The organism is Sphingobacterium sp. UBA5639 (genome assembly GCF_002421245.1).
Lineage (GTDB): Bacteria > Bacteroidota > Bacteroidia > Sphingobacteriales > Sphingobacteriaceae > Sphingobacterium > Sphingobacterium multivorum.
On record NZ_DIJR01000001.1, the window covers coordinates 115,034 to 167,585 of the forward strand.

47 protein-coding genes and 1 tRNA gene (1 of these 48 only partly in view) are annotated in these 52,552 nt (G+C 38.8%); 21 read left to right on the forward strand and 27 right to left on the reverse strand.

Annotation, left to right across the window (positions count from 1 at the left end):
* On the forward strand, window positions 1-475 hold the 3' portion of the coding sequence (locus B4Z90_RS00540) for a CPBP family intramembrane glutamic endopeptidase (protein WP_112375865.1). 218 nt of this gene lie to the left of the window's left edge; 475 of the gene's 693 nt are visible here — the last part of the coding sequence; the start codon falls outside the window, past its left edge; its stop codon occupies window positions 473-475.
* Between the two features lie 71 nt (window positions 476-546).
* On the opposite strand, the gene B4Z90_RS00545 is transcribed toward B4Z90_RS00540, so the two are convergent.
* Complete coding sequence (locus tag B4Z90_RS00545) at window positions 547-1,734, reverse strand: DUF389 domain-containing protein (protein WP_236560260.1); 1,188 nt, start codon at window positions 1,732-1,734, stop codon at window positions 547-549.
* A gap of 500 nt (window positions 1,735-2,234) precedes the next feature.
* Between B4Z90_RS00545 and B4Z90_RS00550 the strand changes: the two genes are divergently transcribed.
* Together B4Z90_RS00550 and B4Z90_RS00555 are read left to right on the forward strand one after the other, a co-directional pair.
* Window positions 2,235-3,203 carry an ROK family protein gene (locus B4Z90_RS00550; protein ID WP_046675099.1) on the forward strand — a complete coding sequence of 323 codons (969 nt, stop codon included), beginning with the start codon at window positions 2,235-2,237 and terminating at the stop codon, window positions 3,201-3,203.
* Between the two features lie 239 nt (window positions 3,204-3,442).
* Window positions 3,443-3,826, forward strand: a complete 384-nt coding sequence (locus tag B4Z90_RS00555) for a hypothetical protein (RefSeq protein WP_115050136.1) — start codon at window positions 3,443-3,445, stop codon at window positions 3,824-3,826.
* 134 nt (window positions 3,827-3,960) lie between these two features.
* Here B4Z90_RS00555 and B4Z90_RS00560 read toward each other — a convergent pair.
* The 4 genes from B4Z90_RS00560 to B4Z90_RS00575 all read right to left on the reverse strand — a co-directional run bounded on the left by B4Z90_RS00560 (window position 3,961) and on the right by B4Z90_RS00575 (window position 7,055).
* A tRNA-Leu gene (locus tag B4Z90_RS00560) sits at window positions 3,961-4,042 on the reverse strand.
* Window positions 4,043-4,236: 194 nt separating this feature from the next.
* The gene (locus B4Z90_RS00565; RefSeq protein WP_115050138.1) at window positions 4,237-5,295 is read right to left on the reverse strand and encodes a hypothetical protein; all 1,059 of its coding nucleotides are present in this window, start codon (window positions 5,293-5,295) and stop codon (window positions 4,237-4,239) included.
* Window positions 5,296-5,474: 179 nt separating this feature from the next.
* Entirely contained in the window at window positions 5,475-5,918 is a 444-nt protein-coding gene (locus B4Z90_RS00570; RefSeq protein WP_115050140.1) for a hypothetical protein, read from the reverse strand.
* Between the two features lie 147 nt (window positions 5,919-6,065).
* The gene (locus tag B4Z90_RS00575; RefSeq protein WP_286801162.1) at window positions 6,066-7,055 is read right to left on the reverse strand and encodes a preprotein translocase subunit SecD; all 990 of its coding nucleotides are present in this window, start codon (window positions 7,053-7,055) and stop codon (window positions 6,066-6,068) included.
* Window positions 7,056-7,494: 439 nt separating this feature from the next.
* On the opposite strand from B4Z90_RS00575, the gene B4Z90_RS00580 reads away from it, so the two are divergent.
* From B4Z90_RS00580 to B4Z90_RS00595, 4 genes are all read left to right on the forward strand, one after another.
* A complete protein-coding gene (locus B4Z90_RS00580) occupies window positions 7,495-7,815 on the forward strand; it encodes a hypothetical protein (RefSeq protein ID WP_147282069.1) in 321 nt (106 codons plus the stop codon).
* A 285-nt stretch (window positions 7,816-8,100) separates the two neighbouring features.
* Window positions 8,101-8,448 carry an RNA polymerase sigma factor gene (locus tag B4Z90_RS00585; RefSeq protein WP_236560259.1) on the forward strand — a complete coding sequence of 116 codons (348 nt, stop codon included), beginning with the start codon at window positions 8,101-8,103 and terminating at the stop codon, window positions 8,446-8,448.
* A gap of 89 nt (window positions 8,449-8,537) precedes the next feature.
* Window positions 8,538-8,666 (forward strand): sigma factor-like helix-turn-helix DNA-binding protein, encoded by a 129-nt coding sequence (locus B4Z90_RS00590; protein ID WP_236560258.1) that lies wholly within the window; start codon window positions 8,538-8,540, stop codon window positions 8,664-8,666.
* Between the two features lie 2 nt (window positions 8,667-8,668).
* Window positions 8,669-9,505: an anti-sigma factor gene (locus B4Z90_RS00595; protein WP_115050146.1), complete on the forward strand. Its 837-nt coding sequence runs from the start codon at window positions 8,669-8,671 to the stop codon at window positions 9,503-9,505.
* Between the two features lie 65 nt (window positions 9,506-9,570).
* Here B4Z90_RS00595 and B4Z90_RS00600 read toward each other — a convergent pair whose 3' ends face one another.
* Window positions 9,571-10,305, reverse strand: a complete 735-nt coding sequence (locus B4Z90_RS00600; protein WP_349681246.1) for a ferritin-like domain-containing protein — start codon at window positions 10,303-10,305, stop codon at window positions 9,571-9,573.
* A gap of 120 nt (window positions 10,306-10,425) precedes the next feature.
* A complete protein-coding gene (locus B4Z90_RS00605; RefSeq protein WP_046675105.1) occupies window positions 10,426-11,148 on the reverse strand; it encodes a ferritin-like domain-containing protein in 723 nt (240 codons plus the stop codon).
* Between the two features lie 443 nt (window positions 11,149-11,591).
* On the opposite strand from B4Z90_RS00605, the gene B4Z90_RS00610 reads away from it, so the two are divergent.
* Entirely contained in the window at window positions 11,592-14,405 is a 2,814-nt protein-coding gene (locus tag B4Z90_RS00610) for a PAS domain S-box protein (protein WP_115050150.1), read from the forward strand.
* A gap of 225 nt (window positions 14,406-14,630) precedes the next feature.
* On the forward strand, window positions 14,631-15,365 hold the full coding sequence (locus B4Z90_RS00615; protein ID WP_115050152.1) for an SDR family NAD(P)-dependent oxidoreductase: 735 nt from the start codon (window positions 14,631-14,633) through the stop codon (window positions 15,363-15,365).
* 175 nt (window positions 15,366-15,540) lie between these two features.
* Here the strand turns inward: B4Z90_RS00615 and B4Z90_RS00620 are convergent, their stop codons facing one another.
* A complete protein-coding gene (locus tag B4Z90_RS00620) occupies window positions 15,541-16,620 on the reverse strand; it encodes a fatty acid desaturase (RefSeq protein ID WP_236560257.1) in 1,080 nt (359 codons plus the stop codon).
* Between the two features lie 266 nt (window positions 16,621-16,886).
* Complete coding sequence (locus B4Z90_RS00625) at window positions 16,887-18,293, reverse strand: hypothetical protein (protein ID WP_115050155.1); 1,407 nt, start codon at window positions 18,291-18,293, stop codon at window positions 16,887-16,889.
* 126 nt (window positions 18,294-18,419) lie between these two features.
* Here B4Z90_RS00625 and B4Z90_RS00630 point away from each other — a divergent pair, with 126 nt between their 5' ends.
* Both B4Z90_RS00630 and B4Z90_RS00635 read left to right on the forward strand, forming a co-directional pair.
* Window positions 18,420-19,718 (forward strand): hypothetical protein, encoded by a 1,299-nt coding sequence (locus B4Z90_RS00630; RefSeq protein WP_115050157.1) that lies wholly within the window; start codon window positions 18,420-18,422, stop codon window positions 19,716-19,718.
* 20 nt (window positions 19,719-19,738) lie between these two features.
* Complete coding sequence (locus B4Z90_RS00635; protein WP_159333211.1) at window positions 19,739-20,836, forward strand: TlpA disulfide reductase family protein; 1,098 nt, start codon at window positions 19,739-19,741, stop codon at window positions 20,834-20,836.
* 89 nt (window positions 20,837-20,925) lie between these two features.
* On the opposite strand, the gene B4Z90_RS00640 is transcribed toward B4Z90_RS00635, so the two are convergent.
* From B4Z90_RS00640 to B4Z90_RS00650, 3 genes are all read right to left on the reverse strand, one after another.
* Window positions 20,926-22,074 carry an efflux RND transporter periplasmic adaptor subunit gene (locus B4Z90_RS00640; protein ID WP_115050161.1) on the reverse strand — a complete coding sequence of 383 codons (1,149 nt, stop codon included), beginning with the start codon at window positions 22,072-22,074 and terminating at the stop codon, window positions 20,926-20,928.
* 2 nt (window positions 22,075-22,076) lie between these two features.
* The gene (locus B4Z90_RS00645; protein WP_115050163.1) at window positions 22,077-26,420 is read right to left on the reverse strand and encodes a CusA/CzcA family heavy metal efflux RND transporter; all 4,344 of its coding nucleotides are present in this window, start codon (window positions 26,418-26,420) and stop codon (window positions 22,077-22,079) included.
* Window positions 26,421-26,592: 172 nt separating this feature from the next.
* Window positions 26,593-26,988 (reverse strand): hypothetical protein, encoded by a 396-nt coding sequence (locus B4Z90_RS00650; protein ID WP_046675112.1) that lies wholly within the window; start codon window positions 26,986-26,988, stop codon window positions 26,593-26,595.
* A gap of 224 nt (window positions 26,989-27,212) precedes the next feature.
* Here B4Z90_RS00650 and B4Z90_RS00655 point away from each other — a divergent pair, with 224 nt between their 5' ends.
* Entirely contained in the window at window positions 27,213-27,593 is a 381-nt protein-coding gene (locus B4Z90_RS00655; protein WP_046675113.1) for a YidH family protein, read from the forward strand.
* A gap of 99 nt (window positions 27,594-27,692) precedes the next feature.
* On the opposite strand, the gene B4Z90_RS00660 is transcribed toward B4Z90_RS00655, so the two are convergent.
* The 6 genes from B4Z90_RS00660 to B4Z90_RS00685 form a co-directional block, all read right to left on the reverse strand.
* A complete protein-coding gene (locus B4Z90_RS00660) occupies window positions 27,693-28,874 on the reverse strand; it encodes an MFS transporter (protein ID WP_286801167.1) in 1,182 nt (393 codons plus the stop codon).
* 218 nt (window positions 28,875-29,092) lie between these two features.
* On the reverse strand, window positions 29,093-30,169 hold the full coding sequence (locus tag B4Z90_RS00665; protein ID WP_201303567.1) for a DKNYY domain-containing protein: 1,077 nt from the start codon (window positions 30,167-30,169) through the stop codon (window positions 29,093-29,095).
* A gap of 31 nt (window positions 30,170-30,200) precedes the next feature.
* Complete coding sequence (locus B4Z90_RS00670; RefSeq protein WP_115050167.1) at window positions 30,201-30,578, reverse strand: nuclear transport factor 2 family protein; 378 nt, start codon at window positions 30,576-30,578, stop codon at window positions 30,201-30,203.
* A 180-nt stretch (window positions 30,579-30,758) separates the two neighbouring features.
* On the reverse strand, window positions 30,759-31,559 hold the full coding sequence (locus B4Z90_RS00675) for a 3-keto-disaccharide hydrolase (RefSeq protein WP_070566848.1): 801 nt from the start codon (window positions 31,557-31,559) through the stop codon (window positions 30,759-30,761).
* 86 nt (window positions 31,560-31,645) lie between these two features.
* Window positions 31,646-32,008, reverse strand: coding sequence for a VOC family protein (locus B4Z90_RS00680; protein WP_236560256.1), 363 nt, complete (start codon window positions 32,006-32,008; stop codon window positions 31,646-31,648).
* 5 nt (window positions 32,009-32,013) lie between these two features.
* Window positions 32,014-32,217 carry a hypothetical protein gene (locus B4Z90_RS00685; protein ID WP_046675125.1) on the reverse strand — a complete coding sequence of 68 codons (204 nt, stop codon included), beginning with the start codon at window positions 32,215-32,217 and terminating at the stop codon, window positions 32,014-32,016.
* A gap of 192 nt (window positions 32,218-32,409) precedes the next feature.
* Here B4Z90_RS00685 and B4Z90_RS00690 point away from each other — a divergent pair, with 192 nt between their 5' ends.
* A complete protein-coding gene (locus tag B4Z90_RS00690) occupies window positions 32,410-34,428 on the forward strand; it encodes a recombinase (RefSeq protein ID WP_115050169.1) in 2,019 nt (672 codons plus the stop codon).
* Between the two features lie 92 nt (window positions 34,429-34,520).
* Here the strand turns inward: B4Z90_RS00690 and B4Z90_RS00695 are convergent, their stop codons facing one another.
* Entirely contained in the window at window positions 34,521-34,787 is a 267-nt protein-coding gene (locus B4Z90_RS00695) for a hypothetical protein (protein ID WP_139145015.1), read from the reverse strand.
* 61 nt (window positions 34,788-34,848) lie between these two features.
* Window positions 34,849-35,757, reverse strand: coding sequence for a diacylglycerol/lipid kinase family protein (locus B4Z90_RS00700; protein WP_070566842.1), 909 nt, complete (start codon window positions 35,755-35,757; stop codon window positions 34,849-34,851).
* A gap of 51 nt (window positions 35,758-35,808) precedes the next feature.
* Between B4Z90_RS00700 and surE the strand changes: the two genes are divergently transcribed.
* Complete coding sequence (gene surE / locus B4Z90_RS00705; RefSeq protein WP_070566840.1) at window positions 35,809-36,543, forward strand: 5'/3'-nucleotidase SurE; 735 nt, start codon at window positions 35,809-35,811, stop codon at window positions 36,541-36,543.
* Between the two features lie 70 nt (window positions 36,544-36,613).
* On the opposite strand, the gene B4Z90_RS00710 is transcribed toward surE, so the two are convergent.
* Entirely contained in the window at window positions 36,614-37,810 is a 1,197-nt protein-coding gene (locus B4Z90_RS00710; RefSeq protein WP_115050171.1) for a GAF domain-containing sensor histidine kinase, read from the reverse strand.
* A gap of 38 nt (window positions 37,811-37,848) precedes the next feature.
* Window positions 37,849-38,028, reverse strand: a complete 180-nt coding sequence (locus tag B4Z90_RS25090; protein ID WP_115050173.1) for a lmo0937 family membrane protein — start codon at window positions 38,026-38,028, stop codon at window positions 37,849-37,851.
* Between the two features lie 238 nt (window positions 38,029-38,266).
* On the opposite strand from B4Z90_RS25090, the gene B4Z90_RS00715 reads away from it, so the two are divergent.
* On the forward strand, window positions 38,267-38,608 hold the full coding sequence (locus B4Z90_RS00715; protein ID WP_112375886.1) for a DUF4377 domain-containing protein: 342 nt from the start codon (window positions 38,267-38,269) through the stop codon (window positions 38,606-38,608).
* A 210-nt stretch (window positions 38,609-38,818) separates the two neighbouring features.
* Here the strand turns inward: B4Z90_RS00715 and B4Z90_RS00720 are convergent, their stop codons facing one another.
* On the reverse strand, window positions 38,819-39,457 hold the full coding sequence (locus tag B4Z90_RS00720; RefSeq protein WP_115050175.1) for an isochorismatase family protein: 639 nt from the start codon (window positions 39,455-39,457) through the stop codon (window positions 38,819-38,821).
* 526 nt (window positions 39,458-39,983) lie between these two features.
* On the opposite strand from B4Z90_RS00720, the gene B4Z90_RS00725 reads away from it, so the two are divergent.
* On the forward strand, window positions 39,984-42,218 hold the full coding sequence (locus B4Z90_RS00725; RefSeq protein ID WP_159333210.1) for a TonB-dependent receptor: 2,235 nt from the start codon (window positions 39,984-39,986) through the stop codon (window positions 42,216-42,218).
* Window positions 42,219-42,477: 259 nt separating this feature from the next.
* On the opposite strand, the gene B4Z90_RS00730 is transcribed toward B4Z90_RS00725, so the two are convergent.
* The 4 genes from B4Z90_RS00730 to B4Z90_RS00745 form a co-directional block, all read right to left on the reverse strand.
* Entirely contained in the window at window positions 42,478-43,290 is an 813-nt protein-coding gene (locus B4Z90_RS00730; protein WP_115050179.1) for a helix-turn-helix domain-containing protein, read from the reverse strand.
* A 92-nt stretch (window positions 43,291-43,382) separates the two neighbouring features.
* Window positions 43,383-44,402 carry an SDR family NAD(P)-dependent oxidoreductase gene (locus B4Z90_RS00735; RefSeq protein WP_115050181.1) on the reverse strand — a complete coding sequence of 340 codons (1,020 nt, stop codon included), beginning with the start codon at window positions 44,400-44,402 and terminating at the stop codon, window positions 43,383-43,385.
* 178 nt (window positions 44,403-44,580) lie between these two features.
* Window positions 44,581-45,087, reverse strand: a complete 507-nt coding sequence (locus tag B4Z90_RS00740; protein ID WP_115050183.1) for an STM3941 family protein — start codon at window positions 45,085-45,087, stop codon at window positions 44,581-44,583.
* A 201-nt stretch (window positions 45,088-45,288) separates the two neighbouring features.
* A complete protein-coding gene (locus B4Z90_RS00745) occupies window positions 45,289-47,751 on the reverse strand; it encodes an outer membrane beta-barrel protein (RefSeq protein ID WP_115050185.1) in 2,463 nt (820 codons plus the stop codon).
* Window positions 47,752-48,026: 275 nt separating this feature from the next.
* On the opposite strand from B4Z90_RS00745, the gene B4Z90_RS00750 reads away from it, so the two are divergent.
* The 5 genes from B4Z90_RS00750 (at window position 48,027) to B4Z90_RS00770 (ending at window position 52,264) form a co-directional block, all read left to right on the forward strand.
* On the forward strand, window positions 48,027-48,668 hold the full coding sequence (locus tag B4Z90_RS00750; protein WP_070566814.1) for a MarR family winged helix-turn-helix transcriptional regulator: 642 nt from the start codon (window positions 48,027-48,029) through the stop codon (window positions 48,666-48,668).
* A gap of 110 nt (window positions 48,669-48,778) precedes the next feature.
* The gene (locus B4Z90_RS00755) at window positions 48,779-50,257 is read left to right on the forward strand and encodes a phytoene desaturase family protein (RefSeq protein WP_115050187.1); all 1,479 of its coding nucleotides are present in this window, start codon (window positions 48,779-48,781) and stop codon (window positions 50,255-50,257) included.
* Between the two features lie 4 nt (window positions 50,258-50,261).
* Window positions 50,262-51,098: a phytoene/squalene synthase family protein gene (locus B4Z90_RS00760; RefSeq protein WP_046675142.1), complete on the forward strand. Its 837-nt coding sequence runs from the start codon at window positions 50,262-50,264 to the stop codon at window positions 51,096-51,098.
* A gap of 9 nt (window positions 51,099-51,107) precedes the next feature.
* Window positions 51,108-51,566, forward strand: a complete 459-nt coding sequence (locus tag B4Z90_RS00765) for a sterol desaturase family protein (protein WP_115050190.1) — start codon at window positions 51,108-51,110, stop codon at window positions 51,564-51,566.
* A complete protein-coding gene (locus B4Z90_RS00770) occupies window positions 51,563-52,264 on the forward strand; it encodes a lycopene cyclase domain-containing protein (RefSeq protein ID WP_115050192.1) in 702 nt (233 codons plus the stop codon). Before B4Z90_RS00765 ends, B4Z90_RS00770 begins: the two co-directional genes overlap by 4 nt.
* Window positions 52,265-52,552: the final 288 nt, after the last annotated feature.

The window sequence follows — 52,552 nt, forward strand, 5'->3', positions numbered from 1 at the left end:
TCGAAGTCTTTATTATGTATCAAAAGCAGTTATATTTGAAGAATTGATCTTTAGAGGAGCTCTATTGTATATGCTAGTCAGTCGCTTTGGGAAGACAAAAGCTGCATTCATAACAGCCATAGCTTTTGGAGTTTATCACTGGTTTTCATATGGCATAATCGGACATGTGTTTGAAATGTCAAGAGTTTTTATGTCGACGGGTGTATTTGGTTATTTACTAGCACGTATATGTATAAAAACAGGTAAAATAATATTTCCAATTGCTTTGCATTTTGCTTATAATTTCACAACAATGGTCGTATTCTCAAAGGAAAAAAATATTGGATTGCAACTTTTGGTAAAAGCTCATGCCGTCGATCCGGTTAGACCTGAAGGAATATTTCCGCTGTTCATTTTCGTTATTTACTATGTAGGCTTTCCAGTATTGTGTTATATTTTCCTTAAATCGTTAAAAAACACGAATGGCTGGTCCTGATCTTTTAATTTTTCCATTACTTGCTTGTTGAGCAGATGCTATTAAAAATATATTTTCCGATGGATTGCCTACTATTGACTAATAATCGCTACACTATCTTTAGGAAAATGATTTTGCAACCATTGTTGTAATTTTTCGTGTTGCGCTAATGGAAGTGGGGTCTTGGTAGCGTATATAAATGCTACGATCCTGGCGACGCTATCGGCCTTTGCATAATGTTGTTGGACACCAATGCTATAGGAATTCAGTTCGGGGAATAATACAGCGATATCGCGATCAAGTTGCGGACTGGCCAACTGGTATTTCGCTAATTCATTGTTTAGGGCGCGTATCGTGAGATCCTTTTCACTTACAGCTGCTGTACGTCTGTCTATTTCGCTTAGAATACTCGATTTTAAATCTAAACTATCCTGATGAATGACAAGGTTAGTATTGGTAATACCAAATGATTCCATTACACGCTGTAAAGATTCTACCTCTTTGTCACTGAATTTTTTTGATAAAAAGGCAAGTTCAAGTTTCTTTGGATTACTATTCATCTCCAGCTTTTCATAGATAACGGTGTAACCTTTGTTGCTGAGTTCCTGTTGAACAAATTGGTTTACCTTGCTGGTGTATTTTTTTTCTTGCAGTAGATTGTATGCAAAATAGACACTTGGCAATACAAGAATAATCGTGATGATGGTAATACTTTGAGTAATTCTTTTTTCGCGTTTTTTATCGATATAATGAGTTTTGGGGTAACGCAAATATTTGACAATGATAAATGTAGCAATGCAGATAAAAACACAATTGATGATGTATAGAAATAAAGCACCCGCAAAATAACTGAGATTACCGATAGCTAATCCGTAGCCTGCAGTACAAAGTGGGGGCATCAAGGCTGTTGCTATGGCAACGCCAGGAATAGGATTACCTTTGTCTACCCTAGTAATAGCGATAACCCCTACTAAACCACCAAATAGTGCAATCATTACGTCATAGATATTGGGCGATGTACGCGCTAATAATTCGGATTGCGCTTCCTTGAAGGGGCTTAAAAGAAAATAAATATAAGAAACAACTAAGCTTATTAAAGTTGCTATCAATAGATTTTTTAATGATTTTTTTAAGAGGGGAAAATCAAATGTCCCCAACGCAAATCCAGCTCCAACAATCGGGCCCATTAATGGAGATATAAGCATAGCACCGATAATTACCGCTGTAGAATTTACATTTAGCCCTACAGATGCAACCACAATTGCAATGCTAGAATCCATGCATTAGCACCGCGAAAAGAGATATTGCTCACAACATTTTCTAGAACAGCCTCCTTTCGGTCTTCTCCCTGATGTAGATCGAAAAATCTCAATATTTTATTCATTAGCGTATTAATATAGCGGCTCAGCAATTATTCAGCAATTATTAAGACGCTAAAATTATGCCGATTTTAGTCCTCTGTCGTAATTCTGCTATACAAAGTCTTTACGGACAAAAACACTCGTTAATAACGTGAAATCCATTTTTCATTTGGCTGAAATCCCGGGTGACCGGCAGATATCGTTGCCTGCTTTAGGTTGCTGATACTTTATTTTACCTCATATTTATCGGGTATTTAGCACATTTAAATTTTTTAAGTTAGGTTGATCTGGTGGTCGGTAGATCGGCTTTTCAAAGGGGATTAGCATGCTATTTATGGATAATTGTGAAGAAGATTTTGTTGATTCCTTATAAAATATTATCTTTTAGTAATTTTAGAACTTAGAAACACGGAAGAGAAATGTCATTAATAGATTTATCAAAACGCGTGGCGTTGGGAATAGATATCGGTGGAACCAATACAAAATTTGGTGTGGTCAATCATCGGGGCGAAGTACTTGAAAAAGGAAGCATAAAAACAGATGCTTATCAAACGGTGGAAGAGTTTATTGATGCGTTGTACGAGAAAGCTTATCCCTTAATTGAAGCATTTGGTGGTGAACAAAGCTTTGATGGAATTGGTGTCGGCGCGCCTGATGCTAATTATTACACTGGGACAATAGACCACGCTCCCAATCTCCCTTGGAAAGGTGTGATTCGATTTAGCGATTTAATGACGGCCAAATTTAAGATTCCCTGCACCATTACCAATGATGCAAATGCCGCTGCTTATGGTGAAATGCTTTTTGGTGCGGCACGCGGCATGAAAGATTTTATTATGATTACCTTAGGCACGGGCGTAGGAAGCGGCATAGTGGCCGGAGGGAAGCTTATTTATGGACACGATGGCTTTGCTGGCGAATTGGGCCATACCATTGTCAAACCAGGAGGACGAAAACATTGGAGTACGGGTTCTGAAGGAAGTTTAGAGGCTTATGCATCTGCTACAGGGATCACCATTACAGCCAAGAAAATGCGGGCCGAATTTCCGGAATCGATGTTGAATCAATTCCCTGAGGACGCGATCAATTCGAAGACAGTTCATGAATGTGCGCTCAAAGGGGATGCGATAGCCATTGAGGTATTTAGGTATACTGGGCAGAAACTGGGTGAAGCATTAGCAAATTTTGTGATGTTTTCTTCTCCTGAAGCAATTCTACTTTTTGGAGGAGTAATTAAGGCCGGTGATTTTATCTTAAAACCCGCGAAACTCCATATGGAAAGAAACCTTTTTCCTTTGTTTAGAAACAAAGTTAAACTGGTCTTTAGTGAATTGGAAGAGGCTGATGCTGCTATTCTTGGTGCAAGCGCATTGGTCTGGGAAAAATAATATATTGGTTTGTTCTCAAGGCAGAATTACCGCTTATCGGGACTGTTGTGTTTTGAGAACAACTTGGTTAAATCGCTAAAATACAACGGCACTTTCACAGAATATATATGATCTTGTTGTCGGGGATTTATGGAGAAATAACTGACCATTTAATTTATTATAGCGACTGTTATCTTTTTTTGAGAAGCTAAAGGCATAGTCTTTGCTAATAAGTTCTTTTAAACTTAACACTATTCCAAATGAAAAAGACCATTTTTCTCCTTCTGTTGCTGTGTACAGCTTTATTCTCAAAAGCAGATCAACTTCAGGCCTTGACACAAAAGCAAGCCGAAACGGCCGTTGCATACCTTAAAAAAGAACCCATCGTTATTTTATGGTGTAGCTGTTGTGATAATCAAATACCCAAAAAGATTACTGTTCAAGAAGTATATTTCAAGGCATATCCGGATGGAAAATATTATTCTGTGGTTGTAAAAGGACGGAATGAAAGTGGGGCCGAAGTAGAGGAATATGTAGACTTGGCTTATGTGTTCGTAAAAAAAGGTAAAAAAGCGAAAAGCTTAGGAAAAGTGTTGAAATATGAGTGTGACCCTTGTACAAAACCATTTGACTGGGCGGCTTAAATTCTTGACGCGACATATTATCGCTAATCTATTCTGTTTGCTTCAAGAAATTATACCCTCAATGGTGATAACTTAGCATCAAAAAGTACTGGTCAAAAAAAAATCCCAAGCTGAAAGCTTGGGATATTGATAAGTGCGGAAGAAGGGACTCGAACCCCCACGCCTTGCGGCGCCAGATCCTAAGTCTGGTGCGGCTACCAATTACGCCACTTCCGCATTAGGATTTCTTATGATGTCGCAAATATAAAAACCAAAGTGCTATCTTGCAAATCGATAAGCGAGATTCCTCCTCCTAAATACGGATCATCCTGTTTATGAATGGAATATTTTTCAATAGGATCCTTGTTTCTTTAATCATGTGATCAGCAGACGGCTTGTTTATCCAATTTTTTGATGAAATGCTTGCTGTCCTAATCAAGTTTTGTTAAGGCCTTTGAATTTCGTAACAAAAATACATATTGAAAGAAGTCTGTTGTATGATTCGTTTCAGCAGGTATGATATTTTCGCCAAAAAGCCGTGATTTTACAGTTATTAAATCTTGAGAAGTAGCATAAGGTGAATGTGCTGCATTGAGTTTAAATAACGATATACTATTTGGTCGACTTAATTCTTTTAGATCCTGAATGCCTTTCACGAGCATAAGTGGGCCATCTGCATTTACCCAATCTACTTTTTCATCTTCAGGGGTTGGAAATTGAGGATTCTTTGGAAGATACATTTCACTAGCAATGGTATAACTAACAAAGCTAGATACTTTATAGCCGCTACTTTTCAAGCGTGTAGCAAAAGGATCATTGGTTGCATCCTTTCCTTTTTGTAAAACATGAAAAAAACCAAATAGTCCATATAGTTTTTGACCATCAATATGGTGATTTTTAATATAATTTTCCAAATTTAACAGCATAGCTGAATCCCTGGATACGTCAGATTTATCCGCTGTAAAGCTTTTGTCTATGCCAATAACAGTGATTTTTGCCGAATCGGCAAGGTGGCGGTTATAATCATAAATTTCGACCCATTTTTGATATAGCTCTAAACTAGACTGTTGCGGGATACGTTTGCGAATGGAGCGAACCACATCTTTCAGTAGGGCGTTATCTTTTAGCGGCTTGGATAAAAAGCTGTTTAGTTTGTTGGCATTTGTACTATCCATCTCAGCAATGTAATATTTAACACCGAGCTTTTTGTTCAAATAAAATAACAGCTCTTTGTCCAACTTTTGATTGTCTGCGTAGCCATGAATTTCCCCGAGTAAAAAAATATCCGAATTATAGAAACTATTGTCGAATAGAGAATCTACAATACGATCCTTAATCTCCGTTTTATGAAGCTTGAGGTACGCTATATTTTCCGCGTTGGTATTTCCTATAAATATCCGATTGGAAATGAAAAAATAGAGGAATAATAGCCCAATAATAGCCAGTATAGAAAAAAATGTAATCTTAATAAATTTAAAAAACTTTTTCATAAATGAGGTTTTGCAAAGGTATTATTTTTCAAGGAATGAACCAATAAGTATCCATGCATATAATTAAAATATATGTATTGGTGTTTTTAAAAATTGGGTCATTCTTTAATAGAATTGGGTCATTTTTCAATGACTATTTCCATAGGACGATTGTTGGCGCACAGTGAACCGCTGCGGGCTTATTTTACAGTTTTTTGTACAATAACAGCGATTTTGTAGTTACCCCGTAGCGTTTGTGTCCCTTGTTCCTTGTTCGGATAAGGGGCGATATCCTGTAATGAAATGGTATATCCGTTGGTGTTGGCAGTTCTTTGGTAACCTCTATCCTGTAGGTCTATTGTTGCGAGCTTTATTGTCGTGGGTTTAGTTGCTTTCTCTACGATCTCAATTTCTGCTACTGCAACTCCAGACCAGATACAGTTGACGCCTTCAGGGCAACGGCTATCTTCTGAAATACCATTAAATTTGATCTTGATCGGATATTCTCGCAATGATTTTCTTTGCCCCTCAGCTAAGGATACACTTTCTCTCTCTGTTCTATTTCCAATATTTTCCTTTTGCGTTGCACAACCCGCTAGCGAACAGAATCCTAGCCCAATAATAATCGTTTTATAATTCATCATCTTCACCGAAATAAAACTAGTATAAATGTTATCCAGTTATCTAGTCATTACTACCAAAATTAAGCCATATTTAAGAAAACGTGCTAATCTTTCGACTCTTAATAGCGCTAAGCTCCCACTTGAATCATTGCTATGGATTTTGAGCGATTATTGCTGTGGTCCATTTTCATCATGATCTGGCTTTTCAGATTCTTCACAGCGCGAAAAAAATAGACTGGTAATTGACAGTTTTGATGGATCGAATTGTTCGTCTTTCAGAAGCAACAGATTCTGACGGATGTATTTATTTAAGTATCGATCGTCTTGCTCAGGATTGCCCGCAAAATAGGCCTCATTGTCTGATGCAAACTTACTTACATATCGATTGTTGACGGTATCCAAGACGTACTGTTCGAGGTCAGGATAAAATAGGGTATAATATGCGTTACTAAATATTGCTAGGGGGTCAATATAATTTGCCTGATCATAATCCTTCTTCATGGTCAATATTTCGTGCCAGTGTTCTTGATTTGAACCGTCTTGAATTTCTTTTAAAAAACCTCTTTCTCCACCGTAATTGGAGAGTCTGATGGCTAATTTATTCCCTTCAGCCAAATATAGGAAAGCGCTGAAATGTTGACGTGCACGTTGGGGTCTGTTATAAACAGCTATAAAATCATTGAATTTTTCTTCATTGCTATACTGAAAGACTTGATAAGTACTGTCATGTTCCATAAGCTGGTTTTGTACAATAAATTTAAGCGATTGAACCGGTTTGGATTCCTGATGAACAAAAGGGGGGCTGAAACAGTTTGCCTTGTCATTGAAAACCCGATGTGTACTGTCATTATCAAATTGTACATAGGTTTTACCTTCTTCAAAACCTGCCAAATTGATACAAGTACTGTCTGTGAAATTAGGCTTGTGACGCCCATACAGTTGAAATAAAGGGGCTTCATCTGGATAGAAAAGCAGGTAGTCTTTTTCAAAAACATAGAAGCCGAAAACAGATGTAGCATAACCATATAACAGAAATCTGCCATCTTCAAAAAGACAAATCCCGCTATTACCACCATACTGTCCACTGATGGTCTTTGCCTTATCTTTTCCGTTTGGAAAATAGTGCGTGACTTGCTGTGCTTTACTATTTGTTACCATAAGGATAAGACTAATTAAGCCTAGAATTTTTTTAATGAATGACGTGCTTTTACTTTCTTTCCGCATATCTTTTGTTATTTATCAAATTTAAACCATTGTAACACTGGTTCAATGGTGGTATTTACAATCCGTGCAGGCATTTTACGATTCGCCGAAACCTGTAATGGGGCAAACTAACACATATTCTTTCGCTTGGTAAATTAGCGGTTTTATCCGTCGTATTTTCAACTTACATTAACATCTTTTTTCCACCTATTAGAACAAAATATACCCCACTTAGACCGCTGGTTCGAATATCTTTGATTCTCGTCTGATGAACACTTCGCCTGCTTTGAATGTTCATGGAAATTTATGATGATTTTATTATAGCCAATAAGATAAATAGATGTCAACACTAACCCGTATAAATGCATATATGCATCTCAAAAAACATATTCGAATGAATGTAATTGCAGATCTTGATATGAGTATTTTCTATTTTAAGAAAAGACCTTTCATCGTGATGGATTTGTCAAATGAAAAGATATATTTCAATGATAGTGGATTAGAATGGTTGCGTTCAGAAAAACAAATAGTGCAGCCTGTTCAATGGACTCGGAGTAAGTATCTTCCCTCCAAAAATTGGGCAGGTATAACTGTACATAACGTAAAGAATGACTTGATTATTCAGCTAATTGACGAATTTTACTTGGCTACATGTGAAATGCTGTCGATAAATCCAATTTCCAAGGAAAATTCGTCCGACAAAATAAAGCTTTAGACAGATTTTAATAGATTTAAATGTGATTCGTCCTCCCAGGCGGAATCAAATCATGAAAAACTAGCATTGAAAATTAGAAATACAAAAAAGAGTAAATTAGTACGATATGGTGGAAGCAAATCATGCATTGCGTATTAAAATATAAATAATAATGAGGATTAACAGAAAATAGGCTAACTTATATTAGGTATTTTAACCCGTTTTATAGGTACTTTAACTTGTTTTGTAAGCTGCTTTTTTTTTAAATTTTTAATTTTCATCTTTAGCGTATTATAAACGTAAAATTTGAGTCCATTACACAACCTTTCTGAAGAAACATTGATTCTTTTATTGAAAAAAAAGAATCAACAGGCTTTTAGTTATCTTTATGATCACTATGCCGATGCACTCTTTGGTGTGGTTTGTCGTATCGTGGTCTCAACGGAGCATGCGGAAGAAGTCATCCAAGATGTATTCGTCAAAATTTGGCGATATATCGATGTTTTCGATGCAGAAAAAGGCCGCCTTTATACCTGGATGATTAACATTGCCCGCAATACAGCCCTCGATCATCGAAAATCAAAAGCTATCGTAAACGAGCAGAAAAACCAACCGCTCTCAAATATCGTAAATAGGGAGAAGAACAAGATCTAAGTCAGGGCGAACAACACACGAAAGCAGATTTTATTGGATTTAAAAATATTTTAGATAAATTGAAGCCGGAATGGCGAATCTTGATTGAGATGGCCTACTATGAAGGATATACACAACAAAAAATCGCTGAACAGCTTGATGTGCCGCTAGGAACAGTAAAAACACGTACCAGGGCAGCTTTTATACAATTACAACAATTACTAAAAGAGTACCGCTAGTTTTGGATATTAGAGCATACATATCGTCGGGGATTATTGAATCGTACGTTTTGGGACTTGCTTCTGAAGAGGAAGTGAGCATCTTGAATTGTATTCGAAAAAATAATAGCGAAGTGGAACAAGCCATCATCGAAGCAGAGATTGCACTCGAAGATTTGGCCGATAGCCAAGCGATAGAGATGCCTATGCAATTAAAACAGGATATATGGAATAAACTCATTGCAGAAAATCTAGTACCAAACGAAGATCATAAAATTGATGAAACATTAGTACCTTCTTCTACGGACCATAACGACGTAATTGTTATGGATACCGAAAAGAAAACGCTTGTTGCTCGATCATACAAGTGGACTATTGCTGCAAGCCTATTGTTAGCCGTTAGTATTGGTGCTAATATCTTCCTATATCAACGTAAACAAGATACAGCGAATAAGCTAAATCAGACGACGTCCTTACTTGATGCTGAGCAGGCAAAACTTGCTACCCTACAGGATAAATGGGCTCTCGTTCAAAATCCAGCAATAAAAACAATCCCTCTGAAGGGGGTAGAAACTAAACCCGATTACCTTGCTTTGGTATTCTGGGATCAAGTATCAAAGACGGTTTATCTGAGTATTGAGCACATGCCTGTTGCACCCAAAGGTAAGCAATATCAACTGTGGGCAATGGTCGATGGTCAACCTGTTAATGCCGGTGTTTTTCCACTTGACTTAAAAGGAGATACAGCAAGTAAGATGCTGGATATTCCAAAGGCCCAGGCTTTTGCTATTACCCTCGAAGATGAAGGCGGCAAAGATGTACCGACACTCACAGCATTATGTGTAATGGGGAGTATATAAAAAACAATGCCCTGATGGGATAAACCGATCAGGACATGCTAAAAACAGGTAAACTACGTCTTTTGTTAGGATTTTATAAAAAGACCTGCAATATTAAGTACAGCTTCTGCAGTTAGAGGTTCATCGAAAGACTGGGTTGCTGCATTGGTCGAAATTTTCCCCATGGCACCTGCCAATGTTGTAATATCCACTCCCGCTTGTGTTATATTATTTTCGCCTGCATATACCGGATCGACAACTGCGCCAATATCACTGTCGTTACTTCCTGTAATCCAAGGTTTTTGATTGGCAGCTCCACCTCCGCGAGCACGACGCATTTGGCGGATATGAGAGGCATGTCGTGCCTCAACAGAATGGATCTGAAGCGCCGCAGTCAGTACAACACGATTGCCGAGTAAAATTCCCGCTTGCCCTTTATAAGCTCTTAGCCCGGTGTCTTCAAATGCTTGTGCGATAGCTAAAAATGTGTCGTAGTCACTGAAAACATTGCCGAAAGTCCCCCCAGCGGTGAAATCAAAGGTTGGCTTTGAAACAGCTTTATTGCCTAATACCTGTTTAAGAAAATTCACATGTGCAATTTCATGGTCACGAATGGTGGTTATCGCACCGAGTGGTTTACCTGTGGGGATAAGACCTGCTTTGGCAACAGCCATAGTGTAGTATTCTGCTTCGAGATATTCCAAAGTCAACGCATAGTTGAGTACTCCATTGACATCTGTGGGAGCCGTAGCACCATAAGCTTTTTTAAAGAGCTCACCTATCATAAAGGGCAGGGCAGCCAAAGTTATTTTTTTGCTCATTGAAGCCAAACTTTTAATTGCTTCGCGACGGGGGCTGATGCGATCGCTGAATTCAGGATCTACAGCATTTATTTGTTCAAAAACGTTTAAGAGATTCATGATAATCAGTTTTTAGGTGAATTAATAAGTTGGTAGATCGCTCACATCAATCTTGGATTTAATAAATGGCGCTGCGGCACTAAGGACAACGCTTGGACTCTTTGCGACATCAAGACCATTTGAATCCACTACTTCCTGATTGGCAAAGCTACCATTGTCGATCATATCCCTGACCCAGGCGGCATGTCTAGCTTCAACAGACACGATCTTGCCAGCCAACAGTAAATAATTGACATCTTTTATTAACCATCCAGCACCATTGTAGGCCGAAACGCCAAGATCTTCAAATGTTTTTGCTGTTGCCAGTACCGTTTCGCGACTGCTGAAATTGATACCGCCTAAATTAAATTCAAGACTTGAAATGGCTTTGGCCCCTAGGGCTACCTTGAAAAACTCACGATGAGCAATTTCATGATCACGGATATCCGTAAAAAAAGTTTTTTCCATGTCCGTCATGCCACTATAGGGGTTGTTGACTAGCTGGATATAAAATGCAGCTTCAAGTTGTTCAAGTGCATAGGCATAATTTAGGATGGCAATGTCGCCGCTACCAAAGTACATGCCCTTACCACCGTTATCCATGCCATCATCGTGGTCTTTTTTGCAACTCGACATACCCAGGATGGCTAATGTAGCAGCACTGGCTCCTGCATATTTTAAAAAATCTCTTCGTCTGAGATCTCTTTTGTCCATGTCACTATTGGAGTTCAATAGTGTTTCGTTGTGGGAGGTTATCTTTTCCATAACAAAAGTCTTTTAGTTTATAATTTTTTTCTGTACTTATACCCATTTACGACTTTTTGGAAAGCTTGGATTTCATAAATTCTTTTTTTTTTAAAATATATTTTTGGCATTGAAAAACCGATATAATCTTCTCCCTTTTGGGAACCGAAGGCAGCACGGCGCTTATTATCGGTGATCTTTTAATCTAATAGTTTGTTTTTTATTTAAAACTATTTTAACACAGCGGTGTTCATGATTATATTTTATCATGCTATTACCGCTGGTTTTCTACTTTTTACGATAGACTAAGAAAAGTTAAAACCAAATCGATATTAATTGGGCATTGGAATGATTCAAATCAATCGTTAAAGATTAGTGAAATATTATTTGTACGTTAGCGCATGCTATACATTTGGACCTATAAAGACTTCGAAGATAAAATTATTAACAATACAGGCTTTTGAATGAACGCTAAATTATCGCCAAAGAATGAATCAGATCGGATACGCGTGTTGCATGAATACGAAATTTTAAACACAGCAGCCGAGGAAGAGTTTGACCGCATTACGAAAATTGCATCACTAGTCTGCGGTACACCCATCTCATTGATTTCACTAGTGGATAAGGATATGCAGTGGTTTAAATCGCGGGTTGGCTTGGAGATAGACGAAACAACGCGCGATGTTTCTTTTTGCCAATATACGCTGGAAGAAGATCAGCTGATGGAAGTTGAGGACGCCAAAAAAGACGATCGCTTCAAATCGAATGAACTCGTTACCTTAGAACCAAACATTCGCTATTATGCTGGATTAGCATTAATCGATCCCAACGGATATGCCTTAGGGGCCTTATGTGTTATTGATCGTGTTCCAAGGCAGCTCGATCAGCATCAAAAAGAGATCCTAACCCTTCTTCGGGATGAGGTTGTCGCGCTTATTGTCAACAGAAAAGAAAAAGAAAAGTATAAAGAAAGTGAACAAAAACTGAAAGCATTTTTCGATAACTCTCAGGGACTTATGTGTACGCATGATCTGAAGGGCAATTTTATAGCCGTCAATGAAGCTGGAGCCAAGACTTTGGGCTATACACGGGAGGAGATTCAGTTACGATCACTTTTTGATATTGTCCCATCGGAGGGGCACAAGAATTTACAGGACTATCTGGGCGCAATTGTTCAACGCGGAACAATCAAAGGAGAAATGCGAACCTTGACACGCTCGGGTGAGACGCGTATCTGGATGTTTAATAATATTTTGCAGACCAATGGGAACAAAATACCCTATGTGATTGGCAATGCCGTGGATATTACGGAACAGCATTTTCTAGAAAAGGAACTGAAGCATGCCCAAGCAACATTGATGCGGACTGGAAGGGTAGCTAGAATTGGAAGCTGGGAATATACGCCTGCTGATGGGAAGATTGTTTGGTCCGAAATTACGCGAGAAATTCATGAAGTACCCGAAGACTATGAAACAGAGCTAACAACTGCGTTACAGTTCTATAAAGCGGGATCAAGTAGGAATAAAATACGGACTGCCATTGAACATGCACTCGCTACGGGAGAAGCTTGGGATTTGGAGCTTGAGATTGTCACCTTCGCTGGTCATGAACTGTGGATACGTGCATTGGGAAATGCTGATTTTGAAAATGGCCATTGCGTTCGTTTATACGGTACCTTTCAGGATATTGATAAGCGTAAACGCATCGAAGCAGAATCTTCGAATTCAAAAAAACTGCTTTCAGAAGTATTGGATGCAACCTCCGCTGTAGCTATTATCGCGACCGATACGACTGGTGTAGTCACATTGTTTAATACAGGAGCGGAAAACCTTTTGGGATACCGCAGTGAAGAGGTCATTGGGAAATTGGGGCTTGAACATTTTCATTTGAAAGAGGAGCTCGTGTTGAGAGCTAAGGAACTGGAAGTTGAATTAGGACGTTCGGTAGATAAACTTCGTTTCTTTGTAGATATGGCAGAGCTGCATGGTGCTGAACAGCGAGAGTGGACCTATTGTCGAAAAGATGGATCTAGATTGTATGTTTCCTTAGCCGTTACATTTATTCGGGATATTAACGAAAATGTTATCGGTTATCTTGCGATTGCAACTGATATTAGCAGGATTATTCATCAACGGGAAGAGCTGGAAAAGGCGAAATTAGTAGCTGAACAGGCAAGTGCAGCAAAATCACAATTTTTGGCAAATATGAGCCATGAGCTTCGTACACCTTTGAATGGGATTGTTGGCTTTACCGATTTGTTGCTTGGGACAGCACTTGAAGATACTCAACGGGAATATCTGAGTATCGTTGATCAATCAGCCAATTTATTGCTTGGAATTGTAAACGACATTCTAGATTTCTCTAAAATTGAGGCTGGCAAACTAGAACTGGACGTTGAACAGACGGATCTTCAGGACTTGGTTATTCAACTGACAAACTTTCTCAATATGCAGATCAAAGCCAAAAATTTAGAGTTTTATCTGAATATCGCGGCCGATGTGCCACATTATATTTGGGTTGATGCCCTCCGTATCAAGCAAGTATTGATGAATTTATTGAGCAACGCCACAAAATTTACCGAGAAGGGAACTATTGAACTCAGCATTACAGTAGAATCACATGATGCCACCCAGGCTGTTCTGTGCTTTAGCGTCAAAGATACAGGCATAGGTATCAAAGAGGACAATGTGGAACGGATATTTGATGCATTCACACAGGAAGATAACTCGATGACTAAACGTTATGGGGGAACTGGCCTTGGACTAACAATATCGAATAAATTGCTTAAAATGATGGGCAGTGAATTGAAATTGGAGAGTACCTTTGGTGCCGGTAGTCGTTTCTTTTTCACTATTAATGTTCCCGCCGTTTGGGAAATTAATGCGTGGGATGAATTAAAAAAAATAAAGGATGTACTAATTGTTGCAGAGGAAGAGTCGGAGCGAAATGATTTGGATCGGATGTTATCGTTAAAGAAGATTAATACCGTGCATGCAAAAACTGGATTTGAGGTATTACAGATATTAAAAAAGGGACATCATTTTGATGCAATTTTGATCGATCATCAATTGCCTATCATCAGCGGTATTGAAACGATACAGAATATTCGTGAAAAAAATTTCGATAACAATACTGAGCCGACCATTATTCCTATTTTTAGTTCGAATCAGCAGGATATAGAACAGCTATGTCATTCCGTGGCCATAAGTAGATGGTTAGTCAAACCCTTTACGCCGGAGGAGCTGTATACAGCTTTAGTAAAGGTGAACGTTTCTTAGTTTGAAGTAAGCTCTCAAAGTTGCATGAGCCGTATTTACGACCTAAGTTATCCATTTATGCACAGTTAATAGGTTCTCTTGATAGGGCGATGATGAAGTGTCTGATTTCCTTTGAATATGATTTTTGATTTCTAGCGTATCAAGAGCATGTTTATTATCGCAAGTTTCGGATTTTACAGCATTATCTTTCTGGATAGCTTTGTGTTGGATAATAAATAAAACACCATGCAAATTTTTAAAGATAAAGTCATCCTGATTACAGGGGCTAATAGAGGGATAGGAAAGTCACTGGTAAGTGCATTGCTCAATAACGGTGCAGGGAAGATATATGCAACCTGCCGGGATTTAAAAAATATGCCAGCATTCAACGATCATCGAATCGTACCGCTGCAACTAGATATTACCGATGTTAAACAAGTAGAAATGAGTGTGCTAGCAGCCCCAGATACTGAGATTCTGATTAACAATGCAGGAACCTTAAATCCAGGGAATATGCTACAAGGAGAAGTATTGGCGATGGAAAATGATCTGAAGGTAAATTATTTTGGAACAATAAACATGATGCGTGCATTTGCTCCAATTCTGATAAAGAATAGGCCATCTATCATGATCAACATTGTTTCGATTGCCGCCTATTCGCCTTTACCTTCTATTGCTGGGTACGCTGCTTCCAAAGCAGCACTTTATTCTGCTACACAATCTGTTCGAATTGAACTGGCTAAAAAGGATGTGACAGTATATGCTGTTAATCCGGGAGCAATTGATACCGATATGAACAAGGGAAGTGATTGGGATATGCCAGATCCAGATCGTATCGCAATAAAGATAGTAGAAAGTGTCGCAGCCGGAAACCTCGATATAGTCCCGGATGAAATGGGACAAGGTATGTATGCCGCATGGCGAGAAGAGCCTGCGAAATTATCAAAAATATTTTCTGATCTCTATCATCAAGAAAATTAGATGTTCACTATTGTTCGGCGCTATCGATGTTTATGAGTAGCGCCGAACAGTATGCTGACGATAAAAGAAGACGCTGTCTCCAAAGTCGATTTTACAATTCGGATTCGAATAAAATTTGAAACTTTATTACATTAAATGGAAAAGGACCAAGATCGCTTCGAAATGCAACGATTGATTATTCCTTAGATTTTAGGTATGGGATACGATATTGTTCATCAAATCTTTTCTTGTCATCCCGATAGCTGCTGACGGCTCCAAATTTATGCATCATTTTAATATAGCACCATGCGAGATCTATCTGATAAGGCTTAAAGCCACTCCGCGCACTCTTTGGATATAAATGGTGGTTGTTGTGCCATTCGCCTGCTACAATGCCAGGCCATAACTGGTTTATGGATTTGTCTCTCTCATTGAAATCGATACCTTCACGTTGTTTGTCTTCACCTTTTGCATGCCCTTCATAGTTGAATGTGCGCACACCGACTGCCCAAAAGCCGGCGGCTCCAAAGAGTGTACAGGCAAGTGCGTGACCGCCGATTAAATAAAAAGCGGCATACCAAAAAGCCCAGTTTAATATCCAGGATCCTATTGCATGTGAAGGATTGACGTACGACCCCCACTTTTGATATTGCGCATAACTATTAGCTGTTACACCCGTGTGTCGCATAAGCAATTTGACGCGGTTATAGGAATTTTCCGTAAGGTTCTTAGCAATAGGCTGGTGATTTACATCGGCTAAAAAACAGTATAGAAAGCCAGCTTGGGCATTATAGGGATCACCCGGTTTATCGGATTTTGCGTGGTGAACATGATGTGAAATAACATATATTTCTTCGGGAATTACATTGATGGTCAAATTCTGCGTGAAAAAACGCCAGAAACCGTTGCGGAATTTAAATGCGCCGTGTGTCGCAAATCGATGATGCCATATCGTTCCATGGGTCCCCATAACGATCATACTGTACAGGAACGCGGCTAACACAGTCCACCAACTGAAATGGTAAACCAAAAAGATGATAAAAAAGGGGATGAGGCAAGCTACTTTTAACCAGCTAAAAAAGGGTAACCAATTTCGTTTATCCTTAAAAATATTAAGGCGTTTGAAGAATTCAGTGAAAATTTCTTTTTTGCTTGGCTTTACGAGATTTCCATCGGCGTCTTTCCATCCGTAGGTTGGAACTTGCAGAACATGGTCTAAAAAGGGCATTTGTGGTTGATGTAAATTATAATTTTTGCTAAAGGTATCATATTCCATGGTTAAAAAGTGTTAATGTTAAAAGTTTAACATATCCTTAAGATGAATCAAGCAATTCGAGAAGGATGAAATAGCTTGCTGGAAGCTATAATATAAATAAGCAAAGGCATCACGATTAATGCTTATTTTATCATAAAGTGATACGGAAATTAAAGGGAGTTTATAGCTATTCATCCGAATGAGGTCCCTATAAGGTCCGTATGAAGTGCCTATAAGGTCCCTGTTATTTTTAAGGTTTTAAGGGCCATATCCTAACACTTTTTATACTATTGTTCTTTAATGAATTTCATCTCAAACCCATTCTCTTTTCTTACGACTTGTTTCAGGTCAGGCGTAAATTGAAGTTCTATTCCAAGCCCCATTTTGAAGAGATCATTTCCAAGATAATCGAGCGCTACATTTTCTTGACTGGGGGCCTCTAAAATAAGCATACTGTCTTTCTGTACAAAGGTGAGCTTAAATGCGGGCGATATCTCGGCAGCATAGGTGCCCAAATAGCGCTCGATGTGTTCGATAGCCCGTTTTTTTACCTCATAAGGTTCTATGGCGGTAATATTTTCCATATTTTCTAAACGTGCCATCAATCCCCAGCCATAAAAATCATTGGATATTCGAATGAGCAATTGGTTTTCACCTTTTTTAAGTTTTAAGCGGCTATTCCCGTTCTGTACAGATATCCTTCCGTCGGGATACCTTTTCATATTCTGCCTAAAGATATTTTTGTCTGTGTAGGTAATCTGATCATTTAGGTAAAGCCATATTTCATCTGAGAATCCAAGCTGGAGATTAGCTAATGTAGGTTCTTGTGCTGTAATAATAGTTTTTAGCCATATTATCCGACGCTTTTCGGCACTACCGAAGCGTCTTGTAAGGTTTACCAATCCATACCGCTCGGTTGCTATTTTTTCCGTGAAGGCTTCGTCTTTCGGCAGGTCACGAAAAGTAGTTGGTTCTCGCCCTTCTTCCAAAGTCGTGGGTTGGGTTATCGACCAACTTCGGATATAATTGGCCTCATGTCGGGTCAGGTCCACACCTTCGGCTTGCGGTAGGTTCTCAATTTCATTAGGTTTAATCTCGATATTACTGATGTATGCATCGCCGTCGAAGGCAATGCTTCCAGTATTTTCTCGTCCCTCGAGTTTTGGTACGGTCAATCTCAAGCTGTTATTGACAAAAACCTGCATTTGCACACCTGATATGACGAGTTTAATATGATTCCATTCTTCTGTTTTAGCAGCCGCAGGTGCCTGATATTGGGGATAGATGTCCCACATGTTGACACCGTCTAAGATGGGACAGTACTGAATGCCTTCATTAGCGAATGGGTTGGCCATTTTAGGAACTCGGAGATAGACAATCTCCTGTTCTTTTTCATTTTTTCGATGAAAATAAATGGCGCTGGCGAACTCTGTTTTTGAAGGTATCACATCATACTCGATGGTTCCGTCTTTAAAAATTAAGTCTTTAATCACGACCGGACCAGATGCTGGAGCGATTTTCATTGCTTTACGACCTTTAAAGTTTAGAAAATCAACTTTTCCGTGCTGGAAGGACCATTGTTCTGCGTTTAATGGAATGCTCTTGCTTATTGATGCTTTGCTATTTTTTTCTTGAGTATAACTTTGTAATAGAATGACCCATATGAAGGCTAGTGTCAAAAATATCTTTTTCATGTTAATTAAATTTTTGATAAATTTAACGGATAGACCTTATTTCAACTCGCTCAACCTTGCGGCAAGTTTATTCAAGTTTGTTCAAGCAGATTGTTTGTTTTTTAAAATGTTGATATATAATAAATTATGGTTAAGTTGAGTGATCCCGAATTGTTTCTGCATCTTAAGAATTCCATTGAAAATCAACTTGAATGGGGGGAAACAGCTCATTGGAGTACAGCTGATTTTGAAAAACTTTCGGACAAGATACAGGAGAAAACGGGAGTAATACTTAGTGTTTCTACGTTGAAGCGGATTTTTGGTAGGATTGATTACCAGAGCAAACCAGCCCTCACGACATTAAATACATTGGCGCGCTACGTTGATCATGAGGACTGGCGGGCTTTTCGGAATGCTTATGCACAGAAATATATACCGCAGGAGCAGGCATTGCATAAATCCGCTTTTGAACCAAAGGTGAAGAAAAGAAAACAGCACGGTCCTATATTTATTATCGCTATTTCATCTGTTTTCGTCCTTGTCTTGGTCGGACTTTTCGGTAATAGGTTTATTCCAAATAAGAAGCCTATTAATAATAGTGCCTTCCACTTCTCGTCCAAGACAATGCTGACAGAAGGCTTGCCAAATTCGGTCGTTTTTAATTACGATGCTTCTGCTGCAAATGAAAACGATTCGGTATTTATTGCACAAAGTTGGGACACCAGCCGTAAGATACAGGTGGATAGAAAGGGCAAACACCATTCTGCGATTTATTATTATCCAGGTTACTTTAGAGCTAAACTGATTATTGGGAATAAAATTGTTCGAGAACATGATATACAGATTAAAACCAATGGCTGGCTAGGATTAGTAGAAGCAGCCTCGGGAAAGGAGCCTTTGTATTTCAAAAAAACTGAAATCGTGTTACCCCATGAAACTGCCATTACTCAGGAATTGTTGAATAGCTATAACGTCGACCTCCTCCCTGATGCTCCACTGGTAAGACTTTACAATCAAAAGGATACGACAGGAGTTATGACCGACAACTTTAGTTTTGAAACAGACATCAAAACAGGAGCGAGCAATAATGGTAATAATTGCCAGCGTGTGGAAGTACTCTTACAGGCTAAAAACGATATCATCATTGTACCTTTAGTAAATACAGCCTGTATCGGTGACATAGCTCTTACAGCTGGTGGCTTTTATACGGATAGCAAACAAGATGACCTCAGTGGATTTGGCTGCGATCTTTCCAAGTGGACCAAGCTTAAAATAGTTTGTAAAAATCAGCAGGTTAAATTTTGGATCAATGATAAACCTACATACACTACGATGATTAAAAATGCACCAACTGAAATAGTTGGTCTGCAATATCGTTTTAAAGGGGCAGGTTTTGTTAGAAATACCCGTTTAAGTGGGTCGGAGAGGAAGGATATTAGTTTTTGATAGGTAAACCAATTATGCATATGATGATACTAAAAAAGATATTTCCTTTTTTATTTTTCTTACCGATAGCTTGCTTGGCTCAGCAAGAAAAAGGAAAGCCTTTCGAAATACAATTTGATATCTCGGGACTTTCCAATGGCGCAAAGCTTCAATTGAATAGCTTCCAGGAAGGTGGTCGGTCCTATGACGTCATACTTAAGGATGGAAAATGTGCCATAAAAGGAACTCTAGAGGAGCCTTCTTTATATGTACTAACGGCAAAGCCCAATTTGAGGGCAGTCATCTGGATTGAACCGGCTCGCATGAAGATATTAGGCGATAGTTTACATTTTTCGGATATAGCGGTGCTGAATTCCAGATCACAGGCTGATGCCATCCCAATCAATAGGCAACTGGATCCCATGTGGAAAGGAGCAGCTGAGCTTGACCGAAAAATTGAAATTGAAACCGATTCGGTCCAACTGGTGGAGTTGAAAATAGCATCGGACCATTATTATCGGTCCATCAGACAGTTGAGAGTCCACAATATTTTTGATAAAACACCGTCTTATCCACTTATGCAGGAACTCTATTTCTTAAGGACATCATTAACAAGAGATTCCTTGCAGTTGGCTTTTGATAGGTTCCCTCAGAATATGAAAAAAAGTAGAACAGGACGGTTCTTAAAGGAATTTCTCCAAGCAAAGGAACTTAGAAGAGGGGATCTGGCTCCAGCTTTTATTGTCAAAGACCTTAATAATAATGATGTGAATTTGACTGATTTTCGGGGAAAGATTGTTGTTCTCGATTTTTGGGCTGCTTGGTGTGTGCCTTGTAGAAAAAGTAATAAGAAGCTACCGATGTTGTATGCTAAATATAAAAAACGAGGTCTAGAGATCCTATCTTTTAACTTAGACACAAATAGGGAGATTTGGAAGAAAGCAGCGGTCGAAGACGGCATATCCTGGACCAATGTGGGCGATCAGCAAGCGCTGAATAGCAAAACAGCAATTAACTATCGGGTGCAGGGATTACCAAAGGTTTATATCATTGATCGAAATGGTTTTATCATAGATACCGGAGGATCTGGGGTGGACCTAGAACGTACTATAGAAGAATCTCTCGATCCTTTGCTTTAAGTTCCAGTATAAAAACTAGAGTAGGAGCAGAGGGGGAGGTTATGACCTTTCCTAAATGCAGGAAAGGTCTTTCTCCAATGACGTATGTTTTATTCTTCTGATGTGTTCTTTAGTTGCATTAAGAGCGTGTAGGCATTTTTGCTAACGATTTTCTTCCCTTCAAAATCGCGGTAATTCAATACCTTCACTAGTCCTTTTTGAGGCTCCTCAACTGCTATTTCCGCCAGGCGATAACTGCTGTTTCCTTCCGATATGAATACATAATTTTTTCCTTCAAAGTCTACGATACTTTCTTCAGGCAGAGCGTGCCCCAACGTAGCCGTTGTTTGTATTTCAGCATTCATGTATACACCAGGTATCATATTCTGATCATATTTGTCCAAATGACAATGCACATCTGTCATGCCGGAGGGATCGACATCTTTGCCGATCAAATGGATTTTTCCATTGTACTTTTTACTTGGGTTAGCATTGGAGTACGCCAATAGAAGCTGTCCAGGGCGAAGCTGTTCAAGATCCTTTTCATAGACTTTGAGGTTCAGATGGATATCCGTTGGATTGATCAATTCGAAGAGGATATCTGAAGGATTCACATATTTCCCGATGTTGACATTAACCTTGCTCACATACCCATCTATAGTGCTGTATACGGGAGCACTTTTTCGAATATTTTCAGCAGAAACTGTACTGGGCTGAATATGTATGAGCTCTAGCTGTTTTGCAATGGCATTCATTATAATCTGTTGACTGTTCATTTCGGCCTGAGCTTGCTGCATTACTTTATCGCTACTCGCCTGATTCTGGTTGAGTTCCTTTTGACGTCTGAAGTCAAGCTGGGCAAAATGTAACTTTGATTGGGCCGAGAGATAATCTTGCTGAAGCTGCACAAACTGTGGATTTTCCACAACTGCTATAACATCTCCTTTTGAAACCTTCATACCAGGAAGCAGCTTGGTACTTTTTAAGTATCCTCCTAAAGGAATGCTTACCGACACGAAGTTTTGAGGCGGAACATCTATTTTTCCATTGACTTTTAAGATGTTGGTTATCGGTTCATCCGCAAGCGTTACTATTTCTAAATGCGCATTTCGCAACTGGGCATCTGTTAGCGAAACCAGGTTTTCGTCTTTGGGTCCCGGTGGCTTGGAGGCTGCATTTTCCGTATTTCGATGGCAGGAAATACAGACGATAGCCAACACATAAACCATATAGTGGGATAAAAGATTTTTCGTTTTCATTTTTATCGATTTATCATAATGTAATGAAGCAGAATGGCATTTTCATTGAGCTGCCACAACGCATCCGTATAATTACTTTTCAGTGAGATTGCTTGGTTGACCAAAGTGACAAATTCGAGATAATCTATGGCGCCGTTTGAGAATTTTTTCTGTACGGTTTCAAAGACGATTTCAGCATTCTTGAGTCCTTCGGTTTCATATTGATCGACAATATCGAGACTGGTCTGATAGCGTTGAGAAAGCTCTTGTACTCTTTTTTTAAGCTCAAATTGTGCATTTTGCAATTCGTCGCTCGCGATGGTTTCCGCTAGACGTGCAGTCTCGATCCGAGCTCTCTGTCCTTTGGAAAATACCGGTACGGCAACACCTAACTGTACAGAATGGAATCGCGGACTTGCGTCGTAGGTCCTGTTATCTGGACCGGTACCTTTAAAACTATTTAGATTATAGCCTAATAGCAACTCGGGGAGCAATTTAGATTTTTCAACCCTTGTTGCTTGTTCCGAGACTATTTTTTCTTGTTCCAATACCTTGAGCAAAGGATGATCGGCTATTGATAACTGACGAAATTCGATCTTTTCCATAGAACTTAGGGTGTAGGTCTCTTCCGTATTTAGCAGCCACTGGAATTGCAATTGAAGTCCCTTTATCTCATCACGTACCTGTCTCAATTGGATCGTGATAGCTGCTTTTTGATTCTTCGCGGTTACACTTTCAAGGGCATCACTTTCACCTGCTTTTTGACGTAGAATGGTTTTGTCGAGAAAGCTGCTATACAATGACAGTGCTTTAGTCAAAAGCTGTTCCTTTTGTTGCCAATACAGTATGTTGTAATAGGTAAGACTGACAGCCTTTTTAAGCTCAAACTCTTTGAGAGAGACTTGTAGTTGACTTCTTTTCCATTCTTCGGTATAGCGGGCCCGTTGCCTTTTGTAGACCGCAGGAAAACCAAAACGTTGACTGATACTGACCTTTGTATCCTGATAGGCGCTATTGATCTGGCCATAATCCAAACTGATATCCATCTGCGGAATATCGGCAGTGGATGACCCTATTAGCGCTTTGGCATAGGCAGCTCTTAGTTTTTCAATTTTTATGTTACGGTTGTTTTGGAGAGCGAGTTCAATAGATTGATCCAAAGTAACCACAGTCTGTGCTGTTGAATTGTTTGTTGTTAAAAAAATAAATGCAATCAAAAGAGGTGCAACATGTCGTCCTTTTAATTTATTGAGTTTAAATCCCCGTTCTATAGTTACATAAAGCAAAGGGAGAACGAATAATGTTAATAACGTTGCTATAAGCAGGCCACCAATGACAACAGTTGCCAATGGGCGTTGTACCTCAGCTCCAGCGCCATTGCTCAGTGCCATGGGGATAAACCCCAGTGAGGCAACCGATGCGGTCATCAAAACGGGGCGCAAACGATTTTCTCCGCCATCGACAACAATGCGTACAATATTGCGAATGCCACTTTTTTGAAGCCTGTTAAATTCGGAGATCAATACGATACCATTGAGGACAGCCACGCCAAATAAGGCTATAAATCCAACCCCGGCACTGATACTAAAAGGCATTCCCCTTAGTGCCAACAGGAAAACCCCACCTATAATCGATAATGGGATAGCACTATAGATCAATAAACTTTCTTTAACAGATTTAAACGCAAGGAATAGAAGTATAAAGATTAAGGCTAAAGCAATAGGGACAGCAATCAGGAGGCGTTGTTTGGCATTATTGAGATTTTCAAAAGAACCGCCATATTTGATGGAGTATCCTGTTGGAAGTTTGATTTCCTTATCAATTTTAGCTTGTAGTTCATGGACGATACTTTGTACGTCACGGTCTTTGATATTAAATCCGACGACAATCCGGCGTTGTGCGTTTTCACGTTGGATCTGATTTGGCCCTTGCTCAATGGCCACACGTGCCAATTGGGAAAGTGGAATTTGGTTGCCCGTAGGCGTGGGGATTAAGAGGTTACGGATATCGGTAATATTCTTTCGGTCCTTGGCGGCTAGGCGGACGACCATGTCAAAGCGTTTCTCTCCTTCGAATACCAGACCTGTACTCTGTCCAGCAAAAGCAGCATTTATGGTTCTATTTACGTCAGTAATGGAGAGTCGATGCTGGGCGATCATTGGACGGTTATAGGTTATGACGACTTGTGGAAGTCCGCCAATAGGTTCGACGTAAAGATTTTGGGCTCCTTGGACCGTTTCAATGATTTTACCTATTTGCTGTGCATGTAAGGCCAGAGAATCGAGGTTGTCTCCAAATATTTTGAGGACAACATCCTGCCGCGCCCCCGTCATCAGTTCGTTGAACCGCATTTGGACGGGGTACTGAAAGCCGGCCGTAATACCGGGTACATCCGTCAAGGCCATACTCATTTTTGAAGCAAGTTCTGGAAATGTATGGGCCGAAGTCCATTCTTTTTTGTCTTTTAGGATAACCATCATGTCTGATGCTTCCATTGGCATAGGATCGGTTGGCACCTCGCCGCTGCCAATTTTGGTGACTACTTTTTCGACCTCAGGAAATCTGCTTTTCAGAATATGGGCAGCCTTTTGAGTGCTTTCAATTGTCGTAGTCAGGTTACTGCCCGGAAGAACCCGCGTGTCGACTGCAAAATCTCCTTCTTCAAGTGAAGGAATAAATTCCCCGCCGAGGTGACTTAGTGTAACTACGGCAAGTATAAAAAGCGAGATAACCAATGCAAGAATAGTCTTTGGAAGTCGGAGTACTTTGAGTAATACATGGACATAAAATTTTTCAAGTCTTTTCATCAGCCGATCCGAAAGCGAAGGTTTGCTATTTCTCGCACGAAGTAATATTGAACTCATCATCGGTATATAGGTGAGCGATAAAAGGAACGCGCCTAATAAAGCAAATGCAACTGTTTCGGCCATGGGTTTGAACATTTTACCTTCGATTCCTTCCAATGTTAAGATGGGGAGGTAAACGATCAGGATAATGATCTGTCCAAAAACAGCACTGTTCATCATACGACCGGCTGATGCTGTCACCATATCATCCATTTCAGAAGCGGGCACCTTGAGCAATTCTTTGAATCGTTGCTGCTGCATAAGCTGATGCAGCACAGACTCGACAATAATGACAGCCCCATCAATGATTAATCCGAAATCGAGTGCACCGAGACTCATCAGGTTACCACTCACTCCAAAGAGGTTCATCATGCAGATTGCAAATAGCATGGCTAAGGGAATGACGGAGGCCACGAGCAATCCAGCCCGTATATTGCCTAGGAAGAGTACTAGTACAAAGACGACAATTAATGCTCCTTCCAAGAGATTTGTCTGCACCGTACTGATGGCATTATTGACCATTTTGGTACGATCAAGAAAAGGTTCAATAAGGACACCTTTAGGCAATGTTTTTCGGATTTCCTCTACTTTGGCCTTTACATCTGCAATGACTTGGCTGCTATTGGCGCCTTTTAGCATCATCACGACGGCTCCAGCAACTTCACCATTGTCGTTGTAGGTCATCGCGCCATAGCGGGTTGCATAGCCAGGTTGTACTTGAGCAATGTCCCGAATGAAAATCGGTAGGTCGTTTTGCTTACCCCCAATCGCAATATTTTGGATGTCGTCAATGTTGCCGACCAGTCCTTCGCTTCGGATATAAAGGACTGTTGGTCCTTTCTCAATGTATGCGCCGCCGGTGTTTTGGTTATTGGCATTTAGTGCGTCAAAGACATCGTTGATTGTAATCCCATAGGCATTGAGTCTGTCAGGGCTGACAGCGATCTCATATTGTTTCAGCTTTCCTCCGAAACTACTGACTTCAGCTACGCCTTTGACGCCTAGCAGCTGCCTTCTGACAATCCAATCTTGGATAGTACGCAGTTCGGTTACATTATACTTGTGCTCGTATCCCGGCTGGGGTCGAACGACATATTGATAAATTTCTCCAAGACCTGTAGAAATCGGGCCCAGCTGGGGAGAACCTATGCCTGGAGGAATTTCTTGCTGTACCTGTTGCAGACGTTCAGCGACTTGTTGCCGGGCCCAATAGACATCAATGTTGTCATCGAAGACAATGGTTACAAGGGATAGCCCAAATCGCGAAAAACTCCGGATTTCCTGTAATCCAGAAATATTACTGTTGGCCTGTTCGATTGGAAAGGTGATTAATCGTTCAATATCCGTTGCACCAAAAGAAGGGGCAATAGTGATGACCTGCACCTGATTGTTGGTAATATCAGGTACAGCATCAATAGGAAGTTTGGTCACCTGATATGTGCCTATCCCGATTAATGCCAACATCAGTAGTGCTACAATGAGTTTGTTCTTTACAGAGAACTCAATGATTTTCGTAAGCATAATAAATAGATTCTGTTAAATCGTAAAATAATAGCGGAAGACTTCAGCCAAGCGTAGAATCGCAGCGATAAAAAAGGATGCAATTGTGACATGACAAAACTTAAACTTTTACTGACGTGAAAGTTATGGTCGGGTGGAAGTCTTCAACCGAAATAATAAGAAGTATGATGTATTAACAGAATTTGGGCGGCTGCCAAATGGAAGTTATGAATGTATCCTCTATAAACTGATCATTCCAAACAGCGGTATTGTTATTTTTTTCGGGTAAGGATCTATTTTTAATTTTGATAGCAGCAATTTGAGGGCACACAAAAACAGCGTTGTATGAGGTTGTATGCATCATAAAAGGAAGTTTTTGATCTTTCTCATAGTCATCGTCATGTGGGTGATTCTCTAGGTGGTACCCACTGTAGTGTACGTTCAGAAAATCGACGACAGAGAGGCTTGGATTTTTTACTTTGTGCTCAAAATAATGCTCAATCAACAACGGAAATCTCAATAATTGTGAAATTTCGGTTGCCGACGCGATGTAAATCGTCAAGAAGCATATAGCCAGCAGCTTTTTCATCCTAAACAAAGCTATAAAAAATATCATTAAAATATTAATCAAACTTTTCAACGTTCTGCAGCGTTTTATTGAAAAACAAACAAAATGATTGCTGAACCTTAAAAAATTGACTAACCTGTGAACGATATGTGCTAAAGCATAGTCACAGCCATAACAGGTTGCTTAAGGCTAGGTATAAATTTTACAATTCTTTTAACGTATTTGTTGATCAAAATTTATTTCGAATGACTAAAAATACCCCCCAAAAGGTAAATGACCATCTTGCTAATGAACGAACTTTCCTTGCTTGGATCCGGACGAGCCTAGGGATTATGGGATTCGGTTTTGTAGTTGTTAAATTTTCATTATTTATTCGTCAGATTGAGCTCATTTTAAAAAAAGATGTAGTTGCAGGCTCACAGCATGAACATTCTGGCGCTGTTGGCGTTTCCATTGTAGTCATAGGTGCATTGACAGTTATTGTCGCTTTCTTTAAATATCGTAAAACGAACAAACAAATTGAAGCGGAAAACTTTACTCAAACTTCAAATAGCATCACGATTGTGGCTGTATTAATTTTTGTCATAGGTATTATTCTGAGCTGGTATCTTATCGATGGTCTTTAAGGAGAAAGCGTTAGATCTAGTTCGCGCTGGAATGATTATGCACGCTAACTAGATCTAAATTGACCGTGCATTCGCTATTTACGATACGGGCAAAATATATTATTGCGATGTACACTGCGCGACCGTTATTTGCTTTATTGCGCTACGTTTTTCTAGAAACTGTCGTAGGGCGATCATCAAAAAAGCAAGAAAACCAAAGCTCATCGTAAGCCATGGCGAAAATTCTACACCTTTCGAAACGATAATCCAGCCACCTACGGTAGTTCCCAAGGTTACCCCAAGATTGCCAAATGAAGTCGCTAGACTATTGGCAAATTCTAGCGCCTCGGGTGCAGAGGAAATCATATAGGTAGATGCGTTTAAGAAGCTAGGAGAATAAAGAAATCCCCACAAGGCAATCGTACAGACCGTGGCGAATAGATTGCCATCGGAAAAATACAGTAGTAAGGGGATAATAAGTGTACCCGATAAGAAAAAGGCCGTGGTAAACGTAATGTTTCGGTTGAGCATTTTCCCTGCAACCCAGTTAGCAATGACTCCGATAATACCAAATACAAATAACATATAACTAACCATGGTACTGTCCATATTCTTTGCTTTGTTTAAATACTCGGCGAAGTAACTATAGGTAGAAAACCAAGCTGATACCATAAAGAAATTCATGGCGGTGCTGACCAAAAAGATGGGCTTGGTTAATATTTTCATTTGACTTCCATAGGTTTTTTTTTCTTTCACGGGCAACGGAGGAATGGCAAGATAGATCGCCAATAGCGCGATTATACTGACAACTGCCTGTATTGTGAAAGAATATGTCCAAGAAGAGAGACTGGCAATGTAGGTGGCGAAGGGGACGGTTGTTACCATGGCTATCGCAACACCACTGAAAACAATATTCATAAGCTCATTTTCATTTTGTTTCCCCCCTTTTAAAATGGCGACAGACAATGCTGTTGCAATATAGACAGGTTGGAGAAAGGCCGGAAGAATTCTTACAATAAGCAGGAACCAAAAAGGAGGGGATAATGAAGAGACAATCGCTGTGACTAAGAAAATAGCGATGGCAGTTAACATGACTTTCTTGCGGTCGAATCCCGAAGCGAGTAATGTCATAAATGGCCCAGTTATCGCAATGATCAAAGCAAAAGCACTCAATAAATAACCTGCTTTATCGATACTGATATGATAATGATCGGCTAGTTGCGGTAAGATGCCAATAATGCCAAACTCTGTTGTGATTACTGCGAGAAAACCCAAAGCGCCTATATATGCGTATTTTTTCATAAATAAAAACTGTTGTGTATGACTAATTATACGAGCAAATGTAAAGGCAAATACTTGCTTCTGGGTGTCAAGCAGCTATTTGTGTGTTACTAACAAATTTGTAAGTAATGGAAAAAGAAATTGTTCTATTGGTCGGCTTGTGGCGAACCCAAGGAAGGAAGAGAATGTTGTTTGATGTATAGCGCTTAAAGTCTGACTAATTGCTTCCATGACGGATTTTATACCTTATTTCCTGTAAGGCTACTAAACTTATTGCCAAGTTTGTCCTTATAAAAATCGCCTTCCTTCTTAAAGCTTCTTGCATCTACTTCTTCAAGCAACTGGTTTTTATAAAACACATTTTTTGTGTCTTTTCCAAAATCATTGCCCAAGGGTATAAATGTTTTTACATCGGCACCTGGGATTATTTCCTGATTATAGAACACGTGACTTTTGTCTTTTGAATAGGAGTTGCTTCCGTAAGAGTCAATTTCTTCATCAATAGGATATAATTTAAAAGAGGGGGCATCAACATGCACATATTTAAAATCTTTTCCTCTGAATAGGATAGTTTTATTGTCGATATTGATATGGTCCTGATCAAGCACACGAATTTTGTGAATGGTGTTAAATGGCCTCTTTACAACAGCTAACCCCTGTTGAAATGGCGGATAATAAATCGTGTCATAAATTTTTATGTAATATTTGTTAATCGCTTCAACGTTTCCAGTATTGGCTAAAATTGCCTTAAAAGTACCGATATTAGGTGAAATATATACGGAGTCTTTATCCTTTAGAAAGTAATCGTTGATGAACGAAAAGGTGTTCCTGTCGACTTTTATGGGATCATTCGAATAGAAGTAATGATCCTTGTCGCGTGCCCAGTTTATATGACCCGCAACCGCTTCATATGTCTTCGGATCTGCGCCTTCGATAATATGGAAGCCCAGGACCTGATCGATATAATAAACGTGAAAACGATCTTTTGGAATCTGCTGGTCAACATAAAAGGAACTTTTGTCCACAAGTTTTTGGGGCATCCCACGAAAATAGACCGCATTTTTGTCTTTGGCGATATCTTCTGACAGGACTTCAAACGATTTGGCGTCAGCCTGCATTTGTGAAATACCCAAGCTAAACCAATTTCCATTCTGACAATAAGCGATCTGCCCTTTCGAATCAATAAAATAGGAACCCGATTTTTGTTTATTGACGGGTTGGCCAATATTTCGACAAGAGATAAGAAAACAAGAAAAAATACAAGCTACAAAAAAAGCACGTTTTTTAATTTTTGTAATGCAGACAAGTGCTAACATATTCTTTTTTTAATTAGTTATTACCAATTATTTATGAGGGTAATTGCATAAAACTTGCCCCAATAACCTTTAATGAGTTGTCAATGCGTTTCCAGGTTCTAAAATACCGGAATTTTCCTTCGAGTGGTGCCCCCATAACCTGACCTTTGGCTGTCATTGTAACGACTGAAAGTGCGGTATCTCCCACGAGCTTGATCGCATCGATTTCTGTTGTGGCTTGTTCAATAATCATTGCTTTTGACCTATGCGCATTTAGATCCATTTCTTTTGTTAGCATTTGGCCATCTGGCGCAATTGCTACCAGGCTATCGTACAGAAGGAGGTCAAGAGCATCTACATCACTTGCTAGCTGAGCCGCAAAAAGCTGATTATCAGCTTCGACAATATCTTCTTTTGTTATTTTGCCCATAGTTAAATCTGATGATTACCATCTTTGTTTTAAGTGTTTATTATTTTAAAAATACTAAATCATTGTTGAGCTTTCGCCATTAGACAATTTCTTTTTTGCGCGCTATGTTCCACGAGAACAGTAACTGTTTAAGTTCCTTATGACAATTTGAGATAATTAATTACACCTTCTTTTAGCTCCTTATTTATTTGGTGTAGGTAGCTCCTTAATCCATATATTCTTAAAATCTACGGGTTGACCTTCACTCTGTAAAGCGATAAATCCACTGCTGAGCAGCTTACCGTCGATCTTCATTTTGGGGTCATACCCATTGGCCGTTCCACCTCCAATCTGAGGTTTTGAATATTCTAGTACGGTATCTCCGTTAATGATGTGTTTGATTAACGAATCTCCCAATACAATCAATTCCCCTTTAACCCATTGATCACCATCATAGGTCTTCGAAGTAGAATTTAAACAATGTGAGGAAGCTATTTTGCCCTGATAGACCACATTGGTTCCAGGGGAACACATATTTCCTGTAGGACGGGGTTGACCATCGCTCAATCCTCCTAAAAGTTGCATTTCGACAGAAATAGGCCAGTCCTGTTCCTTCAACATTGTTCTGGGGTCCTGCGAATGAAACATCACGCCGCTGTTACGAAGCGTATAGGAGGGGGCACCTTTATGGAGCGCGCCTACAAATCGATATTCAAACTTTAAATGATAATAAGAAAAGGGTGTTTTATAATATAAATGGCCAAATTGATCATTAAAATCATCATACTGATCATATCTGACCTTAATTATTCCATCTTCGACTCTAAACGTATTTCCGTAGTTTACACCGACATCATGATGATGAATTTTAACAAACCAATCATTGATGTCTTTTCCGTCAAATAATGATTTCCAGCCAGTATTATCTCCCTGGCTTTTCATTCCTGCGCATCCTGCAAAAATAAGGCCGGTAGCTAATATGGAGTAAAGGATTCTTCGCATAACATTGATGTTTGGTTTAAAATTGGATAGCAAGATACGATATATTACACTAAACTACACATTGCTTCAGCGGGTACCTCCGAACTTTACACTTTATTTGATTTGGAATAATCTGTTATTCCAAGTTTGTTTCCGGATGGATCGTTAAATTCAACTGCTAAACCTGTCATGATCTCAAATGGCTCGCTTAAAAATACGATCCCTTTTTCCTTAAGCCGTTCATATGTTGTTTTGACATCGGCAACGGTAAACCAAATCGTCGGTTTATTATGTTGTACTGTACTAAGAATGATTGCAGGTTCATTGTCACCTATCTTGAAAGCCGTCATTCCCTTATCCGAAAAATCGAATTTAGTTTCTAGGCCAAGTAGATTTCCATAAAATTCCTTTGCCTTCTCGAGATTTTCTACGGGTAGAAAGAAATTGTCGTAATCCAATATTAAGCTCATTTTGTTCAGGATTTAATTTGCGATAGGTCAATACCAAATGCCGTCAATTGAGATGCTCCAAATTCAGTGATATAGAAATTTTTATCACTAGGATCTGCTTTTGCTAACCAGCCTTTTACAATCAGAGCCTCTAGTAAAAGTTGGCCGAGTTTTCCGCCGATATGTTCGTAACATAATTTTGCAGGCTTCATTTTATTGTTATTTTTCATTTTCGTCTCTTATATCAAGTTAATCGTTGATTTATAATTTCTTACCTGTAAAAGTATAAAACTTCAAGTGGAAGCTAAATGACCAAAATCATTGATTCAAGTGGCTATTTGACACAATTCAGCGAGCGAATCTTTGCGAGTAGGAAAACAAAATGTATGCAAATTTGGTATCTAGAGTAGGGATTTTTTTTTATGAGAAAAGAACAGGATAAAGAGCAGCAGGTAAGAAGTTTGTTTGGACGATTTAAAGGTGAATTAAGGGATCCTGCTTATATAAACGTTGATTTTTTGGTTTTACTCGTGGACATCATCCGGCCAAAGCATGTTCATGTACTTTATCAGGTTGATATTCAATTTTTACTGGATTATCTCAATGCCGCACCGAAGGAGTTGGAAGGCTTTCAGCTTTATCTCAAAAGAATCTTGGCTGAAAAAGATTTTGATCAATTGATTTCTGATACTGGTATAATTAGTTATGCAGATTTTTTTTATGAACTAAAAAAAAGAATCACCGAGCGGTATTTGCCTTTTCAACCACCAAAGTCTACTTTACAATATCTGTTAAATCAGGTTTTTTATAGACCTGGGGATGCGGACTGGGTTGCCGCGATTCCGCAACATCAGTTCGATGAGCTGTTTCGTGTATCTCAATTTGAAACGATTTACGATGACAAAACGGGTTTTGGAATGACCGAAATATTGTATGGCTTGGAACTGTTGGTTCAACGTATTACCGGGCGTGCAATGGAAACAGACGTAAACAAGATGGTACCCGAGTTTCAAAATTTTGATAGCCCATTTATTGCTATTATGCGGGAGTTTACCGAATTGAATGATCGTATTTTACAATCAGAATATAAGTTTATTTCCTCGGATGATCTTTCTTATAAACAAATCTTGGTACTTCATAAGCAATGCGAATCGTATATTGAAACGGCTTTCGATAATTCACATCGTTTTGGAATTTCCATCAAAGTGAATCAATCGCTCTTACGTATGCGGCAACAACTGGAAAGGATCCGAGAAATCTTGTCGTTTTTAGTCATCGATCATGCAGATGAAAAGAGGCAAAAGACGATTGCGCTGGGCACTACACTTATTGGTTATAATTCCCGGAAAAGCAATATTCGCAAATTGGTTGGACAGAGTACACAGCTCTTGGCCTACGAAATTACGCATCATACTGCGCAGACCGGTGAGCATTATATTACCTCAAGTAAACAGGAATATTGGAAAATGTTCCGTTCAGCCTGTGGAGGAGGCCTCATTGTCGGCGTTATGTGCATCGTTAAATTATTGTTAGGTAAGATACACAGCAGTGAATTTGGTCATGCATTTCTTTACAGCATGAATTATGCGATTGGCTTTACGTTTATTTATCTTCTTGGTGCAACTTTGGCAACCAAACAGCCTGCGATGACAGCTTCTGCATTGGTGAACGCTATTGAGCAAGGGATTTCCGAACAGGGGGACAGCAAACATCGTTATTGGAAATTTGCTGAATTGTTTGCCCGATTATTTCGGTCTCAGTTTATTGCCTTTATTGGTAATGTTGTGATGGCTTTTCCGATGAGCCTTTTTCTTGTCGGGGTAATTCAACAATTGTTTCAGGTCAATATTGCGAGCGCCAAGTGGTTACATCTGGTCAATGATCTTAATCCAATAAAAACACCGCTGATCTTGCATGCGTCTATCGCCGGTATTTTTCTATTTCTTTCCGGGATTATTGCCGGCAGTATTTCAAACCGAGACAAACACAACTCTGTGTACTACCGCATTCAAGAACATCCCCTATTGAAAAAAATATTCGGCCAGGCAAAAACAAACAAACTAGCTTCGTTTTATGAAAAAAAATGGGCTGGTATCGTATCCAATATTTGGTTTGGGATCTTTATGGGAACGACAGCTTCCGTTGGACTTTTTTTAGGTTTAAATCTAGATATAAGGCACATTACATTCGCCAGTGGGAATCTGGCATTGGGACTATTTGGTCATGGGATGGAGCTATCTACTGATATATGGATTTGGGGCATTTTAGGGATTGGTATCATAGGATTCTTTAATTTTATGGTCAGCTTTTCCCTTTCCTTACTGTTAGCGTTTCGCTCGAGGAACCTTCCATCAAAAGAATTGATTAAAATGGGAAAGGCGGTTTGGATCTATTTCAAAATAAATCCAAAACTATTTTTCTTTCCACCACAAAAAAATTAAAAATGGGAAGCTTCTTCCAGTGTTAGCTGAGCAATCTTGCTATTTTAAGGTCGGCGCAACACCTATACAGCTAGCAGAAGATGTGGCCCTATCTAGACATTGATATCACCCGAAAGATCAGGTTTATCTTCATCATCTTTTTCTTTCTGCTCGGCTTGCGCTTCCTCCCTGTCATGGGTACGATCATCTTTAATACCCGATTGATTGGTATTGGGATCTCTATCTTCTTTGGAAGTGCCCTCTTGTTGAGCTTCGGATAAGTCTGGGCTTGGCTCCCGTGGATCTGGGTTTGGAATGGCTGCGATGATAAGAACAAGCATGCCAACATGCGTTTCTTTGGTGTTTTTAGATCTGTTCATTTTAACGAGTTTTTTAAAAAAGAACATTTTTTGATCCATTATCGTTGGTTCAAATCATATTTTATTTATTGCCAGTGACAATTTCAACTATACCTTCGAGCGAGGTAAGCTTCAATTGTTGGCCGAAGTAACTCTTGTGCTCATCATCGATGTGTATTTCGTTGCCTTCCCATTCCATCGCCAATCGACTAGCCCGGATAGGTTTTATTTTAAATTCGACGTTGGTTCCATTCAATAGTCCATCGATATAGCTAATAAGTTCCTGGCGTTGATCGACAGTGACAATGATGATATCAAATTGTCCATCTCCAGGGTCAGCGTCAGCAGCAAGAACTAGCCGCGGTCCCATACTTGATATATTCATGATCTCAACAAGTATGCAATCTTTTTCATAATTATTTCCAGCCACTGTGAGTCTTAGTGTGGTAGCTCGGAATGTTTCTACCAGTTTGCGAAGCTGCCTTAGTGCGGTTTTGATTTCATCTTCTGCGCTCAGCTCTTCTGTATTTTTTTTATCCATTTTCTTCATCAGTAAAGGAAATACACCAAAGCCAATGGATTCAATAAAATACAACGGCTTTCTTTCTAGCCCCATAACCATTCCTACATCGAATTTTTTAAGTTGGCAATTTTTCCAGAGATCGATAGCTTTTTCAATGTTCAAAGGAATACCAAGAGAAATAGCAATATTGTTTGCAGTGCCTTGTGGGAGTATGGCGATTGGCCTTTTAAATCGTAGTTTTTTTTCCAATAGCGCCATAATTACCATTCTTATAGTCCCATCACCGCCAGCAAGGGCAATGATGTCTGTCTGCGGGTCGATTTTTTTGACAGCATCTTTTTTGGTTACTACAATGCAATTGTGGCCAAGATCTTCAATCAATTGGCATAGTTCATCTTTGTCTCCGTTTGAGTCATCCCCAGCAGCAGGATTATGTACTAACCTTATGTTTTTGCCATGTTCTTTCATAAAAGCTGAACAAAGCCTGCTTGAGATTGGTTTTCATAGAAAAGGACAGTTATGAATATACTTATTACCAATGATGATGGCATTTATTCACCGGGGATTGCGGCACTGGCAAATGCAGCAAAGGAGTTTGGGACGGTAAAGATTGTTGCGCCCGATGTGGAGCAATCTTCTATGGGACATGCTATTACGCATTCCCGGCCCTTAAGCTACCGACGTGCACCGATAACTTTTGAGGATATTGAAGCGTTTAGGGTAAATGGCACTCCAGCAGACTGTGTGGCGTTGGGTCTACATATGTTTCCCGATACGCAGGTTGTACTTTCGGGTATTAACATGGGACCAAATTTAGGCAATTCCATGTGGCATTCCGGAACTTTGGCTGCGGCAAAGCAGGCGACACTGCTCGGTATTACCGGTATAGCATTGAGCACACCCGTAGGAAAGACCGAGCCGGATTTTGAAGGATTGTATCCGTGGACAACCGATGTGCTGAAGATTTTACTGAAAAATAAAGGCCCTGCTCTCTATAATGTGAATTTTCCAGCCAACCCGGAGGGGCTTTCCTGGACAAGACAATCAGTACGTTTATATGATGGCCGTGTGGTGCCCGGAGAGGATCCTATGGGAAGGAAAAACTATTGGATCACAGTGGTGCCATTAGAACCTGCTGAAAAAGGTACTGATCGCTGGGCAGTAGAACACAATTTGGTTTCTATTACGCCTTTACGTCTTGATCTTACTGCACATGATGAACTTGCAGCAAGGGAGACAGGCGAACATAAATAATAGGTAGTAATAAAAGAAAATACGATGGTAACAGCCGAAAATTTAATACGAAATCTTGGTTTATACTTTACTATTGAACAACTGTAGTTGAATCTATTGGGATCATCAGGTTAAAAGTTATTTTATTGTCCTTTAAATTTACGGCTATTTTTCCCTTATGAATTTTTACTATTTCACTCACAATAAACAATCCTAATCCGAGCCCATTACTATTGACTCCTTTTACAAAAGGTTTAAATAGATCTTTAAGATCCGAATATTGAGGATAGGAGACCTCATTTGTAACACTAAAAATGAAATTTTCTTTTTGAATGAATGCATTTATTTCGATATTTTGAAAAGGATTACCATGTTTTATCGCATTTCCAATTAAATTAGTGAATGCACGCCCCATTTTCTGATGATCACAAGGTACATCAACTGGAAGGTTGATGTTGGCAATTAGTGCTCTGTTATGTAATACTTCAAATTCAGATAAAATTTGCTTGATCAATGCATCCATGCGATAATGATCATTAATTCTAATTAGCTTGTCTTGAAGACGGATACTACTGAAATCTAAAATATCATCTATCACTCCTTTGACGCGTGATGAAGCCTCTTGTATTTTCTTTATTAAGTTTTTTTGGCTTTCATCTTTAATGTTTTCGCCAAGATATTGTGATATCACTTTTACGATGCTGACGGGATTATTTAAGTCGTGAGCCAAGGACGATAAAACAAGTTCTCTGTTTTTGGAATAATTAAGTTCCTGCTCCAATTTTTTCCTCGTATTTCTACGTTCAATAATGGTTTTGAAATCTATTGCAATCAAATCACTGCAAACAGGTAGCAGCGTCTCTAATTTAATTGGGTCGAAGTGTACTGGTTCAGCGTTCATGAAACTCAAGTGCCCAACAATAGAATTATTTTTGTTAATAATTGGGTAAGAGATATAGCTTTTTAAACCGAATTCGTGAAGAACTTGTGTCCATTCGTCGACAGAACACTGCTCGGTATCATCAATGTAAATAGGGGAGAAACCTTTCCTTATTTCCTGATATATTTTAACGTAGTGTTCACTATTTTTATTGACGATCTTCTGAGAATGATAATCGTAAACACACCAATTTCCCCATTTCCGGCCATCTTTCTTGCGTATCATGCCATATCTCATTTTCGTGTGGCCACATAAAGCCTCCAAAATTCTTTGACAGGAGTCGAAGTCGCTCTTCTGGTTATGCATATCGTACCATTGATTTTGATTTAATTGGCTTGGGATCGTCATCTTTATTGCCGGTCGATTGGTTTATTAATAGCTTTGATTTACTGTTGAGGTTGATTCACCTTAGAGTTGTTAAAACCCTTAATTGCACGAAATATAAACACTATCATCGCAAAAAATAAAAGTATATGAATAAAATCTTCAGTTATGAATCCGCCTAAAAAAGTGACCGCCCACATGATCACCATACCGATACCTGCCAAATATAATAGATCTTCCATATTAAATACGATTGTTTATTGAAGAACAATATTATCAGCGAATCGTTTCGTAATTTTATAACGCGATAGGAAAAACTACTAAAAAGAAGCTGTGTTAAGTGAACTCAAACGCTTTAAGAAGAATCATCAGGTTTGAAGATATTGAATATTGTTGTTATAAGCAATACTGATGCGCGTAAAATAGGTATAGTAAAGAATATATATAATGGTTATATTAGTTATTATTAAAATTTCTTTTATGAAACGTATAAACCAATTACTCAAGGGGCTTCTTGCCGTCTTCATTTTATTCTTTTTTATCCAGTGTAGCAAAAATTCTGCTGAAAGCAATGAGAAAATAATGATTGTGGGACCGCAGTTGGTTGATTGCGAAGGTGTAAGCCCAATGAAGTGCATGCAGGTCAAGGCGAAAGAATCAGATAACTGGGAATATTTTTATGGAAATATCCAGGGATTTAACTACGAATCAGGATATGAATATGTGATCAAAGTAAAGGTCGAAGAGGTCAGAAATCCTCCTGCTGATGGTTCATCTCAGCAATATACACTGATAACTCAAGTGTCAAAAACAAAAAAGTAATTTGATTATATACTAAGAAAGTCCCTTTTTGAGAAATTGGGACTTTTTTATTTTCTTATCCAGACTGCCAAACGGAAAAGACCTTTATTCCTTTAGGAAAAGGGTAAAAGTGATGAAAACGGATGATACGCTTTTTTTAAACGGAAGGTAATCTACGGAATAAGCTTATGTAAAAGCGATCCCGCAGATGGTTAAACAAAATAAAAATACTTATTTGCTTTCTAGTGCGACTTCCTGTGCTTTATAATAGCTTTCTATTAAAGCTTGATAATTAGGCATCACCAAGGAAAGTGCATGTGCATATTTCGCAGCGTCCGTATTTTTCCAACTTTTTAATATTTCGCTAATTACAGCTGTGGTCGTAATGGGAATAACGCCTGCCAACTGTAATCGAGAAATTGTTACTTGTGTTGATAATGGACTCATATCGCCTGAAGCATCAATGACCGGAAAAACTTCATAACCTTCCGAAATTGCTGAAATTGCAGGAAACGCCACACAAACACTTGTTAATACACCTGCAATAACCAATTTTTTCTTACCAATAGCTTTAACAGCTTCAACAAATGCAGGAGCATCCCATGCATTTACTTCACCAGTACGTCCGACATATTGTGCATGTGGGGCATTTTCGTGGATTTCTGTCATCAATGGACCATTCGGACCCTTTGGTTCTGAAGCAGTTGTAATAACAGGAATGTTTTCAATAGCGGCGACCTGTGAAAGAGCGACTACATTACTTCTCAATGTAGGTACTTCAATATCTTTTACTGTCTGGAATAGACCACTTTGATGATCGATCAATAAAAACGCTACATCGTCCGCGTTGATTCTTGTTGTAAGTGCCATGACTTTAAGATTTAAAATGTTAATACTAATTTTTTATAATGTCAATGGTTCCGGTATTCATGAAATCTGACCTAGAGGAACCTGTTTTCTTTTGTTTGATAAAGTTAGGGACTGTTGAAGCAGCAAAAAATGGAGTACAACAAGCATAAAACATAATGTACATTAAGATTTATTGCTGCTATTATCATTCTGCATCCTAATGGAATAATCGATGGAGTTATTCGATCGCTTATTATTCTAAATTTTTAGCTTTAAGTATTTCCCAACTTTACTATATTTGCCGCTAATAATAATTAGTCTAAATAGTAATTATGTCTTTTTGCAGAGCAGTATTTCCAGGATAGCAAGGTTTGGAAATAGAAAGACATCAATATGCAGACAGGGCAAATGATTTTTTTAACACCTTAAATACGTGAAAAAAACAACAAGATCTTGGTTTATTACCCAGAAGACAATATTGGCTAGTAGTCTATTGGTTTTAAGTTTTTCTATAATTCCAGCAATAAGTTTTTCCATGGAAAAACCGATGACTCTTAAGAAAAATGGTCATGGTCAAGAACCAGGGATAATTAAGGGCAAAGTGAAAAATTCAGTGGGGAAAGGTTTGTCCAATGTGTATATCAATATTGACGGGATAAATAGTACCAAGACTGATAATGAGGGGAATTTTATTTTTTCAAAGATTCCTAAAGGAATTCACTCCATGACCGTAAAGCATATTGGTTTTCAAGAAATCAGATCGCAGATCGCACTGGAAGGGGAAATTCTGGAGCTTCCGGACTTTGTCATGGAACAAACAAGTAATCATTTGAATGAAGTTGTCGTGACGGCGAGCAGATTGGCTGAAAGCATAGACGAAGTACCATCTTCAATTACCTATATCGGAGGTAAGACCTTAGAAGATCAGCGTCTGATAAATGACAACTTACCCAATATCCTAATGCAGAAAGTGCCAAGTATCTCTCCAAGTGAGGAAAGCCAAAACAACTTCATCGCTAAAATACGTGGTCGGAATTTTTTGGTACTTATCGATGGGATTCCTCAATCTACTCCTTTAAGAAATGGCGGAAGAGATATGAAGACGATTGACGCTAGCGCAATTGACCATATCGAAGTCATCAACGGTGCCTCTGCAATGTATGGAAATGGTGCCGCCGGTGGTATTATTAATTACATTACAAAGAAGCCAAAGATAGACAAGAGTTTTCATTCGTCAACCTCTTTAAATAATTCCCTAAGCTTGGTCAAACCAAGTGAAACATATGGGTATAATTTGGCACAAGTATTTTCGGGATCGCAAAACAAGTTTGATTATGTCGTGCAAGGAAAGATTGCGCGAACCGGCGTGGTCCGCAGCTCTGATGGTACCATTGTAAGTCCATTCTATGGTCTGGGAGAGACAAAAAGTTATAATACCTTGGCGAAGATCGGTTATCAGATTAACGATAATCATCGCATTGAATTGATGGGTAACTATTATAGAAGTGTTCAGGATAGTAAATACGTCGGCACTAAGGGGGAGTTTGGAAGTAAACCCGCTATTGGGATCCCTTCAGATACAGTGATTAATGGCGGAACACCTTACAATAAAGCTTTTCATGTAAAGTATGATGGCAACTTTGGTCGGACTTCAGCAAATATGAGTCTGTATTATGAAGATATGAACACGGTATTTGAAACCTACAACCAAACCTATTCAGATCATAAGGGAGCTAGACTAAATTTCAGTACGCCCTTTGATCTATCCAACAACAATAAAGTAACCTTAATTTATGGAGTAGATCTTTTAAAAGATCACACGGTTCAAAAAACGTTGAGCGATGGATTAGTGACACCCGATATGAACATGAAAAGTGGGGCTTTATATCTTCAAAGTAAATTTAATCTCGCCGATTACTGGATAGTGAAAGGTGGTGTGCGGTACGAAAACTTGGATTTTAAGGTAGGGGATCTGACAAAAGCAGGGAAAGTCACTCCGGGAGACAAGAGCAATTCAAATGCATTTGTATTCAATTTGGCAGGAAGGTATAATAAATTGAAATACCTACAGCCCTTTGCTTCATTTTCGCAAGGATATTCTATCGGCGATGTGGGGCTTGTATTGCGAAATGGAGTACCTTTGAGTCAAATCGATCCGAAGCCAGTAGTTGTCAATAACGTTGAGTTGGGTCTAAACGGGACCTATTCTATGTTGAGCTACCAATTGACAGGGTATTATAGCTCCTCCAAAAAAGGCAGTACGTTCGCAGAAACGTCAACACCTGGTAATTATGAATTGATTCAAGTGCCGCAACGTATTTACGGTTTGGAGTTTGTTGTCGATATTACTCCTGTTGACTGGTTCAAGTTTGGTACTATACTCGGGTACATGGATGGTAGGCAAGATTTGAAAAATGAGGGAAAGTATAAGGATAAATTGGACAACTCCATTATTTCGCCTTTTAAAATAAATATTAATGCCGATTTCAAATTGACAGATCGGTGGAACGTCTATCTCCAATATTTACATTTGGGTAAACGCGATGTTTTTCGACCTTCTGAATATAATTATGGCAAATACCCGATTTCGGGCTATGGGCTGATGGATTTCCAAACGCGCTATAAATTAAAGAATCTAGCTTTCATTTTTTCAGTTAATAATATCCTAAATAATGATTACTTCCCGCTGCACGCGGAGGTGAGAGGAGCCACCAATGAAGGCCGTTATTATGTAAAAGGAAGCGGGACAATAGCAAATTTAGGTATTCAATTGGATCTGTAATTATTTATCGTAATTTCTATATTGCAACTGGAATAAAATTCATAAAATAGAATTGATTCGAAGGTATTATAAGCTGCTCCCATTAGACGTATAAGAGTTGGATTCATCTGTGCTAGCTGATATATATGAGTTTTCAGTCTGCACGATGATAGGTGGCCTTTGAGATAAGCTTGCGCTCGCTATGATTTGTATTCAACGTTTTCAAATGCTTAATATGTATCCGGAATGAAATTCGCTATTAGACCTATTCAACATTTTTTCAAAGTCCCGATGCTCGCAGATCGGTAGGCGTGTAACCAAAATGCTTTTTAAACGCATAGGAGAAATGTGAAAGATTTTCGAATCCTACCGCGTAACAAACTTCGATTGGTTTCATTCTTTTTTCAACAAATTGATAGTGTGCTAGCTCCAATCGTTTTTTTGTTAACCATCGCTGCGGTGTGAGGTTGAAAATCTTGCTAAAATCCCTTTTGAAGGTGGTTAAACTTCGTCCTGTCAGATAACCGAATTTTTCCAGCGATAAATTGAACATAAAGTTCTTTTCCATATAGCCTGCCAGGTCAATTTTGCCGGGTTCTTCAAAGTTAGCCAAAATAGGATCTATTTCTTTATCTATCGCCCGGAGGATACTGATTGCTTCCGTGATTTTCAGGGAGGCAATGTTCTCGGGCAGTTTCTGTAGTTCAAAATCAGGAATCAATGAGGAAAGACAGCTTTCCAGTAAAGGATGATTGTTAAAGCTGTATATCTTTTCCGATTTTCGAGCAGAAGGCTCTATGGTCAGATTTGCATAGAAATTTTTTAGCTTCTCACTCGTTAAGTGCATCACGACCGTTTTGTGAGGCTGTCCATCTTTTGGGTAGTTGATAATTGTTGCTAACTGATTTCTTGGAATTAGAAAAATATCACCTTTTTTAAACACGTAAGTAGCATCGGCTTGTACAATTTTTGTTTCACCGGAAATAAACCAGATTAACATATGGCACTCGAAACTGATATCCGATTTGAAAAACTTATCCTCATAACAGGATAGCTTAATATCATCTGTTATATATTTTGCTTTATACTCCATGATTCGAATTTTCTGTTCGGCTTTAAAGGCATTGTGATGACATAAATATAAAAAATTAATAGCTAAATCTTTTATCGTAAGCCGTTTGGATATTAGTCTATATTGAACTTTACTCCGATCATTTCTTCACTAAGGTGCCAAAGGCGTTTTGCTGAATCTTTATCCAATGAATATTGTTGGACACCGTTCTGATGCAGTTTTGTATGGGTTGGGATTAAAGGATCTGTTGGTAGCAACTCTGCGATATCGTTATCTTCCAGATATACACCGCCTATTTCATCTAATAACGGACTGGTCGCTGCAAAAACCGTAGTCGCAGCACCTTGTGGAATGGTCTTCAATGCAGCCATCATCGCTGGGTGTATATTTCCATTTTCATCTAAAAATCCTAACTTCCTCCATTGTTCCGGGTCTGCATCCCGCCCCAATTCTGTACCTCCGATCGAGCCGGGATGTAAAGAATACGCCCTTATATTAAAATCTTTGGCTCGGTTATCTAGCTCTAAAGTGAAAAGATTGCTTGCCGTTTTTGATTGACCATAAGCCTGAAGAGTTTCATATTCGCGATTTTCAAAATTTGGATCTTCAAAATTGAAGGAAGAATTATGGTGTCCAAGAGAAGATACATTGACAACTCGTGCAGCACCCGCCTGTTTTAATGCGGGCCACAGTCTAGCTGTAAGATGAAATTGCCCTAAATAATTTGTCGCTAGTTGCGATTCAATTCCACGTTGGTCACGCTGCAAAGGGACCCACATAATACCGGCATTGTTGATTAGTAAATGAAGTGGTCTGCCTGATAAAATGAATTTTCTAGCAAATCTGTCAATAGAAGCTGGTTCAATCATATCCACTTCTTCGATTTCGATATTTACTATACCTGCTAAATTTACTTTTGCTTTTTCAACGTTTCTTGCAAGAACGATAACAGTTGCACCGGCAGAAGCGAGCGTTTTGGTAGTTTCAAGTCCGATTCCCGTATTACCTCCCGTTACAATTGCGATTTTATTGCTTAGATCAATTCCTTTAATGACGTCCTCTGAAGTAGATTTTGCTGTGAAGCCAGAACCGATTGGTTTCTGTAATGCTCCTTGATAATTGTTTGCTTTCATTTTAAAAATTTGATTTTGTTAAGACAAAGGTAGGAGGGATTTTGACGCATTGTTTTGTTTAGACGTCCTAACTTACTTTGTTTAAAAGATCAATGAAAAATATAAGGCGAACAACTCATTCAATTGACTTGTACAGGTTTTGAACGATGTTGGGGAATCAATCTTTTTCTTTTTACTGTTAATGATACCGCTGATAATACTCTTCTATCAATTTTTTGAGCTCATTGAAGTCAAGCGACAACTGATCGACCGAAATGGCTATTCCATTTTCGAGCACATGTTGTTGTACTTGTGGAGCGAACTGCTGGATATAATTTTCGGGATTGTGTAGCTTCAAAAAAACAAAATGGACACCATGGGCTATCCCTGTTGAGACGGATTGAATCGCAGTCCATTTTACAGTCCCAACCTTTATTCCTACTGGTGTACCGTTATATCGAATACCATCTGCGTTTAATAGGAGGCCGGTTCGATCTTTATTAAATAGGGCCTTTATACCACCAATCAGACAATAACACCCTAAGCCTCCTAAGGTCAACATCAGTGCCCCAGGGAAAATTCTTATTTTTTCGGCGACAAAGAAGATATAGTAGGCAAATGCCAAAGCCGCTATCGTCATCAGCAAACCAAACAGCGCTAATTTCAGGCGCTTTTTATTATCAAATTCTATGATAGTCTCATTCATAATTCACTTTTTCTTCTATGTATTTATAGGACTAAATTAGAATAACTTTCCTCAAATTTTCAAGGGAATTCCAATTCGTGGTGAATCGTTTTAAATTCGCGGTATTTTAATGTCTATCTGTATTTAAACTATTTTCTAAACTCAATTATATCCAGCGCTATGCCTCCACGAATCATCTTTGATGATCAAAGTATTGATGGGTTAATCTATCCTCGAATCCTTTTCGAGCTTTTTGGTCTGTTTTGCTGAAAAGGTTTTTCCAAAATTGTAGCTGAAACTCAATTTTGCATAGCGCGACTTCAATTTATTCACTGTTTCAATGCTAATCACATTGCCTAAACTGGAAATAGGTGCTTTTTGTAAGTTGAAAATATCCTCAATCGTGAGGGATATATTTAACTTGTCCTGAAGCACTTTTTGCTGTAAACCCGTCGTGATATATCCCGTTGCGCCATATTGCATTTGAAAACTATTTCTTTTCGATGCATAAAAGCCGAGTATTTGAACAGTAGTCTTTGGCAGAATATAGATAAAAGTATTGATCGCCCCACTAAAGTTGACAATCCCTGGTAACAAAATATCTTCTGTATTGTTCGATCTGAAAGTTGGGCGTTGTGCTGATAAATATGTACTGACATTCACGCTGCTTCCAAACTTGTTTTGCGACATGACATAACCTCCGATTTGGTTTAGATTATAATCATTATAATAGTTAAACTCTGGACTTCCAACCTCCTCATTATATCTGGAGATATATGTAAACATATTCTTCGAAGAGTTTCCATATAAAGAAAAGATCAGTGAGTGGTTGCTATTCCACTTATGTGAATATTGCAGATCTAGCCTATTCGCAAAATATGGCTTCAAATGTGTGTTACCGTTGGTGAAATGGATAGGATTATTGTTCACCGCAAATGGATTGAGCATACTATACCCGGGACGTTCGATTCTTCTGTTCCCTGATAAAGCAATGCTGTTTTTAAGGTCTTTGAAATCATAACGTATATTAAAGTTGGGAAATAAATTAAGATAGTTGTTTTTAATTTGTTCGTCAGTTAAAACGGCTCGTAATTTATAGTCGAATGATTCTAATCGCAAGCCTAAATCGAAGGAGAAGTGTTTCAATTTGCCATTCAGAGAAGAATAGGCTGCAAGTATATTTTCGTTATATTGAACCTTATTTTCACTATTTAATTCACCTGCATCGATAATTCCATCTGTGGCTAGATTCTTAAAGAAGCTTTCTGTATTTGCACGGGCATATTTTGCACCGAATTTTAGATCAATACCCTTTCCAATGTTTGTTTTGTAATCTGTATTGAATGTCCAGATTTCATATGGTCTGGAAGTAATAAAATTTCTGCTATCATTTTCTGAGGAATTAATTTCCGTGTTAGAAAAATCATATGCCTTTCTCCAGAATGAAGTGTTATTCTCATTCGAGTATTTCGCGTAATTCATACCGATCGAAAGCTTGCTTTTCGTTTTAAAATCTTTATCATAAATGAAGTCGGCGATATGAAAATTATTGTCCAAAAACATGAAGTCCTGCTGTTTAAGCTGCCTTTGAAATTGATCTTCCCGATTATAGATCGTAGCGTCTCTTTCATTAGGAAATTTGCCATAAAAGCTGGCGTACCAATAATTAAAAGAGAGTGTGCTCGTCGAATCAATATTATAAAGTGTATTGGTTTTCATGGAATGTGTTCTTTGGGATCTTTGGCTGGCCTGTTCTTGTCTATAGAGATAACTAGAATCGGGTAAGTAATAGTTTTTTATTAGATCGTTTCGTTTATGTAGGTTTTCACTATATGAAAAATTATAGCCCACTGAAATTTCAAACTTACTTTTTTTAAGATTTAAATTGAGCGATTGGTCCGTCCCCCAAAGGGTGGAAACACTTGTACTTGCCGACCCAAAGAAGCCCAAATTGGAATTTTTCTTAAGTCTGATATCGAGCACACCTCCATCTCCGGCGGAATCATATGCCGCACCCGGACTTGTAAGCACGTTAACGGACGAGACCTCATTGCTCGGTAGAGATTTCAGGTAGTTCAATAAATCTTGACCACCCAAATTGACTTTCCGACCATTGATCAATACAGTAGCTCCTTTTCCAAGCAATTGTAATTTGCCTTCCATTTCATCAACTGTTAATCCCGGAACCTGCTTGAGCAGTTCTGCTATATTTGTACTATTGCCTAGTATATTGTTTTCCGCATTAAATCTATACCCACCGGTAATAAGTTCTAGGGGAGGTTTTCTGGAAGAAACTGCAACCTCCTCAAGCTTATTGTCAATCTTATGAAGCTTTATAGTACCCATATCTATATTGCTCCCGTTGGGTATTACAATTCTTTTTATCTGAAACTGAAAGCCCATATGATTGATTTTTAGGTAAAATGAACGCTGACTATGGGTCAATTGGAAGTCCCCACTTTCATTTGTCACCACTGTTCTGACAGGATTGCTGCCACTTTGATGATCCAGTAAGGATATGGAAACTAAATGAACAGGTTCGTTAGTAATAGAATCAACTACTTTGCCCGTAACAGTAAAGGTTGAATCGATGAATGAAATGATCGTCGTGTTAGACGAAGCATGAGATATAGCGAAAAACAACAGGTATGGGAGAACTAGGGCAATTTTTTTTAACTCTTTCATGTATTTAAGGTTCTTCTGCAAAGCTTGATGACAATTGTTTGCAGTTAGTGACTATAGGTTAGTCGAGCTCACGGAAAAAATGTTGCACGTGTAATAATAAAAACGAACATAACTTTAGAACCTTGGTCTTGTTATAGTTAAAGCAAGTCTCTATCCTCGATGGGTTACAGTTTGCCACTATTAAGGCTATGATGTTGGTTTATTTTTATTCTAAAAAATATTATTTTTAAAATAATTAAAACAAATATGGTATATTTATGTTCTAAATAAAGTGTATGAAATATCAGCTTTTAAAAGAAATCATTGGATTAGTTGAAGAGTTTGAACAGGAAAACGTAGACGGAATCTATAGCACTGACGCAAATGGATTTAAACGTTGGATAGTAACAAAGGCAACCGATGTTCTCGAAGAACCCAATTGGGACGGTAAGGAAAATGGGCGTAGTCCGGAAAGTGTCATCAGCACGTTAATAGTGCATATGAATAGGTTCGCAAAAAGTTATTCAAAGGCTGCTATTTGGGAATCTGATTTTTCCACACAAGAGGAGTTTATCTATCTTATTACACTACGGTCCTTTGGTGAGATGACAAAAATGGAATTGATCAGAAGGAATATTCATGAAAAACCAGCCGGCATGGCCATTATAAACCGTTTGATCAAACAAGGTTGGATACGTCAACACGATTCAAAACTGGACCGCCGCAGTAAGTTGCTGTACATCACGGAAAATGGCTTGTCGGCATTGGACCGGCAAATGGGAAAAATACGTCATGCGACGCAGATTGTTTCAGGCGATTTGACCTACCACGAAAAAATAACATTGATAAGTTTATTGGATAAACTGAGCAAATTTCATCAATTAATCTATGATAGAAATATTGCACCGGAAAAATTGCTGGAGCAAGTGAAGTTATAATCCACATCGGGATGCGATAGAAATGACAAAAATCAATAGGATGTGTACATTACTAGTTGCGGTGCCAATAAGTATTGGGAATTGCCCAAGTAGTTTAGCTAAAAAAACAAATGAAAAAGAAGGTAGCCGTTATTGGCGCAGGTTTTTCGGGTCTTTCAGCGGCAGCCTATCTTGCTAAAGCAGGGTACGATGTGCATGTTTTTGAGAAACATACGCAGCCCGGTGGAAGGGCGAGACAATTCAGTACGAAAGAAGGATTTAAATTTGATATGGGACCGAGCTGGTACTGGATGCCCGATATCATTGAGTCCTTTTTTTCGGATTTTGGATGCAGCACAGCTGATTTTTTTGAGCTTGTATCGCTCAATCCTCAATTTGAAATGATATTTGACTCCGGACAAGTTCGTGTTCCGGAATCCTATCAGCAATTAAAACTATTATTTGAACAGATCGAACCTGGGGCTGGTACGCAGTTAGATCGATTTATGGAAGCTGCAAAATTTAAGTATGAAGTGGGGATGCGGGATTTCGTCAATAAACCCTGTCACAATTGGGGCGAATTTCTCTCTCCAAAGATTGCACTTAGCGCTTTTAAGCTAGATTTGCTTTCCAATTTCCGATCCTATGTTGCCAAATATTTTAAGGACCAACGATTGCGGACATTAATGGAATTTCCGGTCATATTTCTGGGCGCCTCACCCAAGGATATTCCGGCATTATATAGCCTGATGAACTACGGCGGTTACGCACTTGGCACTCATTATCCGAAAGGAGGTTTTTTTCAATTAGTACTGGCGATGCAGCAAGTAGCGGAGAGGCAAGGTGTCACTTTTCATTTCGATCATAATGTTGATACATTAAAAATTGAAAAGAATAAGATCACTTCATTAGGTGTTAATGGCGTAGATTACGCATTTGATCTTGTGGTTGCATCCGCTGATTATCATCATATCGAAACACTACTTACCAAGGATTTGAGAAACTATGATGAAGATTATTGGAAGAGTAGGACCTTTGCCCCTTCGAGTTTGATATATTATCTGGGGATGAAATCGTCCATTCCAAATCTAACACACCATACACTGTTCTTTGAGCATCCGTTGGACGATCATATTGACTGTATATATGGTGAAAAAAAATGGCCCCAAAATCCACTGTTCTATGTATGTTGTCCATCCAAAACGGATCCTCATGTGGCTCCCCCAGGCAGTGAGAACCTCTTCTTGTTGATGCCGTTGGCGACAGCTATCTCAGACGATGATGAAACACGTGAAAAATACCTAATTAAGATGTTAGAGCGTTTGGAAAAGCATACTGGTACAAAAAACCTATACGAGCAGATTACATACAAGAGAAGTTACTGCGTAAGCGACTTTATCAGCGATTACAATGCTTACGCTGGAAATGCTTATGGGCTAGCAAATACATTAAAACAGACAGCGGTATGGAAACCCAAGATTAGAAATAAGAAAGTCCATAATCTTTTTTATTCAGGTCAGCTGACAGTTCCTGGTCCCGGAGTACCTCCATCCATCTTATCGGGGAAAATTGTTGCCAAAGAAGCCATTGATTTATATCGTAAAACATAAGACCATGAAAAAGCTATTTGATGAACTCGCTTATGAAGTAAGCAAAAAAACAACTGAAAAGTATAGTACAAGTTTCTCGCTTGGTATATTGGCCCTCAAGCCAAGCATTAGGGCTAGTATTTATGCAATCTATGGCTACGTAAGGTTGGCTGATGAAATAGTCGATAGTTTTCATGGTTATGATAAGCAGCGACTTTTGGCGCGGTTGTACCTCGAGACTAACTGTGCTTTAGAGGAAGGTATCTCATTAAATCCGATATTACAGTCTTTTCAGGAGACGGTGCATAAGTATGCTATCGACATCGAGCTGATCCGACAATTTCTGCATAGCATGGAAATGGATCTGAATAAGGTCGACTATAATTCCGAACGTTATAAAGAATATATTTATGGTTCGGCTGAAGTGGTGGGGCTGATGTGTTTACAGGTTTTTACAGAAGGTAATAGAGAGCGCTATGAGGAGTTAAAACCTTACGCCATGAAACTGGGTTCTGCATTTCAAAAAATAAACTTCTTGCGTGACCTCAAGGACGATTATCAGGTGCTTGGACGTACCTATTTTCCAAACCTGGATATGGCGGTGTTTGACAATGCACTCAAAAGCCAGATTGAGGATGAGATACACAGCGAATTTAAGGAAGCGCTTTTGGGAATCAAAAAATTGCCTGCATCGGCAAAATTTGGCGTTTATCTGGCTTATAAATATTATCTTTCATTATTTGCGAAGATTCGGAAAAAATCCTCCAAAGAAATTCTGGAAAGTAGGATTAGAATACCTAATGCACAAAAAGCCTATGTTGCTTTTAAAAGTTATCTACGTTACAAAGCTGCTTACTTATAAAATAGAGTTATGAATTTTATTACAGTATTGGTCACTTTTATTGCTATGGAGGGCGCCACCTGGCTTATCCATAAATACATTATGCACGGCTTTCTCTGGATATTACATCGCGATCACCATGATCACAGCAATGCGGGGTTTCTGGAAAAGAATGATTACTTTTTTATCATTTTTGCCCTTCCCACGATCGCGTTGATGTATTTTGGGTCTTTAAAGGGGTACAATTATCTGTTTTATATTGGATTGGGAATTATGCTCTACGGTATGGCATATTTCTTTGTGCATGATATATTTATCCATCAACGTTTCAAATGGTTGAGTAAAACGAATAACCGTTACTTTTTGGCGCTTCGTCGCGCCCATAAACAACATCATAAACATTTAGGCAAAGAGGAGGGCGAGTGTTTTGGCTTTTTATATGTTCCAATGAAATACTTTAAAATGTATACTAACAATGAAAAAATATGATGCAATATACTTATTCGCTTATCTTATTTTTTACGGTCATAATCTGTTTTGTCGCATCCTTCGACAAGCGGCTTCGATTCGATCGTGAGTTCATCCCATTTTTAAGGGCATCAGCGCTTGTTGCTGTATTTTTTATAGCTTGGGATGTCTGGTTTACCAGTAAGGGAGTGTGGTGGTTTGACACAAGATATACCTTGGGACTGGCCATAGCAGGACTACCATTGGAAGAATGGCTATTCTTTATCTTCATCCCTTTTTCATGTATTTTTACCTATTTCTGCATCGATAAATTTTTTAGATTACAATCGCTATCGGCCTTCAATAATATTGTTGTCTTTGTAAGTTTCATTATATGTGCTGTTGTTGCCCTTCGATATGCTGACAGAATCTATACCGTAGTTACCGCTGCTGTGACTATGTTGACATTGGTGCTTTTTCACTTTGTATTTCGGATACAATGGATTACGCAGGCCTCTTTAGTCTTCACTTTGCTGATGCTGGGCTTTTTACCTGTCAACGGTATACTTACCGGAACAGGATTGGAGTCCCCTATTGTCAATTACAATCCAATGGAATTTATGGGGATCAGGGTACTTACGATTCCGGTTGAAGATGCAGTGTACGGATACACTCAGTTTTTGTGGGTTCTTTACTTTTTCAAAAAGTTTCAAAGTATGCCCCTAAAATCCAATCTATAAAGTGGATGCATTTGGACAGCTCAAATAAGCTCAGAAATCCGCTGCTTGATTTTTTGGAAGAGTCTGTCTCAAAAAGGCAGTCTCTTTTTTTTCATTATCTAAGGTTTATTATTTGTTTTAACTGTTTGATTTTCATATATTTATAGTGTGAACAAAAAGGATATATGCCATCTCAAAGACCTACTTTTAAGCCTTACTATCAGGACCAGATCATGGCCATTCCTCCAACTTTGGACGAACTGGTGTCCAAAGGTCATCCGGTACGAATCGTTAACGATGTAATCAACC

Coding starts and splice junctions, on each gene's coding strand:
- B4Z90_RS00765 (WP_115050190.1), top strand. CDS start 51,108: ATGAATTTTATTACAGTATTGGTCACTTTTATTGCTATGGAGGGCGCC.
- surE (WP_070566840.1), top strand. CDS start 35,809: ATGAATATACTTATTACCAATGATGATGGCATTTATTCACCGGGGATT.
- B4Z90_RS00715 (WP_112375886.1), top strand. CDS start 38,267: ATGAAACGTATAAACCAATTACTCAAGGGGCTTCTTGCCGTCTTCATT.
- B4Z90_RS00665 (WP_201303567.1), bottom strand. CDS start 30,169: ATGTTAGCACTTGTCTGCATTACAAAAATTAAAAAACGTGCTTTTTTT.
- B4Z90_RS00695 (WP_139145015.1), bottom strand. CDS start 34,787: ATGAACAGATCTAAAAACACCAAAGAAACGCATGTTGGCATGCTTGTT.
- B4Z90_RS00750 (WP_070566814.1), top strand. CDS start 48,027: ATGAAATATCAGCTTTTAAAAGAAATCATTGGATTAGTTGAAGAGTTT.
- B4Z90_RS00650 (WP_046675112.1), bottom strand. CDS start 26,988: ATGAAAAAGCTGCTGGCTATATGCTTCTTGACGATTTACATCGCGTCG.
- B4Z90_RS00760 (WP_046675142.1), top strand. CDS start 50,262: ATGAAAAAGCTATTTGATGAACTCGCTTATGAAGTAAGCAAAAAAACA.
- B4Z90_RS00555 (WP_115050136.1), top strand. CDS start 3,443: ATGAAAAAGACCATTTTTCTCCTTCTGTTGCTGTGTACAGCTTTATTC.
- B4Z90_RS00700 (WP_070566842.1), bottom strand. CDS start 35,757: ATGAAAGAACATGGCAAAAACATAAGGTTAGTACATAATCCTGCTGCT.
- B4Z90_RS00630 (WP_115050157.1), top strand. CDS start 18,420: ATGGTTAAGTTGAGTGATCCCGAATTGTTTCTGCATCTTAAGAATTCC.
- B4Z90_RS00625 (WP_115050155.1), bottom strand. CDS start 18,293: ATGAAAAAGATATTTTTGACACTAGCCTTCATATGGGTCATTCTATTA.
- B4Z90_RS00640 (WP_115050161.1), bottom strand. CDS start 22,074: ATGAAAACGAAAAATCTTTTATCCCACTATATGGTTTATGTGTTGGCT.
- B4Z90_RS00615 (WP_115050152.1), top strand. CDS start 14,631: ATGCAAATTTTTAAAGATAAAGTCATCCTGATTACAGGGGCTAATAGA.
- B4Z90_RS00670 (WP_115050167.1), bottom strand. CDS start 30,578: ATGGGCAAAATAACAAAAGAAGATATTGTCGAAGCTGATAATCAGCTT.
- B4Z90_RS00685 (WP_046675125.1), bottom strand. CDS start 32,217: ATGAAAAATAACAATAAAATGAAGCCTGCAAAATTATGTTACGAACAT.
- B4Z90_RS00610 (WP_115050150.1), top strand. CDS start 11,592: ATGAACGCTAAATTATCGCCAAAGAATGAATCAGATCGGATACGCGTG.
- B4Z90_RS00565 (WP_115050138.1), bottom strand. CDS start 5,295: ATGAAAAAGTTTTTTAAATTTATTAAGATTACATTTTTTTCTATACTG.
- B4Z90_RS00735 (WP_115050181.1), bottom strand. CDS start 44,402: ATGAAAGCAAACAATTATCAAGGAGCATTACAGAAACCAATCGGTTCT.
- B4Z90_RS00580 (WP_147282069.1), top strand. CDS start 7,495: ATGAATGTAATTGCAGATCTTGATATGAGTATTTTCTATTTTAAGAAA.
- B4Z90_RS00545 (WP_236560260.1), bottom strand. CDS start 1,734: ATGGATTCTAGCATTGCAATTGTGGTTGCATCTGTAGGGCTAAATGTA.
- B4Z90_RS25090 (WP_115050173.1), bottom strand. CDS start 38,028: ATGGAAGATCTATTATATTTGGCAGGTATCGGTATGGTGATCATGTGG.
- B4Z90_RS00635 (WP_159333211.1), top strand. CDS start 19,739: ATGATGATACTAAAAAAGATATTTCCTTTTTTATTTTTCTTACCGATA.
- B4Z90_RS00770 (WP_115050192.1), top strand. CDS start 51,563: ATGATGCAATATACTTATTCGCTTATCTTATTTTTTACGGTCATAATC.
- B4Z90_RS00720 (WP_115050175.1), bottom strand. CDS start 39,457: ATGGCACTTACAACAAGAATCAACGCGGACGATGTAGCGTTTTTATTG.
- B4Z90_RS00550 (WP_046675099.1), top strand. CDS start 2,235: ATGTCATTAATAGATTTATCAAAACGCGTGGCGTTGGGAATAGATATC.
- B4Z90_RS00690 (WP_115050169.1), top strand. CDS start 32,410: ATGAGAAAAGAACAGGATAAAGAGCAGCAGGTAAGAAGTTTGTTTGGA.
- B4Z90_RS00660 (WP_286801167.1), bottom strand. CDS start 28,874: ATGAAAAAATACGCATATATAGGCGCTTTGGGTTTTCTCGCAGTAATC.
- B4Z90_RS00675 (WP_070566848.1), bottom strand. CDS start 31,559: ATGCGAAGAATCCTTTACTCCATATTAGCTACCGGCCTTATTTTTGCA.
- B4Z90_RS00655 (WP_046675113.1), top strand. CDS start 27,213: ATGACTAAAAATACCCCCCAAAAGGTAAATGACCATCTTGCTAATGAA.
- B4Z90_RS00620 (WP_236560257.1), bottom strand. CDS start 16,620: ATGGAATATGATACCTTTAGCAAAAATTATAATTTACATCAACCACAA.
- B4Z90_RS00740 (WP_115050183.1), bottom strand. CDS start 45,087: ATGAATGAGACTATCATAGAATTTGATAATAAAAAGCGCCTGAAATTA.
- B4Z90_RS00745 (WP_115050185.1), bottom strand. CDS start 47,751: ATGAAAGAGTTAAAAAAAATTGCCCTAGTTCTCCCATACCTGTTGTTT.
- B4Z90_RS00570 (WP_115050140.1), bottom strand. CDS start 5,918: ATGATGAATTATAAAACGATTATTATTGGGCTAGGATTCTGTTCGCTA.
- B4Z90_RS00680 (WP_236560256.1), bottom strand. CDS start 32,008: ATGAGCTTAATATTGGATTACGACAATTTCTTTCTACCCGTAGAAAAT.
- B4Z90_RS00605 (WP_046675105.1), bottom strand. CDS start 11,148: ATGGAAAAGATAACCTCCCACAACGAAACACTATTGAACTCCAATAGT.
- B4Z90_RS00645 (WP_115050163.1), bottom strand. CDS start 26,420: ATGCTTACGAAAATCATTGAGTTCTCTGTAAAGAACAAACTCATTGTA.
- B4Z90_RS00590 (WP_236560258.1), top strand. CDS start 8,538: ATGGCCTACTATGAAGGATATACACAACAAAAAATCGCTGAACAGCTT.
- B4Z90_RS00755 (WP_115050187.1), top strand. CDS start 48,779: ATGAAAAAGAAGGTAGCCGTTATTGGCGCAGGTTTTTCGGGTCTTTCA.
- B4Z90_RS00600 (WP_349681246.1), bottom strand. CDS start 10,305: ATGAGCAAAAAAATAACTTTGGCTGCCCTGCCCTTTATGATAGGTGAG.
- B4Z90_RS00575 (WP_286801162.1), bottom strand. CDS start 7,055: ATGGTAACAAATAGTAAAGCACAGCAAGTCACGCACTATTTTCCAAAC.
- B4Z90_RS00730 (WP_115050179.1), bottom strand. CDS start 43,290: ATGGAGTATAAAGCAAAATATATAACAGATGATATTAAGCTATCCTGT.
- B4Z90_RS00725 (WP_159333210.1), top strand. CDS start 39,984: ATGACTCTTAAGAAAAATGGTCATGGTCAAGAACCAGGGATAATTAAG.
- B4Z90_RS00710 (WP_115050171.1), bottom strand. CDS start 37,810: ATGACGATCCCAAGCCAATTAAATCAAAATCAATGGTACGATATGCAT.